The 57,671-nt window shown below is 35.5% G+C and carries 62 protein-coding genes and 1 tRNA gene (2 of these 63 cut by a window edge); 53 read left to right on the plus strand and 10 right to left on the minus strand.

Annotated features, from left to right (window positions below; all coding sequences use genetic code 11):
• A protein-coding gene (locus KO524_RS04220) for a GNAT family N-acetyltransferase (RefSeq protein WP_219290737.1) crosses the window boundary here: on the minus strand, positions 1 to 124 show its 5' end (the start). The gene continues 350 nt to the left of window position 1, outside the view; the window shows 124 of its 474 coding nt (coding positions 1-124); it begins with the start codon at positions 122 to 124; its stop codon lies beyond the left edge, outside the window.
• A gap of 93 nt (positions 125 to 217) precedes the next feature.
• On the opposite strand from KO524_RS04220, the gene fbp reads away from it, so the two are divergent.
• Positions 218 to 1,228 (plus strand): class 1 fructose-bisphosphatase, encoded by a 1,011-nt coding sequence (gene fbp / locus KO524_RS04225; protein WP_219290740.1) that lies wholly within the window; start codon positions 218 to 220, stop codon positions 1,226 to 1,228.
• A 62-nt stretch (positions 1,229 to 1,290) separates the two neighbouring features.
• Here the strand turns inward: fbp and KO524_RS04230 are convergent, their stop codons facing one another.
• On the minus strand, positions 1,291 to 1,719 hold the full coding sequence (locus KO524_RS04230; protein WP_219290742.1) for a TerB family tellurite resistance protein: 429 nt from the start codon (positions 1,717 to 1,719) through the stop codon (positions 1,291 to 1,293).
• A 96-nt stretch (positions 1,720 to 1,815) separates the two neighbouring features.
• On the opposite strand from KO524_RS04230, the gene KO524_RS04235 reads away from it, so the two are divergent.
• From KO524_RS04235 to KO524_RS04245, 3 genes are all read left to right on the plus strand, one after another.
• A complete protein-coding gene (locus KO524_RS04235; RefSeq protein ID WP_219290745.1) occupies positions 1,816 to 2,406 on the plus strand; it encodes a hypothetical protein in 591 nt (196 codons plus the stop codon).
• A gap of 117 nt (positions 2,407 to 2,523) precedes the next feature.
• Positions 2,524 to 2,964 carry a dCMP deaminase family protein gene (locus tag KO524_RS04240; RefSeq protein WP_219290748.1) on the plus strand — a complete coding sequence of 147 codons (441 nt, stop codon included), beginning with the start codon at positions 2,524 to 2,526 and terminating at the stop codon, positions 2,962 to 2,964.
• Positions 2,965 to 2,969: 5 nt separating this feature from the next.
• Positions 2,970 to 4,535 (plus strand): S41 family peptidase, encoded by a 1,566-nt coding sequence (locus KO524_RS04245; protein WP_219290751.1) that lies wholly within the window; start codon positions 2,970 to 2,972, stop codon positions 4,533 to 4,535.
• A gap of 39 nt (positions 4,536 to 4,574) precedes the next feature.
• Here the strand turns inward: KO524_RS04245 and KO524_RS04250 are convergent, their stop codons facing one another.
• The 3 genes from KO524_RS04250 to KO524_RS04260 are packed head-to-tail and all read right to left on the minus strand — an operon-like array spanning position 4,575 to position 5,998.
• Complete coding sequence (locus KO524_RS04250; protein WP_219290754.1) at positions 4,575 to 5,180, minus strand: FAD-dependent oxidoreductase; 606 nt, start codon at positions 5,178 to 5,180, stop codon at positions 4,575 to 4,577.
• Between the two features lie 2 nt (positions 5,181 to 5,182).
• A complete protein-coding gene (locus KO524_RS04255) occupies positions 5,183 to 5,377 on the minus strand; it encodes a hypothetical protein (protein ID WP_219290757.1) in 195 nt (64 codons plus the stop codon).
• Positions 5,378 to 5,422: 45 nt separating this feature from the next.
• Positions 5,423 to 5,998, minus strand: coding sequence for a MarC family protein (locus KO524_RS04260; RefSeq protein ID WP_219290760.1), 576 nt, complete (start codon positions 5,996 to 5,998; stop codon positions 5,423 to 5,425).
• A 267-nt stretch (positions 5,999 to 6,265) separates the two neighbouring features.
• Here KO524_RS04260 and KO524_RS04265 point away from each other — a divergent pair, with 267 nt between their 5' ends.
• Complete coding sequence (locus KO524_RS04265) at positions 6,266 to 6,832, plus strand: DUF3109 family protein (RefSeq protein WP_219290762.1); 567 nt, start codon at positions 6,266 to 6,268, stop codon at positions 6,830 to 6,832.
• A 3-nt stretch (positions 6,833 to 6,835) separates the two neighbouring features.
• On the opposite strand, the gene KO524_RS04270 is transcribed toward KO524_RS04265, so the two are convergent.
• Positions 6,836 to 7,273: a retropepsin-like aspartic protease gene (locus tag KO524_RS04270; RefSeq protein ID WP_219290766.1), complete on the minus strand. Its 438-nt coding sequence runs from the start codon at positions 7,271 to 7,273 to the stop codon at positions 6,836 to 6,838.
• Positions 7,274 to 7,359: 86 nt separating this feature from the next.
• On the opposite strand from KO524_RS04270, the gene KO524_RS04275 reads away from it, so the two are divergent.
• The 3 genes from KO524_RS04275 (at position 7,360) to KO524_RS04285 (ending at position 10,350) form a co-directional block, all read left to right on the plus strand.
• Positions 7,360 to 8,127: a TatD family hydrolase gene (locus KO524_RS04275; RefSeq protein WP_219291191.1), complete on the plus strand. Its 768-nt coding sequence runs from the start codon at positions 7,360 to 7,362 to the stop codon at positions 8,125 to 8,127.
• A gap of 68 nt (positions 8,128 to 8,195) precedes the next feature.
• Positions 8,196 to 9,329, plus strand: coding sequence for a 1-acyl-sn-glycerol-3-phosphate acyltransferase (locus KO524_RS04280; RefSeq protein ID WP_219290769.1), 1,134 nt, complete (start codon positions 8,196 to 8,198; stop codon positions 9,327 to 9,329).
• A complete protein-coding gene (locus KO524_RS04285; protein WP_219290770.1) occupies positions 9,322 to 10,350 on the plus strand; it encodes an asparaginase in 1,029 nt (342 codons plus the stop codon). Before KO524_RS04280 ends, KO524_RS04285 begins: the two co-directional genes overlap by 8 nt.
• A 108-nt stretch (positions 10,351 to 10,458) precedes the next feature.
• On the opposite strand, the gene KO524_RS04290 is transcribed toward KO524_RS04285, so the two are convergent.
• Positions 10,459 to 11,709: an NAD(P)/FAD-dependent oxidoreductase gene (locus KO524_RS04290; RefSeq protein WP_219290773.1), complete on the minus strand. Its 1,251-nt coding sequence runs from the start codon at positions 11,707 to 11,709 to the stop codon at positions 10,459 to 10,461.
• A gap of 141 nt (positions 11,710 to 11,850) precedes the next feature.
• On the opposite strand from KO524_RS04290, the gene hutH reads away from it, so the two are divergent.
• The 33 genes from hutH (at position 11,851) to KO524_RS04450 (ending at position 42,034) form a co-directional block, all read left to right on the plus strand.
• Complete coding sequence (gene hutH / locus KO524_RS04295; protein ID WP_219290775.1) at positions 11,851 to 13,371, plus strand: histidine ammonia-lyase; 1,521 nt, start codon at positions 11,851 to 11,853, stop codon at positions 13,369 to 13,371.
• Positions 13,372 to 13,653: 282 nt separating this feature from the next.
• Positions 13,654 to 14,385, plus strand: coding sequence for a 3-oxoacyl-ACP reductase FabG (gene fabG, locus KO524_RS04300; protein WP_219290778.1), 732 nt, complete (start codon positions 13,654 to 13,656; stop codon positions 14,383 to 14,385).
• 5 nt (positions 14,386 to 14,390) lie between these two features.
• Positions 14,391 to 15,611, plus strand: a complete 1,221-nt coding sequence (locus tag KO524_RS04305) for a beta-ketoacyl synthase (protein ID WP_219290780.1) — start codon at positions 14,391 to 14,393, stop codon at positions 15,609 to 15,611.
• A 7-nt stretch (positions 15,612 to 15,618) separates the two neighbouring features.
• Positions 15,619 to 15,870 carry an acyl carrier protein gene (locus KO524_RS04310; RefSeq protein WP_219290783.1) on the plus strand — a complete coding sequence of 84 codons (252 nt, stop codon included), beginning with the start codon at positions 15,619 to 15,621 and terminating at the stop codon, positions 15,868 to 15,870.
• Between the two features lie 10 nt (positions 15,871 to 15,880).
• Positions 15,881 to 16,759 carry a lipid A biosynthesis acyltransferase gene (locus KO524_RS04315; RefSeq protein ID WP_219290786.1) on the plus strand — a complete coding sequence of 293 codons (879 nt, stop codon included), beginning with the start codon at positions 15,881 to 15,883 and terminating at the stop codon, positions 16,757 to 16,759.
• A gap of 10 nt (positions 16,760 to 16,769) precedes the next feature.
• Entirely contained in the window at positions 16,770 to 17,678 is a 909-nt protein-coding gene (locus KO524_RS04320; RefSeq protein WP_219290789.1) for a flavodoxin, read from the plus strand.
• Positions 17,679 to 17,684: 6 nt separating this feature from the next.
• Positions 17,685 to 18,818, plus strand: a complete 1,134-nt coding sequence (locus tag KO524_RS04325; protein WP_219290792.1) for a beta-ketoacyl-ACP synthase III — start codon at positions 17,685 to 17,687, stop codon at positions 18,816 to 18,818.
• A gap of 2 nt (positions 18,819 to 18,820) precedes the next feature.
• Positions 18,821 to 19,255, plus strand: a complete 435-nt coding sequence (locus KO524_RS04330) for a hypothetical protein (protein WP_219290794.1) — start codon at positions 18,821 to 18,823, stop codon at positions 19,253 to 19,255.
• 1 nt (position 19,256) lies between these two features.
• Complete coding sequence (locus tag KO524_RS04335; protein ID WP_255555133.1) at positions 19,257 to 19,727, plus strand: ABC transporter permease; 471 nt, start codon at positions 19,257 to 19,259, stop codon at positions 19,725 to 19,727.
• Between the two features lie 85 nt (positions 19,728 to 19,812).
• Complete coding sequence (locus tag KO524_RS04340; protein ID WP_219290796.1) at positions 19,813 to 20,217, plus strand: hypothetical protein; 405 nt, start codon at positions 19,813 to 19,815, stop codon at positions 20,215 to 20,217.
• Positions 20,217 to 21,212: a BtrH N-terminal domain-containing protein gene (locus KO524_RS04345; protein ID WP_219290799.1), complete on the plus strand. Its 996-nt coding sequence runs from the start codon at positions 20,217 to 20,219 to the stop codon at positions 21,210 to 21,212. Before KO524_RS04340 ends, KO524_RS04345 begins: the two co-directional genes overlap by 1 nt.
• 1 nt (position 21,213) lies before the next feature.
• Positions 21,214 to 21,972, plus strand: a complete 759-nt coding sequence (locus KO524_RS04350; protein WP_370629716.1) for an ABC transporter ATP-binding protein — start codon at positions 21,214 to 21,216, stop codon at positions 21,970 to 21,972.
• Entirely contained in the window at positions 21,962 to 23,245 is a 1,284-nt protein-coding gene (locus KO524_RS04355; RefSeq protein ID WP_219290802.1) for an ABC transporter permease, read from the plus strand. The genes KO524_RS04350 and KO524_RS04355 overlap by 11 nt, the downstream gene beginning before the upstream one ends.
• Positions 23,220 to 23,666 carry a thioesterase family protein gene (locus KO524_RS04360; protein ID WP_219290805.1) on the plus strand — a complete coding sequence of 149 codons (447 nt, stop codon included), beginning with the start codon at positions 23,220 to 23,222 and terminating at the stop codon, positions 23,664 to 23,666. Before KO524_RS04355 ends, KO524_RS04360 begins: the two co-directional genes overlap by 26 nt.
• 1 nt (position 23,667) lies before the next feature.
• Positions 23,668 to 24,789, plus strand: coding sequence for a beta-ketoacyl synthase N-terminal-like domain-containing protein (locus KO524_RS04365; RefSeq protein ID WP_219290808.1), 1,122 nt, complete (start codon positions 23,668 to 23,670; stop codon positions 24,787 to 24,789).
• Position 24,790: 1 nt separating this feature from the next.
• On the plus strand, positions 24,791 to 25,393 hold the full coding sequence (locus tag KO524_RS04370) for a 3-oxoacyl-ACP synthase (protein ID WP_219290812.1): 603 nt from the start codon (positions 24,791 to 24,793) through the stop codon (positions 25,391 to 25,393).
• Positions 25,394 to 25,397: 4 nt separating this feature from the next.
• On the plus strand, positions 25,398 to 25,655 hold the full coding sequence (locus KO524_RS04375) for a phosphopantetheine-binding protein (protein WP_219290815.1): 258 nt from the start codon (positions 25,398 to 25,400) through the stop codon (positions 25,653 to 25,655).
• Positions 25,656 to 25,657: 2 nt separating this feature from the next.
• Positions 25,658 to 26,854 carry a beta-ketoacyl synthase gene (locus KO524_RS04380; RefSeq protein ID WP_219290818.1) on the plus strand — a complete coding sequence of 399 codons (1,197 nt, stop codon included), beginning with the start codon at positions 25,658 to 25,660 and terminating at the stop codon, positions 26,852 to 26,854.
• Positions 26,855 to 26,871: 17 nt separating this feature from the next.
• Complete coding sequence (locus KO524_RS15395) at positions 26,872 to 27,006, plus strand: hypothetical protein (protein ID WP_255555134.1); 135 nt, start codon at positions 26,872 to 26,874, stop codon at positions 27,004 to 27,006.
• A complete protein-coding gene (locus KO524_RS04385; RefSeq protein WP_219290822.1) occupies positions 26,966 to 28,006 on the plus strand; it encodes a beta-ketoacyl synthase N-terminal-like domain-containing protein in 1,041 nt (346 codons plus the stop codon). Before KO524_RS15395 ends, KO524_RS04385 begins: the two co-directional genes overlap by 41 nt.
• Positions 28,000 to 28,821 carry a polysaccharide deacetylase family protein gene (locus KO524_RS04390; protein ID WP_219290824.1) on the plus strand — a complete coding sequence of 274 codons (822 nt, stop codon included), beginning with the start codon at positions 28,000 to 28,002 and terminating at the stop codon, positions 28,819 to 28,821. Before KO524_RS04385 ends, KO524_RS04390 begins: the two co-directional genes overlap by 7 nt.
• Before the next feature lie 6 nt (positions 28,822 to 28,827).
• The gene (locus tag KO524_RS04395) at positions 28,828 to 29,457 is read left to right on the plus strand and encodes an outer membrane lipoprotein carrier protein LolA (protein WP_219290827.1); all 630 of its coding nucleotides are present in this window, start codon (positions 28,828 to 28,830) and stop codon (positions 29,455 to 29,457) included.
• Entirely contained in the window at positions 29,435 to 30,040 is a 606-nt protein-coding gene (locus tag KO524_RS04400) for a hypothetical protein (protein WP_219290830.1), read from the plus strand. The genes KO524_RS04395 and KO524_RS04400 overlap by 23 nt, the downstream gene beginning before the upstream one ends.
• 20 nt (positions 30,041 to 30,060) lie before the next feature.
• Complete coding sequence (locus KO524_RS04405; protein ID WP_219290832.1) at positions 30,061 to 30,663, plus strand: outer membrane beta-barrel protein; 603 nt, start codon at positions 30,061 to 30,063, stop codon at positions 30,661 to 30,663.
• 141 nt (positions 30,664 to 30,804) lie between these two features.
• Positions 30,805 to 31,176, plus strand: coding sequence for a 3-hydroxyacyl-ACP dehydratase (locus KO524_RS04410; RefSeq protein ID WP_219291200.1), 372 nt, complete (start codon positions 30,805 to 30,807; stop codon positions 31,174 to 31,176).
• Position 31,177: 1 nt separating this feature from the next.
• Positions 31,178 to 31,657 carry a hypothetical protein gene (locus KO524_RS04415; RefSeq protein WP_219290834.1) on the plus strand — a complete coding sequence of 160 codons (480 nt, stop codon included), beginning with the start codon at positions 31,178 to 31,180 and terminating at the stop codon, positions 31,655 to 31,657.
• An 11-nt stretch (positions 31,658 to 31,668) separates the two neighbouring features.
• Complete coding sequence (locus tag KO524_RS04420; protein ID WP_219290836.1) at positions 31,669 to 32,835, plus strand: DUF2062 domain-containing protein; 1,167 nt, start codon at positions 31,669 to 31,671, stop codon at positions 32,833 to 32,835.
• A gap of 6 nt (positions 32,836 to 32,841) precedes the next feature.
• Complete coding sequence (locus KO524_RS04425; protein ID WP_219290838.1) at positions 32,842 to 36,516, plus strand: MMPL family transporter; 3,675 nt, start codon at positions 32,842 to 32,844, stop codon at positions 36,514 to 36,516.
• Entirely contained in the window at positions 36,506 to 38,047 is a 1,542-nt protein-coding gene (locus KO524_RS04430; RefSeq protein WP_219290840.1) for an NAD(P)/FAD-dependent oxidoreductase, read from the plus strand. The genes KO524_RS04425 and KO524_RS04430 overlap by 11 nt, the downstream gene beginning before the upstream one ends.
• The gene (locus KO524_RS04435) at positions 38,034 to 39,695 is read left to right on the plus strand and encodes a C45 family peptidase (RefSeq protein ID WP_219290842.1); all 1,662 of its coding nucleotides are present in this window, start codon (positions 38,034 to 38,036) and stop codon (positions 39,693 to 39,695) included. Before KO524_RS04430 ends, KO524_RS04435 begins: the two co-directional genes overlap by 14 nt.
• Entirely contained in the window at positions 39,686 to 40,996 is a 1,311-nt protein-coding gene (locus tag KO524_RS04440; RefSeq protein WP_219290843.1) for a phenylacetate--CoA ligase family protein, read from the plus strand. The genes KO524_RS04435 and KO524_RS04440 overlap by 10 nt, the downstream gene beginning before the upstream one ends.
• 63 nt (positions 40,997 to 41,059) lie before the next feature.
• Positions 41,060 to 41,851, plus strand: a complete 792-nt coding sequence (locus KO524_RS04445) for a TSUP family transporter (protein ID WP_255555135.1) — start codon at positions 41,060 to 41,062, stop codon at positions 41,849 to 41,851.
• Positions 41,852 to 41,946: 95 nt separating this feature from the next.
• Positions 41,947 to 42,034, plus strand: a tRNA-Ser gene (locus KO524_RS04450).
• A 488-nt stretch (positions 42,035 to 42,522) separates the two neighbouring features.
• On the opposite strand, the gene KO524_RS04455 is transcribed toward KO524_RS04450, so the two are convergent.
• On the minus strand, positions 42,523 to 43,362 hold the full coding sequence (locus KO524_RS04455; RefSeq protein WP_219290845.1) for a tyrosine-type recombinase/integrase: 840 nt from the start codon (positions 43,360 to 43,362) through the stop codon (positions 42,523 to 42,525).
• A 233-nt stretch (positions 43,363 to 43,595) separates the two neighbouring features.
• Between KO524_RS04455 and KO524_RS04460 the strand changes: the two genes are divergently transcribed.
• The 9 genes from KO524_RS04460 to KO524_RS04500 all read left to right on the plus strand — a co-directional run bounded on the left by KO524_RS04460 (position 43,596) and on the right by KO524_RS04500 (position 53,376).
• The gene (locus tag KO524_RS04460; protein ID WP_219290848.1) at positions 43,596 to 44,597 is read left to right on the plus strand and encodes a hypothetical protein; all 1,002 of its coding nucleotides are present in this window, start codon (positions 43,596 to 43,598) and stop codon (positions 44,595 to 44,597) included.
• A gap of 204 nt (positions 44,598 to 44,801) precedes the next feature.
• Positions 44,802 to 45,692, plus strand: a complete 891-nt coding sequence (locus tag KO524_RS04465) for a pentapeptide repeat-containing protein (RefSeq protein ID WP_219290850.1) — start codon at positions 44,802 to 44,804, stop codon at positions 45,690 to 45,692.
• Positions 45,692 to 46,561 (plus strand): hypothetical protein, encoded by an 870-nt coding sequence (locus tag KO524_RS04470; protein WP_219290854.1) that lies wholly within the window; start codon positions 45,692 to 45,694, stop codon positions 46,559 to 46,561. Before KO524_RS04465 ends, KO524_RS04470 begins: the two co-directional genes overlap by 1 nt.
• A gap of 204 nt (positions 46,562 to 46,765) precedes the next feature.
• Positions 46,766 to 48,589: a hypothetical protein gene (locus KO524_RS04475; RefSeq protein WP_219290857.1), complete on the plus strand. Its 1,824-nt coding sequence runs from the start codon at positions 46,766 to 46,768 to the stop codon at positions 48,587 to 48,589.
• Positions 48,590 to 48,828: 239 nt separating this feature from the next.
• Positions 48,829 to 49,833: a hypothetical protein gene (locus tag KO524_RS04480; RefSeq protein WP_219290860.1), complete on the plus strand. Its 1,005-nt coding sequence runs from the start codon at positions 48,829 to 48,831 to the stop codon at positions 49,831 to 49,833.
• Between the two features lie 243 nt (positions 49,834 to 50,076).
• Positions 50,077 to 50,442, plus strand: coding sequence for a VOC family protein (locus tag KO524_RS04485; RefSeq protein WP_219290863.1), 366 nt, complete (start codon positions 50,077 to 50,079; stop codon positions 50,440 to 50,442).
• Between the two features lie 193 nt (positions 50,443 to 50,635).
• Positions 50,636 to 51,160 (plus strand): Imm51 family immunity protein, encoded by a 525-nt coding sequence (locus KO524_RS04490; protein WP_219290865.1) that lies wholly within the window; start codon positions 50,636 to 50,638, stop codon positions 51,158 to 51,160.
• A 117-nt stretch (positions 51,161 to 51,277) separates the two neighbouring features.
• Positions 51,278 to 52,240, plus strand: coding sequence for a hypothetical protein (locus KO524_RS04495; RefSeq protein ID WP_219290867.1), 963 nt, complete (start codon positions 51,278 to 51,280; stop codon positions 52,238 to 52,240).
• 125 nt (positions 52,241 to 52,365) lie between these two features.
• Positions 52,366 to 53,376, plus strand: a complete 1,011-nt coding sequence (locus tag KO524_RS04500) for a hypothetical protein (protein WP_219290870.1) — start codon at positions 52,366 to 52,368, stop codon at positions 53,374 to 53,376.
• Between the two features lie 268 nt (positions 53,377 to 53,644).
• Here KO524_RS04500 and KO524_RS04505 read toward each other — a convergent pair whose 3' ends face one another.
• Both KO524_RS04505 and KO524_RS04510 read right to left on the minus strand, forming a co-directional pair.
• Complete coding sequence (locus KO524_RS04505; RefSeq protein WP_219290873.1) at positions 53,645 to 54,160, minus strand: hypothetical protein; 516 nt, start codon at positions 54,158 to 54,160, stop codon at positions 53,645 to 53,647.
• 10 nt (positions 54,161 to 54,170) lie between these two features.
• A complete protein-coding gene (locus tag KO524_RS04510; RefSeq protein WP_219290876.1) occupies positions 54,171 to 55,217 on the minus strand; it encodes a helix-turn-helix domain-containing protein in 1,047 nt (348 codons plus the stop codon).
• A 246-nt stretch (positions 55,218 to 55,463) separates the two neighbouring features.
• Between KO524_RS04510 and KO524_RS04515 the strand changes: the two genes are divergently transcribed.
• From KO524_RS04515 to KO524_RS04525, 3 genes are all read left to right on the plus strand, one after another.
• On the plus strand, positions 55,464 to 55,877 hold the full coding sequence (locus KO524_RS04515) for a helix-turn-helix transcriptional regulator (RefSeq protein ID WP_219290879.1): 414 nt from the start codon (positions 55,464 to 55,466) through the stop codon (positions 55,875 to 55,877).
• Between the two features lie 537 nt (positions 55,878 to 56,414).
• A complete protein-coding gene (locus tag KO524_RS04520) occupies positions 56,415 to 57,584 on the plus strand; it encodes an ImmA/IrrE family metallo-endopeptidase (protein WP_255555137.1) in 1,170 nt (389 codons plus the stop codon).
• Positions 57,568 to 57,671 carry the 5' portion of a DUF4411 family protein gene (locus KO524_RS04525; protein WP_219290882.1) on the plus strand. The gene runs 472 nt beyond the window's last position, so only the first 104 of its 576 coding nucleotides appear in the window; it begins with the start codon at positions 57,568 to 57,570; its stop codon lies off the right edge, out of view. The genes KO524_RS04520 and KO524_RS04525 overlap by 17 nt, the downstream gene beginning before the upstream one ends.

The raw sequence follows: 57,671 nt of genomic DNA on the forward strand, positions 1-57,671 counted from the left end.
CGTCTCGACGTAGCTCTTCTAGAGTCACTTCCACCGCATCCGGTTCCTTTTCAAAATGAGCCAATTCGCGAATCAAGTCAATGATTACAGGTAAATCGGTCTCTAAGGCAGGTCTGATATTCATTTGAAATAAATTATAATGATTTTTATAAGCTGTTCAATTCACAAAATTAACGATATTTGTAAGCAAATTACACAACTAAACAATCAATATTTCATGTTAGTAGAAAGAACACAAACTTTAGGAGAGTTCATCATCGGTAAACAAGAAGATTTTCAGTATTCTTCAGGAGAGTTATCTCGTTTGATAAATTCTATTCGTTTGGCTGCAAAAATAGTAAGTCACAAGGTGAATCAAGCCGGATTGGTAGATATTACGGGTTCATTTGGCAAAGAAAATATCCAAGGAGAACAGCAGCAAAAGCTTGACGTATATGCTAATGAAGTGTTTATTCAAACCTTGATGAATCGTGAAATTGTTTGTGGAATTGGTTCGGAAGAAAACGATGACTTTATTGCGATTAATGGTCGTGATGGAGGTAATGATAATAAATATGTGGTTTTGATGGATCCTTTAGACGGTTCTTCAAATATTGATGTAAACGTTTCTGTCGGAACTATTTTTTCAATTTACAGAAGGGTAACTCCAATAGGAACCCCAGTGACTATTGACGATTTTTTACAAAAAGGTGAAAATCAAGTAGCAGCAGGTTATGTGATTTATGGTTCGTCAACCATGTTGGTGTATACGACCGGACATGGTGTAAACGGGTTTACTCTAAATCCAGCCATAGGAACTTTTTATTTGTCACATCCCGATATGAAAGTGGCAGAGGACGGACAAATCTATTCTATTAATGAAGGGAATTATATTCATTTTCCTCAAGGTGTAAAGGATTATCTTAAGTATTGCCAACAAGAAGAGGGAACGCGACCGTATACCTCTCGATATATTGGAAGTTTGGTAGCGGACATACACAGAAATATTTTAAAAGGAGGCGTTTATATTTATCCAACGAGTTCTCGAGCTCCTAAGGGAAAATTGCGTTTGTTATACGAATGTAATCCGATAGCGTTTATCGTAGAACAAGCCGGTGGTAAAGCCTCAGATGGTTTTAATAGAATTATGGAAATTGATCCTACGGAACTGCACCAAAGAGTGCCGTTCTTTTGTGGAAGTAAAAATATGGTTGAGAAAGCAGAAGCTTTTATGCTGAATAACAAATAATCCCCAAGCGGTATTGTACTGGATAAAAAAACAGGCTGGAAAATTTTTTCCAGCCTGTTTTTTTATCTACCCATATTTTGCATTTCATAAATAAAGGTTTCACTATCAACATTGAGAACTAATAGCGATAGGGCTTTGTCAACAATCTCGTTGACATTACCGGTAAATCCTAAGGCAACAGCAAATTTTTTCAAAACCTGCTTTTGTTTGGGACCTAATACATGGTTTACATAAACCATTCGCGCCAAATCGTATAGACGCTCTAAGCGATTGATTTGTAGATAAGGGGGGTTTACGGGAAACTTAGTTGGGTCTTCCAAAATCAGTTCGTATTCTTCATCTGAAATGTCCAGTCTAATGGCCAATTCATCTAAAAACTTTTTTTCCTCTTCACTGATGGGACCATCAGAAAGAGCTACACGTACAATGGAGGCAAAATGGCCTTTATTTCGGTCTTTAAAGCCGCTATCAAATAAATCTGAATATGACATAGTTTGTTGTTTTTAGTTATTTCGTTTTTAAAAGTGATACTTTAATGGCTCAATTTAGTAATAATAGTTGTAAATTTGAGTTAATTAATTTAATAAATGATGCTTGATATAGTTTTTTATATGGCTCGTGGGTTCGAGCAGTTTCTTTTAAAAAGCAATTTGATGGTTGTAATTTTTACGGTAGTTCTTTTATTGCCGTATGTATTTAAAGACTGGATGCGTGTGCTTAGTCTTCTTGCAATGATTGCTTTGGGGTTCTTGTTTAATGCTACCATTAATTTTTTTGAAGTAGTTGCCATAAGTGCTACGGCCTTTAGAGGAGCGTATTGGACTATGTTAGGGCTGTTGTTTCTATTCTGTTTTTATCGATTGATTTGCAGTGGGAAAAAATTAAAAAACAAAGGGGATACGATTTATTACGTAATCGCTTTTGTGTTTGGTTTTATCGCCAGTATACTGCACGAAAATATTTGGAGGCCCTTAGTGGCAAAATCCTCGTATGAATTTATAGCACTTTTTGGGTATTCTTTGGGGTATCTAGGAGGTTTGATTCTGGTGGGAATGATTTATTTTTTAGCTGCTTACGCCTTGCAAACCATCTTGCGCTTTACTCAAAAAGAATGGGGTTTAATTGTATCGTCCATGTCGATAGGAGTGCTGATTTCGGAGTGGATAAAAATAATTTAGAATACTGCTTTTTTCTTGAATAAGTAGTCAAAGGATTGTGTACTTTTGCACTTTCTAAAGATGTCGGGTTCACGGATTTACCCAGTAGAATGAAGGAACATTTTGAAAGAGCTAAAGATGGAAAAAACAGCTAAAGCGAAAATGGCTAAATACGATAAAGCTTATTTGCGAATTGCTCGCGAATGGGGGCAATTGTCGTATTGTACACGCAAACAAGTGGGCGCCATTATCGTAAGAGATCGAATGATTATTTCAGATGGTTATAACGGAACGCCGTCTGGATTTGAAAACTGTTGTGAAGATGAAGCAGGGGCTACCAAATGGTATGTGTTGCATGCCGAAGCCAATGCTATTTTAAAAGTAGCGCGTTCGACTCAAAGTTGTCAAGATGCTACGCTGTATATCACGATGTCTCCATGTCGGGATTGCAGCAAATTGATTCATCAATCGGGAATCAAAAGAGTGGTGTACCAAAACGATTATAAGGATACAGAAGGGATTTCTTTTTTGGTAAAAGCAGGTGTAGAAGTGGTGCACTTACCCGACCTAGATAACTAATTTATATGAAGAAGATATTTTGGCCACTGATTGTTTCTATCGCTTTGTCGTTAGGGATTCTTCTAGGAGGATTTGTGGTTTCGTCAACTTTTCAAACCACTAGCCTAAGCACGAATTCGAATAAGGTTAAGTTAAATAAGCTTATTGACTTTATAGAACAGGAATACGTGGATGATGTCGATACGGACTCCATTATCGATATGACGGTTACATCTATATTGGAGCAATTGGATCCGCATTCGGTCTATATCGCGCGCAGTGAAATGCAATCAATTTCAGAATCCATGCGTGGTGGGTTTGTTGGGATAGGAATTAATTACTATGTTTTTAAAGACAGTTTAGCGGTTATTAAAGCTGTTGCAGGAGGTCCATCGGAAAAGGCGGGTTTGTTGCCCGGTGATCGTATATTATATGCAGACGGTCAAAAACTCTTTGGTAAAAAATTGTCCAACGACAGTCTGGTTTCTATCCTAAGGGGAGAAGAAGATTCGAAAGTGCAGCTAAAAATTTATAGAAAGAAAAAGAAGCAAACCTTAAATGTTGCTTTAGTGCGTTCGTTGGTGCCTATAAAGAGTGTGGACGTCGGGCTAAAGTTAGACGATGGAATGGGGTATATCAAAATCAATCGCTTTTCCGAATCGACTTATAACGAATTTATGGAGGAGTTGAAAGCCTTAAAAGAGGCCAATATTTCTGGATTGGTTGTGGATTTAAGAGAAAACGGTGGAGGGTATATGGATCAGGCGATTAAAATTGTCGATGAATTTCTACCCGCCAAACAAGTCATCGTGAAAACCATTAATAAAAAAGGTAATGAAGTGGTGTCTAAGGCTACTTCAAAGGGAATTTATGAACAAGGGGATTTGTTTGTTTTAATCAACGAAAACAGTGCCTCGGCCAGTGAAATTGTAGCAGGAGCCATTCAGGACAATGACCGTGGTACCATAGTGGGGCGACGTTCTTTTGGGAAGGGCTTGGTACAACGCGAACTTTTATTAGGTGATGGGTCAGCTGTCCGATTGACCACTGCGCGTTATTATACACCATCCGGGCGTTCCATTCAAAAAGCGTATAACCACGGATTCGAAGAATACAATAACGATTTTATTACCAGGTATGAAAGCGGGGAGCTGTATGCCGCAGACAGTATTAAAATTGCCGATAGTTTACAATTTAAAACCAAAAACGGGCGTATTGTTTACGGTGGTGGAGGTATAGTTCCCGATTTATTTGTGCCTTTGGATTTAAAACACGGAGATGATGCGGTACTGTTGTTGATGAAATCCGGTTTAGTGAGTTATTTTGTGTTTGAACAAATCGACGACGACCGTTTGGCGTATGAAGGTTATAACTTAACGCAACTGGCGGCTAAGGTCAAAGATAAGGAGTTGATTTATAAAAAATTTAAAAAGCACCTAAACGAAAGTGGTCTTAATTTTAATCTAGACAAACGCAAAGCTTTGATTGAGTTTTTCTTAATCGGGGAATTTGTTCATCAGTTGTTTGGTGAACAAGAATATTATCAGTGGATTCTAAAAGAAGATCCGATGATTAAAGTGATTAAGAACTAAAAAAACAATCTTTGGTTCTGCTGGGAATTTGGGTTTCGACTAACGTATGCTGTCGTGGCTGTGAGTTTCAATACCGTTATTCCACAGCGTAAGTATATCCGTTGCAACAGCTGCTCCGCTACCTGCTGCGATGGAGAGTTGACTGCGATGACCAGCCAAAGTTCCCGCTACATATAGATTATTAGTTACAAGTTGATCGTGGTTTTGAAGTTGAATCCGATTTTTGTGTGGTATTGACTTGCGATGAGGTTCAACGAAATTCATCAATCCTTCAATTTGAAAATGATTACTAGAATTAACGGCAACGACAACGATTTTGGCTTCGTAAGTGTTTTTGTTGGTGTGAACGACAAAGAAATCACCTTGAGAAATCACCGAATTTACTTTTTCGTTTTCGATCAGCTCAATTTGTGGGTAGTGTTTTCGTAGCAATTCTTTGGACTCTTCGAGCAACTCGGATCCGAGTTTTCCCGCGGGTATACCGTAGGCATTGTAAAAAACGGCATCCTGAAGCATGGATGCTTTCTGGTGTGCAATTAATGCAATTTTTTTGTTGGCCATAAAGGGTTTTGCTTGTGCAGACCCTAAAATTTGGGCACAAGAAACTCCGGCAACGCCACCACCAATAATCAAAGCATCATACATGATTATTTGGTTTTTTCGTCGATTAATTTGGAGGTTCTAAAAATCAGTACCACGCAAACCGCGCATAATAAAGCGACGATTCCGATTAGTGCAATAAGGCTGCTTCCTTCGAATAGATTGTTGAAATCTAATGATATGATATTGACAACCAGTAAAGCAGCTACAAAAAACAGTGCGATATAACTAAAAATTTTCATTGTTGGAATTTGATTTATATAATCCTGAAAAGTACTAAAAATAAATTAGTTGATTAAGCCTTTAACATTACTTGCAAATAATTTAACAGCAATCGCTAATAAAACGATTCCAAAAACCTTTCGAATGACGCTTAAACCGGTTACGCCTAATATTTTTTCTATTTTTCCGGACATCTTAAGTACGATATACACAAAAATCATATTGAGTATAATTCCAAAAATAATATTGATGTTCTGATACTGAGATTTTAAAGAAAGTAAAGTGGTCAATACACCAGCTCCTGCAATCAATGGAAAAGCTAAGGGTACTATAGAGGCCGTGCTCGGGGCTTCATCCTTATACAAGCGGATGCCCAATATCATTTCTAAGGCTAAGAAAAACAAAACAAATGCTCCAGCAACTGCAAAGGAATTGACATCGATACCGATTAAATTCAAAATTTCATTACCTATAAATAAAAAGGCAATCATAATTACTGCTGCAACTATGGTGGCTTTTTCGGAATGGATATGACCAACTCGGCTACGCAATTCTACAATGATGGGAATGGCACCCAGAATGTCAATCACTGCAAATAAAATCATTCCGGTAGTGATAATTTCTTTAAGGTCGATTTCCATAGGGTATAATTGTAGGATTAGCATTGAATATAATGGACAAAGTAAGGAATTTTATTCGTAAATCGAGATTCGTATGTTGTGATTTGTAGTTTTAATCCAATATTTGTCGAATGGTCGTCGGTTTTATGCTGTGTTCTAGTTGAGTTTTCAGGTTCATATTCACTAGACTGAGTCTAAAATAGTGGTTTATATTGTGCTTTGTTTTGGTAATGGAAATAAACACCAAATAAAGTTTGTATTTTTGCGGGCATTTAAATTTAGAATCATATGTTTCAATTAGGAAAGACAATTGTATCAGAAGAATTGTTTGAGAGGGAGTTTGTGTGCAATTTATCGGCATGCAAGGGCGAATGCTGTGTGGATGGTACTGCTGGAGCACCTTTAGAAGAGGAGGAGACAAAGATTATGCAAGATATTTACGCTACGGTAAAGCCGTTTTTGCGTGCTGAAGGTATTGCGGCTATAGAGGCGCAAGGCACTTCAGTTATTGGTGAAGACGGAGGGTTTGAGACCCCATTGGTCAATGGAGCCGAGTGTGCGTATGTTATTTTTGATGAGGATACCGCTCTTTGTGGTATTGAGCAAGCCTATAATGAGGGTTTAATCAAATGGAAAAAACCGGTTTCCTGTCATTTATACCCAATTCGAGTACGGGAGTTTTCGGATTTCTCGGCGGTTAATTACCATAAATGGAGTATTTGTGACGATGCTTGTTCTTTGGGTAAAGAACTCGAAGTTCCAGTCTATAAATTTGTCAAAGAAGCTTTGGTTCGTAAATTTGGTGCCGCTTGGTACACCGAATTGGAACAAGTAGCAGAAGAATACAAGCGATAAGGCTTATTTTAGAAACAAATATTTGTTTTTATAATCGATTAATGCTTCACCACGGAGCAATACGTCTGCGCCAATAATACCGTGAACGGTTTTTGCTTTGTATTGTTTTAAAGCGATGTTGACATGAGATAAATCGAGCAAAATCAAGTCGGTTTTTGGATTTTTCCAACGACCCATTTGAAGTTTGTTTTGATACGAAACCTGAGTTAACATACCGTTGGCACCTGCTCCGGAAGCCTTGGTGTTGGAATCGGAAGCCTCGATATTAAAGTGTTCGATATGACTAAAGTCTATACAGCTGTTCGAGGCACCAGTGTCTAATATAAAATCACCGGAAATTCCGTTGATTTTTGCTTTCAAAAAAAGGTGTTGGGTTTTAGAAACAGTAAACGCTATTTTTCGATATCCATTTTTTAATAAGAGTTCTTGAAGGTTTTCCATGATTCAAAAATAGTTTAAAAACTTTAAATGCGGTAATTTTGCAGTCAATTCTAAGTGCCAAATTTGATAAAAATAAATCTCCATTGATGATTTTAACTGATACCCATACCCATTTATATTCCGATTCTTTTGATTTAGATCGTGATCAAGTTATTAAAAATGCTGTGGAACAAGGTGTTTCTCGGTTTTTTATACCGGCTATTGATTCGAATTATACTCAGGCGATGTATGATTTAGAGGCGGCACACCCCCAATCTATCCATCTTATGATGGGGCTACATCCAACTAGTGTAAAGGAAAATTTTAAAGAAGAACTCGATTTTGTTGCTGCCGAATTGGCTCGACGTCCTTTTGTCGCTGTAGGCGAAATTGGAATTGATTTATATTGGGATAAGAGCACCTTAGGAATTCAACAAGAGGCCTTTCAGTATCAAATTCAATTGGCTAAAAAATACCGTTTGCCGATAAATATTCATTGTAGAGAGGCATTTGATGAGGTGTTTGAGGTTCTGGAACGGGAGAGAGCTACCGATTTAAGAGGAATCTTTCATTGTTTTTCGGGAACGGAACAACAAGCCTTACAGGCAATTGATCTACAGATGAAATTGGGAATTGGAGGGGTCGTAACCTTTAAAAACGGAAAAATTGATCAATTTCTCGATAAAATTTCGATGGAACATATAGTACTAGAAACGGATTCTCCGTATCTTGCACCGGTTCCTTTTCGGGGAAAACGAAATGAAAGTGCCTATATCGTTCATGTCGCTCAAAAATTAGCCGACATATATAAGGTTTCTATAGAGGAAGTTGCAAAAATTACAACAGCCAATTCACTAGCTGTCTTTGGTATTTAACAAAGATTTGCGCAGGAATTGTCTAGAAATTGCGTTCTTTTGCCAATTATTAAAACATAAACACTATAATGTTAAAGTTTGATTCAATTCGTCACTATCATGATTTTGAGGTGAATGCAGTGTTCAAAAGCATTGCCAATCACCCAATGATGAAAGCGTTGATGGGATTTACTTTTCCAGATACTCCAGAATCCGAATGGATGGAACGTCTTAAAGACGTTCACACTATTCAGGATTTTCAAGAACAGTTTATATATTATTCTGTCAGAAAGGTTTTGGAAAAAAGCTCGGAAGGTCTTACCACTTCGGGTTTCGATAAATTAGATAAAGATACTCCTTACTTGTTTATTTCTAATCATAGAGATATCATCTTGGATACTTCGTTGCTCAATGTAGCCTTAAAAGATCATGGTTTAATCATGACTTCTTCTGCCGTTGGAGATAACTTGGTGCAAAAATCTTTTTTATTAGCACTTTCCAAACTCAATAGAAATTTTTTGGTAAAACGAGGATTACCTCCGAGAGAACTCTTGGAGAGTTCCAAATTGATGTCGGAATATATTTATTATTTATTGCGTGAGGAAAATCGTTCGGTCTGGATCGCACAACGCGAAGGGCGTACTAAGGACGGGAATGACTCTACACATCAAGGGGTGTTGAAAATGTTGGGAATGGCTTCGGATGAAGCGGAACTCATGGATTTCTTTAAAAAAATTAGAATTGTTCCTGTTTCTATATCTTATGAATACGATCCGACAGATGCGCTAAAAATGCCGCAGCTATTGGCAAAATCAAAAGATGAAATATATATTAAAGAAAAAAACGAAGATTTTGTCAATTTGCTAAGTGGAGTAATTGGGCAGAAAAAACGTATACATATGCATGTATGTGATGTGCTCGATAGGGAATTGGAAGAAGTAAAAAGCCATTCGTGTAATAACAACAAGCAAATTCAGGCGGTTGCACAAATCATAGACGAAGCGATTTTGCGAACCTATAAATTGTGGCCAACCAATTTTATAGCCTACGATATTATGTTTAATACCGACCGTTTTGCATCTCGATATACTGTAAAGGAAAAACAGCTTTTTGAACGTCGTTTGGAATTGCGTGTTGACAAGGAAAATAAAGTTATAGTAGATGGGTTTTTGGCCATGTATGCCAACCCTGTGGTTAACAAATTGAAATTTACGGATGTCTAAAAAACCGGCCATACTATTGATTTATACAGGGGGAACTATTGGGATGGTCAAAGACTTTTCCACTGGTGCCTTAAAAGCATTTAACTTCGATCAGTTGTTAGAGCGCATACCCGAACTAAATTTATTAGATTGTACTATTGCTACCTATTCTTTTGAAACCCCCATTGATTCATCGGATATGCATCCAGAACATTGGGTTAGTATGGTCAATATTATAGAGAGTAATTACGATACCTATGACGGTTTTGTGATTCTTCACGGCTCAGATACCATGTCGTATTCCGCATCGGCTTTGAGCTTTATGTTGCAGAATCTCCAAAAACCTGTAATTTTCACAGGCTCTCAGTTGCCGATTGGTGATTTGAGAACAGATGCCAAAGAAAACTTGATTACAGCCATTCAAGTAGCCACTTTTCAAAAAAATTCAGTACCGCTTATTCAAGAAGTGTGTTTGTATTTTGAATACAAATTGTATAGAGGCAATCGAACAACCAAAGTGAGTGCCGAATTGTTTAATGCTTTTACTTCGCCGAATGAACTGCATTTAGCTGAATCTGGAGTACATTTTAAGATTAATGAGTCGCTTTTGCTAAAGCATCGTCCTGAAGAAAAATGCCGGGTTTATAAGAATATGGATACTCGGGTAATGATTCTAAAATTGTTTCCGGGGATCAATCAAGAGATATTTGAATCGATTTTAAACATCGCATCCTTAAAGGGATTGGTTTTAGAAACCTACGGTTCTGGTAATGCACCTACGGAAAAATGGTTTTTAGCCTGTTTAAAAAAGGCGATGGATCAAGGCTTAAAAGTGGTTAATGTTACGCAGTGCTCCGGCGGCAGTGTTAATATGGGTCAATATGAAACCAGTACGGAGATGAAAGAAATCGGAGTGATTTCAGGGAAAGATATTACTACCGAAGCAGCCATAACTAAATTGATGTATTTATTGGGACAGCAAGTGCCTTCTAATGAATTTAAAGATCTTTTCGAGCAGTCTATCTGTGGGGAAATGACCTAAGAATCACTAGGATGTTCTAGGATCTAAACCACACTATTTGTGAGTTTTTTGGAATATGAAAAAAAAAGAACCACAAAATTCAATTTGCAGTTCTTTATCTTTCAGTGTTTATTTGCTTTGACTTTCCTTTTCTAATTTTATTAAGTGCGCCATATTTTTAATCACCTTATCGTGTTTTAAAACAAACGGATTTTTTTTATCCCAAACATATCCTGCTAGTACAGCACAAATTTTACTTTTTACATCTGGATTTTCGGGCTGATGATAAAACAGCTCTTGTAAATTCCCCGTGTACCATTCCTGTATATAGGTGGTGAAAACGGCTATACCCTCTTTCATATAGTCTGAATATTCCACTTCCCAATCGACCTTTTCCCCAGCTAATTGACGTAGTGCTAATTTGGCAGACAACATGCCCGATTCTGTAGCAAAACATACACCAGAAGAGAAAACTGGGTCTAAAAATTCAGAACTGTTTCCGGTCAATGCGTAGCCTTCGCCATACATTTGTTTAACGGCAATCGAATAATTAGATAGTTTTATAGGTTCAAAGATAAAGGGAAGTTCACCGAAGCGTTTAACATAGTAATCCGATAATGCTATGGCATTTTTTAAAGCTTCAGCAGGGTTGTGGTTTGCTGATAAGCCTTCTATAAAAGGTGTTGGACCGACAATGCCAACACTGGTATTGCCATTTGAAAAGGGAATAACCCAAAGCCATACCTGGGTTTCTAAAATGTCAAAGGAGATTAAAGTTCCTTCGCTACCCTCTGGACGGTTGATGTCCTTAATATGAGTAAAAATCGCGGAATGTGGATTTAGTCTTGAAGGTTGGTCAAGATTTAACAATCTAGGCAAAACGCGACCATAACCACTAGCGTCTATTAAAAACTGCGCTTTTACTTTTTTGGTTTCGCCGTTTTTATCTACTATGGTGGTTGTAGATGTGGTGCCTTCAAACTCAACGGCAGTAACTTCCGACTCAAATTCTAAGTCAATACCCATATTGATGATTTCATTGGCTACGGCCAAATCGAAGTCGGCTCTGGGAACTTGCCAGGTCCAATCCCATCCCTCTGAGAATTTATTGCTAAAATCAAAAATACAAATCTCCTCTCCTCTTATAAAACGAGCGCCCCATTTTTTTTCGAAATTTTCCTTGTTTAGAGCAGGAAGTAATCCAGCCTCTTCAAAATGATCCATCACTCGGGGAATTAGACTTTCACCAACAACAATTCTAGGGAATTTAGTTTTTTCTACAACTTTAACTTTTATTCCTTTTTGGTGTAAATATCCCGCAGCAACGCTTCCTGAAGGGCCTGCTCCTATGATTAAAATTTCAACATTTTCTGTAGTCATATCATTATGATTAGGATGGTTGTTAAAAAATATTAAATTTGCATATCTTTTTATTGTGTCAAATTTATTGATATTAACGAATCAATTTTTAAAAAGAACAATAAATTTAAGAGAAATATAATCGTTATAAATAATACATAGATGAATACTTTAAACGAATATTTAAATCTTAAAGATTTTACCAACATTATTTTTAATAATGAAGAGTTTTGTCTGGCTGATAACGTTTGGAATCGTATTGAAGAGAGCTTTGAGTTTTTAAAAGAATTTTCTACAAACAAAATCATTTACGGTGTCAATACAGGTTTCGGCCCCATGGCACAATATCGAATTGAAGAAGAAGATTGCATTAAATTGCAATACAATCTGATCCGCAGTCATGCCTCAGGTATTGGACAACCTTTATCTCCAATACATGTAAAAGCCGCCATTTTAGCTCGATTAAATAGTTTGTCTTTGGGGTATTCGGGTATTAATAACACGGTGCACAGCTTGATGAAAGCTTTGATTAATAAAAACATAACTCCGTTAATATTTGCTCATGGAGGTGTTGGTGCTAGCGGCGATTTAGTACAGCTGGCTCATTTGGCGCTAGTTTTAATAGGAGAAGGTGAAGTGTTTTATAAAGGCGAAAGAAGAGCCACTAAAGAGGTTTTTGAAATAGAAGGGCTCAAGCCTATAGAGATAAAAATCCGCGAAGGTTTGTCTTTGATGAACGGTACTTCGGTAATGACGGGAATTGGCATCGTAAATTGGGCACAATCTCAAAAACTATTGAATTGGTCTGTAAAGATTTCCTGTGCCATAAATGAATTGGTTAGTACATACGACGATCATTATTCCTACGAATTAAATAATTCTAAATTGCATCACGGACAAAGGGAAATTGCCGGAAAAATGCGTGATTATTTAAGTAGTAGTCAATTGATTAAAAAGAGAGAAGAACACTTATATACCGGTAAAAATCAAGAAAAGATTTTTAAAGATAAAGTGCAAGAATATTATTCCATTCGTTGTGTTCCGCAAATATTAGGACCCATTTCCGATACGATTGATCAAGTGGGGAATATACTCGAGCAAGAAATCAATTCTGCCAATGATAATCCTATCATTGATGTAAAAACGAAACAGGTTTATCACGGAGGAAATTTTCACGGCGATTATATCGCCCTAGAAATGGATAAATTGAAATTGGTCATTACCAAATTAACGATGTTATCCGAACGGCAATTGAACTATTTGTTGAATTCAAAAATCAATGAATTGTTACCGCCATTTGTCAATTTGGGAAAATTGGGTTTTAACTTTGGTATGCAAGGTGCACAATTTACCGCGACTTCTACTACGGCAGAAAATCAGGCTTTGTCGACCTCTATGTATATCCACAGCATTCCGAATAATAACGATAATCAGGATATTGTAAGCATGGGAACCAATGCGGCAGTGCTTTGCTCTAAGGTTATTGAAAATGCCTTTGAAGTGATGGCTATTGAATTGATTACCCTAGCTCAAGCTATAGATGCTTTAGGATATAGTGATAAGGTTTCAGATGAAACTAAAGCCTGGTATAAGGAAGTGAGAAATATTTTACCCGTATTTTCAGATGATCAGGTTTTGTATCCTTATATTCAAAAGGTTAAGAACTATTTGATGGACTCCTAAAATCAATTTAAACGTGCTGTTTTTATGAGATTTCTTTAGTGGTTTTTGATTTAGTGTGAAATTTAGGTTTGCAAGGGTAAGATGGTGTTGGATTATTTGTAAAAGCAGCTAATTGTTATTTTTAATCTAAATTATTGGGGTATATTGGCACGGATTTTGTAAATTTAGTAAAAGTTAAGTCGAATAAATGCGAAAACTTTCTCCAGTTAAGTTTGTGAGATATTTAATAAAATGAATTGTAAGGTTTTAGGGAAACAATAATAGAAAAAGGGAAAAAAGAAGATGAAATGTGCTTTAATAACAGGAGGGTCTAGAGGAATAGGAAAAGCGATCTGTTTACGATTTGCACAAGACAATAAATATCATATATTGATTAATTATCAATCCAATCAACAAGCGGCTCAAGACACTTTAAATGAAGTGATTGCTTTAGGGGGGACAGGAGAGTTAATCGCATTTGATGTGGCCGACTTTGACATGGTTACCCGTGTATTAACAACGTGGGTAGATGCCAATCCGAAGGCTATAGTCGAAGTAATTGTTAACAATGCAGGGATTACCAAAGACGGCCTTTTTATGTGGATGACTCCTGCTGATTGGAAACAAGTGATTGATACGAGTTTAAACGGTTTTTTTAATGTAACCAATTTTTTTATTCAGAAATTGCTGAGAAATCGTTACGGTAGAATTATCAATATGGTTTCGATTTCTGGATTAAAGGGAACGGCTGGACAAACGAATTATTCTGCGGCAAAAGGCGCGGTAATTGCGGCAACAAAAGCTTTAGCACAAGAAGTTGCTAAACGAAATATAACGGTTAATGCCGTTGCTCCTGGATTTATTAGAACGGAGATGACTGCAGCACTCGATGAAAGTGAATTGATTAAAATGGTGCCTGTAAATAGATTCGGTGAAGCAGAAGAAGTTGCGGAATTGGTGGCTTTTTTAGCCTCAGATAAAGCGGGTTATATAACGGGAGAGGTCATCAATATAAATGGAGGAATATACTCGTAATGGATATGAATGAGAGAGTAGTGATTACAGGTATGGGGATTTATTCCTGTTTGGGAACCTCTTTAGAAGAGGTGAAGCAATCTTTATATGAGGGTAAATCGGGTATTGTTTTTGATCAAGAGCGCAAAGAATATGGATTTAAATCGGCTTTAACGGGTATGGTTCCAAGCCCTGATTTAAAAAAACTTTTGACTAGAAGACAGCGACTAAGTATTGGACAGGAAACGGAGTTTGCATATTTAGCAACTTTGGAAGCCTTGGAAAATGCAGGTGTTACTCAAGAATTTATAGATGAACACGAAGTTGGAATACTATATGGAAACGATAGTGTTTCTCAATCCATAATTGAATCCACAGATATTGTTAGAGAAAAAAAAGATACCTCGCTGATCGGATCTGGTGCGATTTTCAAATCGATGAACTCAACGGTTACTATGAACTTATCGACGGTTTTTAGGCTTAAGGGGGTCAACATGACCATCAGTGCTGCCTGTGCTAGTGGTTCTCATTCATTGGGATTGGCCTTTACCTTGATAAGAGCCGGATTGCAAGATATGATTATTTGTGGAGGTGCACAGGAAATCAACAAATACGGCATGGCCAATTTTGATGGTTTGGGTGTTTTCTCTCCGAATGAGCAAAATCCGACGAAAGCTTCTAAACCTTTTGATGCCCATAGAGATGGATTGGTTCCTAGTGGTGGTGGTGCTACCTTGATAGTAGAGAGTTACAGTTCAGCTATTCGAAGAGGAGCACCTATAGTTGCAGAGATTATAGGGTATGGTTTTTCATCTAATGGCGGACATATATCAAGTCCGAATGTAGAAGGACCAGCAATAGCGATGAAAAAAGCCATTGAGCAAGCGGGTGTTTTACCTAGTGACATTGCGTATATCAATGCGCATGCAACTTCTACTCCTATAGGAGATGCCAATGAAGCTAAGGCAATTTTTGAGGTTTTTGGGGAATCGAATCCTTATGTGAGTTCTACGAAGTCGATGACAGGACATGAATGTTGGATGGCTGGTGCTAGTGAGATCATTTATTCTAATTTGATGATGCAAAATGATTTTATTGCGCCGAATATCAATTTTGAGACGCCTGATGAAGATTCTGCACGACTAAATATAGTTAGAGAAACGTTAAATAAGGAATTTGACCTATATTTGTCCAATTCTTTTGGATTTGGAGGAACTAATTCCGCCTTGGTGATAAGAAAAATATAGAATAATAATGAAGAACATGGATGTTTTAGAGAAAATAAATGCCATTTTAGTTGATGAGTTTGAAGTGGATTCCGCTATAATTTCTCCTGAAAATAATTTAAAAGCTACCTTGCAATTGGATAGTTTGGATTATGTGGATTTGGTGGTGATTATAGAAGCTAATTTTGGTGTAAAACTAGTAGAAGCTGATTTCGTAAGTATAGTAACCTTCGAAGATTTTTACGCTTTGATTGAAAACAAGTTGTTATTGAGAAACTAATACTATAAAGATGAGTCAATGGGACGGTAAGTCTAAAGGGACTCTTTTAGGCTACAAAATATTTGTGTTTTGTATAAAGAAATTGGGAATTAGAGCGGCTTATGCCGTTTTGGTTTTTGTGGCGTTTTATTATTTGATATTTTCTGGTAAGAGTAATCGGAGTCTGTGGTATTATCTGAATAAGCGATTGAAATACAGTAAGGTAAAAAGCGTTTGGGCTATGTATAAAAGCTATTTTACCTTCGGAAAAACCATAATTGATAAAACGGCTATTTCAGCGGGTTTGCGAAATAAATTTACTTATGAGTTCGATGGAATTGATCTTTTAAGAGCGGTTATCGCCCAAAAAAAAGGCGGAATTTTAATTAGTGCACATGTGGGCAATTTTGAAATTGCCGAGTTTTTTTTAGCCGATTTAGAATTTGATAGCCCTATAAATTTAGTGACAACAGATCAGGAACACAGTCATATTAAAACTTATTTGCAAAGCGTTACACGGCGTTCTTCAATTAAGTTTATTATAGTAAAAGAAGATTTATCACATGTTTTCGAAATAAACAATGCTTTAAATAACAATGAATTAATATGTTTTACCGGCGACCGATATTTTGAAGGGTCAAAAGTTTTAACGGAAGAATTACTTGGAGCTAAGGCACTATTTCCTTCGGGACCATTTCTTATAGCTTCTCGAATGCAAGTACCGGTGGTGTTTGTTTATGTAATGAAAGAGCCAAGTCTGCACTATCATTTATATGCTAGACAAGCAAAGGTAAAGCATCGCGATGCTCAGGGTCTTCTAAAAGAATATTGTCAAAGTGTTGAGAGCATTTTGAAGAAATACCCTTTGCAATGGTTCAATTATTTCGATTTTTGGAACGTTAAGGGTTAAATATAATAGCATGAAAAAAGTACTGGTTGTTTATTTTACACAATCTGGACAATTGAAGTCCATTGTTGAACGATTGACGAGCCCATTGCGTTCAGATGATCAAGTTCATGTGGATTTTCTGGAGATTAAAATGAAAAATGAATTTGACTTTCCTTGGGAGAAAGAGGCTTTTTTCGATACATTTCCGGAATCTTTTCAACAAATTCCTTCCGAAATTGAAGCCCCAGCAGCTTCCATTCTGACACAAAAATATGATTTAATCATTTTGGGTTATCAGGTATGGTACTTAACACCGTCAATTCCGATTAACTCCTTTTTAAAAAGCCTGTATGCAAAAGATATTTTAAAAGACACGCCCGTAATAACGGTAAGTGGTAGTCGAAATATGTGGATCATGGCCCAAGAGAAAATCAAGGTATTAATACGGCAAAATGAGGCTCATTTAGTGGGTAACATTGCTTTAGTTGATCGGGCTATCAATTTGATTAGCGTGATTACTTTAGTCGATTGGATGTTTACTGGTGTAAAAAAACGCCTCGGTGGTATACTGCCACTTCCGGGTGTTTCTGAAAGTGAAATAAGTGATAGTGACCGTTTTGGGACGATTATTTTAAAATACCTAAAAAGCCCTAGTTTTCACGGGATGCAGGAGGAATTGATTCAGAATAAGGCGGTTGAGGTACGTCATTTTTTAGTTTCTATGGATAAGAAAGCCAATAAAATGTTTACTTTGTGGTCCAAATGGATTCTCTCTAGAAATTCGAAATCGAGGAAAAGATGGTTAAAAGTTTTTAATTATTATTTATTTTTTGCGATTTGGTTTATTTCACCAATAGTGCATTTGATTCATTTGATTTTATATCCGCTCTTCTATGCGAAGATAAAAAGGGAACAACAATATTATAAAGGAATACAATAGGGAATTATGTCAACAGTATATATTAATAAAATTACGAAATTTTTGCCAAATAATCCGGTTTCTAATGATGAAATGGAAGATCGTTTAGGGAAAATAAACGATAGAGAGTCAAAGGCAAGGAGAATTGTTTTGCGTAACAACGGCATCAAAACACGATACTATGCTATAAGCGAACAAGGTGAATTTACACATACTAATGCAGAACTTACCTTTTTGGCTGTTCAACAATTGTTTGATATTGATTTTACGGAATCGGATATGGAAGTACTGTCGTGTGGAACCTCTACGCCCGATCATCTATTGCCCTCTCATGCCGCAATGGTTCACGGTTTATTGAAAAACCGTTCTTTAGAGCTAAATTCTTCGTCAGGAGTATGTTGTTCGGGTATGAATGCTTTAAAATACGGCTATCTAGCAGTGAAATCCGGGTCTTCTATAAATGCTGTGTGTACGGGATCTGAGCGCGTTTCCAGCTGGATGTTGGCCGATCGATTTAGCAAGGAAATCGAAAACCTCAAAGAATTGGAAGAGCAACCCATTATTGCCTTTAAAAAAGATTTTTTACGATGGATGTTATCGGATGGAGCTGCGGCTTTTCTATTGGAAAATCGTGCTAGAGGTCCAATTTCCTTACGTATTGAATGGATGGAATCGTATTCTTATGCCCATCAATTAGAAGCTTGTATGTATGCTGGAGGAGATAAATTGGAAGATGGAAGTATAAAACCTTGGAGTAATTACGATGCAGACGAGTGGTTAACGCAATCTGTTTTTGCACTAAAACAAGACGTCAAAGTACTTAACGACAACATCTTGATAAAGGGAGTAGAAAGCATGACTGATGCTTTGCAAAAACATCAAATTAGTCCAGCCGACATCGATTATTTCTTACCGCATGTATCGTCTCATTATTTTGTAGAAGGCTTGTATCAAAAATTTGCAGATGCCGGTTTAGAAATAAGCAAAGACAAATGGTTTATGAACCTGCATAAGGTTGGAAATGTCGGAGCTGCTTCTATTTATTTGATGTTGGAAGAATTGATGAATTCTGGAAATCTAAAAAAAGGAGATCGAATTTTACTTTCCGTACCGGAAAGTGGTCGTTTTTCATATGCTTATGCGTATTTAATAGTGTGTTAACTATGGATATAAAATTACCTATAATAAATGCTAAACAAATCGAACAACTCATTCCGCAACGAGCGCCTATTGTAATGGTCGATTGTTTGTTGTCTTTTGGTGTGAGTGATATTGAAGCAGGATTAACCGTAATGAAAAATCAGATACTTGTTCAAGAAGGCTATTTGCAAGAAGCTGGAGTTATAGAACATATGGCGCAAACCGTTGCTTTGCACACGGGATACGATTTTTTTTGTAAAGGAGTCGCGGCACCAGTGGGATATATCGGATCGATAAAGGAAATCGTCATTTCTCGCCTTCCACAGGTTTCAGAGCAAATGATAAGTAAAGCACATATTCTACAAGAATTTATGGGCGTTACACTGGTAGAAGTAGAAACCTTTATAGCAGGTGTTAGTATTGCAAAAGGTCAGATGAAAACCGTTATAGCGCAGTAGTATGGATATTTTAAGAAACGACAAGAAAATCGAAATTAAAAAATATTTACCGCATTGTAAACCGATGTTGATGGTTGATATTATTTCAGAAATAACAAACGAACAGGTGAAAACCAGTTTTGATATTGTAAGTGATACAGTTTTTTTGGAAAACGATGTTTTTCAAGAAGTTGGATTAATTGAAAATGCGGCTCAAACGTGTTCGGCTATCGTTGGACAATCTTATTTCTTTGACGAAAATCATCAAGAAATTGAAGATGCTCATGTATTGGGTTTTATCAGCTCCATAAAAAATCTAAAGGTTTATGGCCTTCCTAAAGTTGGAGACAGTATAGAAACCAAAGCGGTTTTGGCTTCTAAATTTGACACAGCAGCCTATTGCATGTGTACCATGATGGTGGAAACCTTTAAGGGAGATGAAAAGATATTAGATGCCGAGATTAATTTATTATTGCAAAAAACACAGTCGTAGTACATTAAAGTAAGCGGGCTTTTTGCAACCGTATCCGTAGAGATAATTCCTTGTAAAAGAGGTTGAATATATAAAATAGTGCGATATGAAAAAATCTGAAGTACCTCAAGATAAAAGCAGTTTGGATAAGGTTCAAGTAAAAGAACTTTGTTATGCGGTAGATGATCAGGGGAAGTATACCACAGAATTAAGTAGTGGGTGGGAACCAAAAAGTATCGTACAGCACGAAACCCTAAAGTTATTACAGGAGCGTATTGAACAATCAAAATTGGATGTCAAAGACGGGCTTGTTAGTCCGATTGTTTATTTTATGGAATTGCATAGAATGGATTGGAGTACCTTGGGAGCCTATATGAATAGGTGGGTTTGGCGGATTAAAAGGCATGCAAAGCCTTCCGTTTTTAAAAAATTGAATCAGAGAACACTGCAGCGTTATGCCGATATATTCGACATAAATGTGGAGGAGTTAAAAAATTATAAAGGAGATTAATGCAACTAGAATTTACGCATCATCAGTCTGCACATTGTGAAAATGGAGTGGCTTCTAATTTGTTGAGAAACAAAGGAATTGAGATTAGTGAGTCGATGGTATTTGGTTTGGGATCGGGCTTGTTTTTTGTGTATTTGCCCTTTATAAAGGTTAATCATGCTCCGGCTGTTAGCTATAGGCCATTGCCAGGACTTATTTTTAATCGTGTTGCAAAGCGTTTAAAAATAAAAGTCAAAAGAATCAAGTTTTATGACAAAAGCAAAGCGCAATTGGTATTGGAACAAAATTTAGAAAACGATATTCCTTCTGGATTGCAAGTAGGTGTTTATCATTTGACGTATTTTCCAGATGAATATAAGTTTCATTTTAATGCGCATAATTTAGTGGTTTATGGCAAAGAAGGACAAGAATTCTTAGTCAGCGATCCGGTTATGGAGCAGGTAACTCGATTGACCGAGAGAGATTTGGAGCGCGTTCGTTTTGCTAAAGGAGCTTTTGCACCCAAAGGGCAGATTTATTATCCAACTTTTATACCTGAACAAATCGATTGGGAAGGGGCTATAAAAAAGGCAATAAAGAAAACCTGTAATGATATGTTGGCCCCAGTGCCGATTATAGGCGTGCGCGGTATGCGTATGGTAGCCAAAAGCATACTTAAATGGCCTAAAAAACACGGTGTAAGAAAAGCAAACCATTATTTGGCACAAATGGTGCGTATGCAAGAAGAAATAGGTACTGGAGGTGGCGGATTTCGATTTATTTATGCCGCTTTTTTACAAGAAGCATCAGTAAAATTAAACAACCCTACCCTAAACGACTTATCTATAGAAATGACCCGTATAGGTGATTTATGGCGTGATTTCGCGGTAGAAGCGGCGCGTGTTTATAAAAAGCGAAGCAATCAGGACGACGTATATAAAGTGCTGTCGGATTTGTTGTTGGACTTGGCCGATTTGGAAGAACAATTTTTTAAAAAATTAAAAAAAGCTGTATAAGGTGAGTACGACGTCCATCATACATATTGAAAATCTATATAAGAAATACAGAGAAGCCGACTATTTTGCTGTCGATAATTTGAATTTGGATATTGCGGCAGGTGAAATTTATGGTTTGTTAGGACCTAATGGCGCAGGAAAAACCAGTCTCATTGCAATCTTATGTGGTTTGTTGAGCGCGACTTCTGGAACTTTTACTGTTTTGGGTTTAAATTATGTGGAAAACGCTCGGGAAATTAAAAGTAATATCGGTGTAGTGCCGCAAGAATACGCACTTTATCCAACGCTAACGGCTACGGAAAACCTGATGTATTTTGGCAGTATGTTTGGACTAAAGGGAAAGCTTTTAAAAGAAAGAGTAGCTCATAGTTTGGAGGTTTTGGGATTGAGTAGTTTTGCTCACAAACGCATAGAAACCTTTTCTGGAGGTATGAAACGTAGAGTCAATCTTATAGCAGGTGTTTTGCATCAACCCAAATTGTTGTTCTTAGACGAGCCAACTGTAGGTGTGGATGTACAATCAAAAACAGCCATTATACAGTTCTTACAGGAACTCAATGCAAAGGGAACCACCATCATATATACTTCGCATCACTTGGTAGAAGCACAAGAATTTTGTACAAAAATCGGTATCATTGATCACGGAAAACTATTTGTAGAAGGTACTCCAGCAGCACTTATTGCTCAGACTCCAACGGCTAAAAATTTGGAAGATGTGTTTATTTCAGTAACGGGAAAAACTTTAAGAGATGTGGTATAAACTTTGGATGTCGATTAAAAAGGAATTGCTGTTATTAAAAAGGGATTTTGGTGGTTTGATTATTTTATTCATAATGCCGCTGATTTTAGTGGTAACCGTAACCTTAATTCAAAACAGTTCTTATCAAGCTATATCCGACCGTAAATTACCTATCGTTTTGGTTGATAATGATCGCGGCAGCATAGCCGATACCATTAAAAAACAGATCAACGCTTCGGGTACTTTTGAATACGTGGATCAAATTGATGGGGTAAGTGTTACCGAAGCACTGGCGAAAAAAGAAGTCAACAAAGGAAACTACCAAATGGCTTTGGTTTTACCGAAAAATTTATCGCGAGATTTAAATCTTAAAATCGACCAGAATGTAGAAAAAATTCTAGCTGAGTTTAGTATAGAGCAAGAGTCGAGTGTTCTGGATAAAACAGTAGAAGATAAAGAAATTCGCCTGTATTTTGATCCGGCGACACAGAGTTCCTTTAAAGAAGGAATAAAAAATGCCATTGACAAAATGATTGCTCAAACCGAAAATCAATTGATTTATAGTGCTTTTCAAGCGAATTTGGCAAGCAGTTCGGCACCTTTATCTTTGGATGTAAACAATTTTATTCAGTTTAAGGAAATGTCTCCTAAAGCAGAACAACAGTCGTCTAAACCCAATTCGGTACAGCACAATGTGCCTGCGTGGACACTTTTTGCCATATTCTTTATTATGGTTCCTTTATCAATCAATATAGTCAAAGAAAAGACCTTGGGTACTCAAGTGCGTTTGCGCTCTAATCCAACACCAACCTATATTCTCTTAGCGGGTAAAACCGTTACTTATCTGATGATTTGTTTGTTGCAATTTTACTCCATCGTTTTGGTGGGGCTGTATTTGTTTCCTCAAATTGGCTTGCCGAAATTTGAAGTGCACGGTTATTTTATGTTATTGACCATCATGACCTTGTTTTCAGGGCTGGCCGCTATCGGTTTGGGTATTATATTGGGTACCTTGGCCAAAACACAAGAACAATCGTCCCCATTTGGAGCTACCTTTGTGGTAATTCTAGCTGCGGTTGGCGGTGTTTGGATTCCGGTGTTTGCCATGCCGCTAATGATGCAATATGTTTCCAAATTATCACCGATGAATTGGGCACTAAGCGGTTATTACGATATTGTATTGCGCAACGGGACATTACTGGACATAGTGCCGGAAATAAGCTTGTTATTTTTGTTTTTTGTAATCATGGTTTCCATATCTATTTTATATGATAAAAAGAAAAGATCTGTATAAAGAAGTCCCCGAATTAACGGTGTTGAGCGAAATTAGAGTTCGTTTTAACGAAACAGATGCCTTGGGTATCGTTTGGCATGGAAATTACATCATTTATTTTGAAGATGGAAGAGAAGCTTTTGGTCGATTACATCAAATATCTTATTTAGATGTAATGAAAAACGGCTATACTACACCAATTGTAAAATCGGTTTGTGAACATAAGTTACCATTAAAATACGGTGACTTGGTTCGTATAGAAACCACTTTTGTCGATACACCAGCGGCAAAGATGGTTTTTAAATACAAGATTTTTAAGGAGGGAGATCTATTGGCATGTACAGGAGAAACCACGCAGGTTTTTCTGGATCAAGAGGGAAACTTATCGTTAAATATTCCAAGCTTCTTTGAAGAGTGGAAGAAAAAAATAGGTTTATTGTAATATGAAGAAGATTTATATCAACGACACCAATTGTGTTAGCCCTTTAGGGTTTAATCGCAACGACAATTGGAAGGCCATACAAAATGGCGAAACGGGAATTGCTCTAGTCAGTGGATTGGGAAATCTTCCCGATTTTTATGCGGCTACCATGGAGGAGATTAAATTGAATAAGGCTTTTTCAGACTTGCAAATGGAGGACAAGGATTATACGCGTTTGGAAAAAATGTTGTTTATAGCTTTGGATTCCTTAGTGCGTACTAACGGACTGAGAGCAGATACCGCCTTAATTATTTCTACTACTAAAGGAAATATAGAATTTTTAAAAAGCAACCAACCGCTTCAAGCGGATATCAATATATTGGCCGAAAAAATAGCGAAACATTACGGATTTACCACTGCCCCTATAATTGTTTCTAATGCTTGTGTATCTGGGGTTTTGGCCTTGGCTGTAAGCAAGCGATTGTTGCAAATGGATCAATTTTCAGATGCTTATGTATTGGCGGGTGATGTGATTTCGGAGTTTGTGGTGTCTGGCTTTTCTTCGTTTCAGGCGATGAGTCATTCGGCTTGTAAACCCTATGACCAAAATCGAACTGGGGTTAGTTTAGGCGAAGCGGCAGCTGCGGTATATGTTTCATCAGTTAAGGGAAGTAGGGCGATTGAAATACTTGGTGAAGCTACTATTGCCGATGCCAATCATATTTCTGGACCGTCCAGAACTGGTGAGGGTTTATACCAAAGTGTACTCAGAGCCTTTTTAGAAGCGGGTATAGAAAACCAAAGTGTTGATATGATTTCGGCACACGGCACAGCAACCCTCTTCAATGACGAAATGGAAGCCATTGCATTGAATCGATTGGGGATGCAACACATCCCTTTACACAGTCTTAAAGGATATTATGGACATACATTAGGTGCTTCTGGATTATTGGAAACAGTCATGGCTGTGGAAGCAATGGATGCCGATACGCTGATTGTATGTAAGGGATTCGAACTTAGTGGTACTTCAGAAAAATTAAACATAACTACCAAAGCAGCTCAACGAAAAATTCATCGCGTGTTGAAAACCGCTTCGGGTTTTGGCGGAACCAATTCGGCTATAGTATTAGAAAAAGCATATTAAAGTGAGAGAGAAATTGTATATATCAAAATACGCTGTAATTGAAAACGGCAGCATATCCGTTGACAATCAAGAGGTTTTTAAATCAGAAGCTGAAACTTTCTCTGGCTTTGCAAAGCTTGCCTATCAGCATCTAAACATGACTTATCCGAAGTTCTTTAAAATGGATGAGTTAAGTAAGTTAGCTGTTTTGGGAGCAGAGTCTCTGTTGAATAAAGACGATGAAGGACAAGATATCGCCTTGGTATTGGCAAATAAATCATCGAGTTTGCATACCGATCTCAAACATCAAGAAAGCATTTCAGACGCATCGGAATATTATCCTAGTCCAGCCGTGTTTGTATATACCTTAGCGAATATTTGTTTAGGGGAAGTCAGCATCAGACATCGTTTGCAGTCGGAAAATGTCTTTTTTATAGCCCCTTCCTATCCCGTAGCATTAATGGAAAATTATGCCGCTTATTTGTTAGCGGCTAAAAAAGCAAAAAAGGTACTTTGTGGCTGGGTGGAATATTATAAAGGCACTTATAAATTGGTGTTTTATATGGTAGAATCTCATGGAACTAAAGAACACAATAAAATAGAAATACAAAAAATTATAAATTAAAAAGATGGAAGAGTTAAAAGCAGAATTGAAAAACAAAATTGTAGAAGTATTAAACTTAGAAGATATATCGGTAGATGAAATTCAAGATCATGATCCTTTATTTGGAGATGGATTGGGATTGGATTCGATTGATGCTTTGGAATTGATTGTTTTGATGGATAAGGATTACGGTATCAAATTAAGTGACCCTAAAGAAGGGAAAACTATTTTCCAATCTATCGAAACCATGGCGCAATATATTGGGGCAAACAGAACAAAATAATTATGCAAAATAAAATCGCTATTACGGGAATGGGGATTATTTCTGCTATCGGTACCACGGTAGCAGAAAATTTTGATGCCTTACTACAAGGGAAACACGGATTGAGCAGGTTGACTCAGTTTGAGTCCATTCATCAATCGGATATTTTTGTCGGTGAGGTGAAATGGAGCAATCGGGAATTGACGGATTTACTCGAGTTGCCATCGGAACACAGTTTTACCCGTACGGCTTTATTAGGAGCTTATGCTGCGAAACGGGCTGTTGAAAGTGCGGGAATAAAGGATATTAACGCCTATAAAACCGGTCTGATTTCTTCGACTAGTGTAGGCGGTATGGATTTTACGGAAAAGTATTTTTACGACTATTTTACCGATCCAGAAACACAGAAATTCATCAGTAGTCACAATGGTGGTGATAGCAGTAAAAAAATCGCCAATTATTTGGGAATCGAGGAGCTGGTTACGACCATAAGTACGGCCTGTTCGTCTGCGGCAAATGCCGTAATGATGGGCTGTCGATTGATTCAGTCGGGTAAACTCGACCGTGTAATTGTCGGGGGTACAGATGCTTTATCTAAGTTTACGGTCAATGGTTTTAAAACCTTGATGATTTTGTCGGATACCCACAATGCGCCTTTTGACCAAAATAGGAAAGGGCTTAACCTGGGAGAGGCTGCGGCCTATTTGGTTTTGGAATCGGATCGGGTTATTGCTCAGGAGAACAAAACTGTTTTGGGGTATGTTTTGGGTTACGGCAATGCCAATGATGCCTTTCATCAAACCGCTTCTTCCGAAGAAGGAGAAGGAGCGTTTCTAGCCATGCAAAAAGCTTTAAAACTCGCGGGTTTATCGGCAGCTAAAATCGATTATGTAAATGCACATGGAACAGCAACGGGCAATAATGATCTGTCGGAAGGAAGGGCTTTATTGCGAATATTCGATAATAAGGTACCGGAAATGAGTTCCACCAAACCGTTTACGGGACATACCTTGGCCGCGGCAGGAGGAATTGAGGCCGTTTTTAGTTTGTTGGCATTAGAAAACCAGGTTGTTTATCCGAATTTGAATTTTAAAACACCGATGGAGGAGTTTAACTTGATTCCACAAACCCGTCTAATACATAAACCAATCAATTATATACTTTCTAATTCTTTTGGTTTTGGAGGAAATTGTTCTACTTTGATTTTTTCGAAGTACTGATAAAATAAGCACTAAAAATGCATTTGTTACAACTAGACGCTACTGGAAAAAGCGGAAGTACGGGTGAATATCAAATCGCCAAAGCCTTAAACGAAAAACGATTATCTAGAAATGGAAAAGGTATATATCAATGGATTGGGAAGTGTTTCTAATCAAAACCCTGAATTAGGAACGGAAATAGCGTCTTTTGTTTCAATAGACCAAGCAGTAAATTATGCCGTACAACCTTCTTATAAAGAGCTAATTGCTCCAGCAATGCTTAGAAGGATGGCGAAAGTGGTGAAAATGGGTATTTATGCCTCGCAAAAAGCCCTTGATGATGCACAATTAACTGTACCTGAAGCCATAATTACAGGAACGGGTATGGGCTGTTTAGAAGATTCAGAAAAATTCTTACGCAGCATCTTGGAAAATCAAGAGCAATATTTAACACCAACCTCCTTTATTCAGTCGACCCACAATACGGTAGGGGCTCAAATTGCGTTGAGGTTGCAGTGCAAAGCATATAATTTTACCTATGTACATGCAGCAGTGTCTTTTGAATCGGCGATGATGGATGCTTTTCTTCAGATTCAAAATGGCGAACTACCCAACGCACTGATTGGAGGTATAGACGAGATAACCGATTATACTCTTAGTCTTTTACAACTGATAGAATTGGTAAATAAAGACTATGAAAAACCGTTTAAACACGGCGTAAACATAGGAGAGGGTGCCACTTTTTTCTGTTTGCAAAATCAAAAAACATCAAATACCTATGCGAGCGTTGTCGATATGGCTATACGACATCACATAGAAGTTACGGCTTTAAAAGACAGTGTACATGCTTTATTAGATGATAACGGACTTCGCTTGGAAGAAATCGATGCCTTGGTACTGGGAACAAATGGGAGCAGTACTTGCGAAGAGTACTATAAGCAAATCGAACAATTATTTCCCACAGCTGCCGTAGTACAATATAAACACTTGATAGGTGAATATGATACGGCCTCGGCCTTTGGAGTTCTAGTAGCTAGTATAATGCTAAAAAATCAAGCTATTCCAACAACGGTTTTACATAGAAAGACCGATAGGGTTGCTTTTGAAAATGTATTGGTCTACAATCAATTAAGAGGAGAGGATCACAGTTTTATTTTACTAAAGCGATGCTGAAACACCGTTATATAGTTCCGGTTTTTATAGGAGTTGTGTTGGGTTTTCTAGTCAGTCACCTACTCTTAAAAACAAGTTTACAAGGATTGTGGCTTGTAGGTATAATCTTTTTGGGGCTAGTATCTTGGGGGGCATTTGATATTCGATTAGGCTATTTTTTGCCGGTTTACTTTCGGCATCAATCGGAGAAGAACCGGCGTGTAGCGCTTACTTTTGACGATGGGCCAACAATTCATACCCAAGCAGTTTTGGATTTATTAGATCAATACAAGGCTAAAGCGACATTTTTTTGCATTGGAAAGCAGATAGAAAAACAACCCGAATTACTAAGAAAAATATACGAGAAACAACATATTATCGGCAATCATACTTATACACATGCTTCGAATACCGGTTTTTTGTCAACGGAAAAAATGTTGGAAGAAATCAGGTTAAATGATGAATTAATTGCCGAAATCATCCATGTGAAGCCGCGTTTGTTTCGGCCTCCTTTTGGTGTAACAAATCCGCATATTGCTCAAGCCGTAAAAAAGACGGGGCATAAGGTTATCGGTTGGAGTATTCGGTCCTTGGATACACTAATTGACGACGAGGATAAGATTATAAATAAGGTAACTTCTAAACTAAAACCCGGTAGTGTAATCTTATTTCACGACAGCTCAGAAAAAACCATTCGCATAGTGGAACAATTGTTGCTATTTCTCGAAGAAAAGGAATACCAATGTGTTACTTTGGAAGATTTATTTGGTATAAAGGCATATGGCGACAGTAATAACCGTTTTTTCGATACCGGAAAAAGCACAACACAACAATAGGTCGAGATGAAAACAAGATTAATAGCATTGCTTTTAGTGATCATGGCGCAAACACTTAGCGCTCAAGAACGCAGTATGACTGCTGCCGAAGTAAAAAACTTTAAAGCGACAACCGTAGTAGAAGCAAAAAAAGTAAAAACCTTAATCACGGATTTTGTTCAATATAAACACATGAGTTTTTTGGACAAAGACATTGTTTCCGAAGGAAAAATGCATTTAAAAACACCGGCGAAACTCAGTTGGCAATACGATAAACCCTTTGTGTATAGTATTGTTTTTAAGGACAATAAAATCCATGTCAACGATCAGGGGAAAAAGAATAAAATTGATTTGGGAAACAACAAAAAATTCGAGAAAATCAATGGGATTATTATGGGAAGCGTTAGCGGTAATATGTTTGACGAATCGGCCTTTGTAATTACGTATTTTAAAGATAAAGGCAAAGATATCGCAAGATTGCAGCCGAAATTAAAAGAAATAAATAAATATATAAAGGAAATTGTACTATATTTCGATAATAATCAGAGTACGGTTTCAGAGGTGAAGCTTGTGGAACCTTCGGATGATTACACCCGAATTGTTTTTAAGAATAAAAAAATCAATACCGCTGTAGATGATGCGATTTTTAATAATTAGTGTTTTCGCTCTAATCGGACTGAATTCCTGTAAACCTTTTCATTTAGAAGGGCAGCAATCCACTTCGATACAAGATACCGTTTACAATAATTATTTTTCAGACTACCAACAAGAAACCCTTTATAGAGGGCGTATAGATGTTTATGGTAAAGTCATTACGGGCTTGTTTGTTGCCAAACGCATCAATGAAGATGAGCACCGAATGGTTTTTACGTCTGATTTTGGAAATACCCTATTTGATTTTACGATCAAACCCGGTGCTTTTCAAGTCAATTACATCATGGACGAGTTGGATAAAAAATTTATTGTCAATATACTGAAAAAGGATTTTACAACTTTGGTTCAGATTGCAAATCCGGTTAATCGTAGAGTCGATAAAGGCACAGTATGGGGATTCGAATCGGTTTTTGAGCAAAAATATTTTTTAGTTGATAAAGAAAATGGGCAGTTGAATAAAATTGTGATTTTTTCCAAATACAAACCCAAAGTAGATTTTGAATTTATTCGTGATAAAAGCAATCAATTGAGTGCGATTGAAATCGTTCATCACAACATAAAACTCCAAATAAAACTCAGTATTTAAAACAACAAACTATATAAATTATGAAAAAAACATTACTCTTGTTTTGCCTTTTTGGCGCATATCAAGCTCAAGCACAGATAGGATTTAATCCTGGTATTCGTGCCGGTGCCAATTTCAGTACTTTGACCAGTATGGAAGGAAGTAGTAAAACCGATTTTTACGCAGGTGTTTTTGGGGCGATTAAATTGGCTCCTTTTTACACTTTACAACCCGAACTAAATTATTCTAGACAGGGAATGGATGATGTTGTTAGCGATATCCCAACCCCTTATCTTCCCGAAGAAGGAGGTCACTATGTTACATATACACCGGGAAAGGAAGGCTTATCTTTGCAATATCTGGGCATTAACGTGATGAATAAATTTGAATATAAGAAATTTGGATTTATGATCGGGCCAGGTTTAGATTTTATAGTAAACAAACCGAGATATGTGAGTACGGAAGTAGATTTTACTATCAATCTAGGATTGAACTATGATGTTACGGAGTCTTTTGGAATTGAAGCTCGTTTTAAAAAGGGATTGATAGAACCTTTTGCTGATTATGGCGATTTCTTTTTCTCGGATGAAGACCGATCTACAAATAGTGTATTCCAAGTGGGATTGTATTATAAAATCAAATAATAAACTTGAAATCAGTTAAATAGGATGTGTTTCCACTAGAATCACATCCTGTTTTTATTTAAGATGCATTTGTGTAAAAGCGAATAAAGAATGTATATTTGTAAAAAACTAAGAATTATTAATACAGTTTGATTTAAGATGTTGTTAAAAGATTTTTATTCCGTAGAGAGTCTAGAGAAAAAAGACGAGAAAAATTATTTGGTCTGGATTAAACTCAATAAAACACATGATATTTTTAAAGGACATTTTCCGGATAATCCGGTGACTCCAGGAGTTTGTATGATGCAAATTGTAAAAGAATTATCAGAGGGATTCACGGAAAAGAAACTGTTTATGAGTCAAGTGAGTAATGTGAAATTCATGGCATTAATCAATCCTGAAACTCACGCAGATTTACGTTTAGAAATTCAATTAGTAACCGATTTAGAAGCGGCAGAGGCCAAAGTGAAAACAACGGCTATTTTCGAAGAAACCGTAGCGTTAAAAATGAACACAACCTTTAAAATCTTATAAAATGAAGTTATTTTTTATATTAATTACCTTTGTTTTTGGTCAGTCTGTTTCTGATTTGGGGACGATTCGCGCTCATTTTAAAGTGGCTAATTCATCAAAGGAAAAGGCCAATGCGTTTTATGATTTGTTCTCCGAAGAACCGTCGTCTTCTGCATTAGTAGAAGCGTATAGAGGCGCAGCAATTACACTTAAAGCGAAGAATAGTAACGATTTATTACATAAAAAGAAATATGCAACTGAGGGATTGACGCTTTTGGAAAAAAGCATATCCAAGGAGCCTAAAAATGTAGAAATGAGATTAATTCGACTTTCCATACAAGAGCACGCACCGAAAATACTAAAATACAGCAGCAACATACAAGAAGATAGAGAAATGATTGTGGCGGGATATAAAAAAGAAAGCAAAGCAGTTCAAGAGTTGATAAAGGATTATAGCCTACAATCTAAAGTGTTTACCGATTCGGATAAACAAACTTTCTAAAAGAAACACCGATGAATGCCTTATCAAGCACTACAGAAGAAATGCAACAGCATGGAATCTGTGTTATAATACCCACTTACAACAATCCCAAAACACTTTCTCGCGTCATTGAAGGTGTTTTGTGTTTTACTACAGATATCATTATTGTCAACGATGGGTCTACGGACAATACCCGCGCTATATTGAAGTCTTATAGTGACTTACATCAAATTCACTTTCCCACCAATTGTGGTAAGGGCTATGCGTTAAGGCAAGGTTTTAAAAAGGCTTTGGAGTTGGGATTCAGTTATGCCATCACCATAGATTCAGATGGACAACATTTCCCAGAGGACATTCCTGTTTTTGTAGAAAGTCAGTTGCAAGCGCAAAGCGATACCCTGTGGATTGGCAGTCGCAATATGAATCAGGAAAGCGTGCCTAAAAAGAGCAGTTTTGGAAATAAGTTTTCCAATTTTTGGTTTTGGTTCGAAACCGGTATTTCGTTGACCGATACTCAATCGGGATATAGAATGTATCCAATAAAAGCTATGCCCAAACGGTATATAACCCGTAAATTTGAATTCGAAATCGAAGTCATCGTTCGCACGGCATGGAAACACATTCCCGTGAGAAATATACCGATAAACGTATTGTACGATCCAGCCGAAAGAGTATCTCACTTTAGGCCTTTTAAAGATTTTACACGAATAAGTATATTGAATACCGTTTTAGTTCTTATTGCTTTATTATATATTTTTCCCCGAAATTTAATAGGGCAGTTTAAAAAAAAAAGTTTTTCGAAATTCTTAAGAGAGGATATACTTGGAAGCGACGATTCCAATGAGAAAAAGGCCTTGTCCATTGCCTTGGGCAGTTTTATAGGAATAGCTCCTTTATGGGGATTGCAATCGTTTTTATCGATATTTTTGGCCGCTGTATTTCGATTAAATAAAGTGTTGTCGTTTGCGTTTTCCAATGTGAGTATTCCGCCGATGATTCCTTTTATAATCTATGGATCGCTACAAGTTGGCGGCATTTTTTACGCATCCAAAACCGTTTTTGACTTCGGTCAAATCTCTATGGAAATGCTGTCAAACCATCTCCTACAATATGTAATAGGGAGTTTTATATTAGCTACCATAGTAGCTACAGTATTGGGATTCGCCTCCTATATATTGTTTCAGTTTTCAAAAAAATAAACCGTTATGCATCAGTTTTTTTATCAAATTTACAAACGTGTTAATCAGAATAAATCAATTTCGATACTACTTTTCTTAGTAGCTTTATTGATCATGGGTTATTTTGCCTATCAGATCAAGTTTGACGAAGACATTACGCGTATTATACCCAAAAATGAAAAAACAAACACGAGTTCAAAGGTCTTAAAGCAACTCAAATTTGCCGATAAAATTTCTGTCATCATCGAGAAGGATTCGACCGGTAGTTTGGACGACCTGACCGAAACGGCACAAGTGTTTTTAGATAGTATAGAGCGACTAAGTCCCTATATCAACAGCATACAAGGGCAAATTGATGAAGACAACATCAACCACACTTTTGATTTTATTTACGAGCATTTGCCCCTGTTTTTAGAAGAAGAAGACTACCTGCAAATCCAGCGAAAAATCGGTTCCGATAGCCTAGCGCAACTGGTTGAGAACAACTACAAAACCCTGATTTCTCCAACGGGTATGGTTGCTAAAGAATTTATTCTAAAAGATCCAGCCGGTATCGGTTTTTTGGCATTAAAAAAACTGCAAAAACTCAATTTAAGCGACGATTACAAGCTCTATAACGGTTTTGTTGTATCTCAAGACGAATCCAAATTATTGTTGTTTATCAATCCGACATTATCGGGTAGTGAAACCGAAAAAAACACCATCTTCACCGGTGAATTAAATGGTATAAAAGAACATATCAACGCGCATTTTAAAGGTAGATCTACTATAGATTATTTTGGACCGTCCTTTGTTGCAGTTGCCAATGCCAAACAAATCAAACACGATATTCAAACCACTGTTTTGATTTCGATGTGCGCTTTGATGTTGATTCTAATCTTTTTTTATAAAAAGATCTTTATTCCACTAATCATCTTTATTCCGTCCTTATTTAGCGGTTTATTCGCCTTGATGGTTTTGTACTTCTTAAAAGACTCCATCTCGGCTATTTCTTTGAGTATAGGTGCGGTATTGTTGGGAATAACCATTGATTATGCTTTGCATATCATGACGCATTACAAGCATTGCAGCGATACCAAAAGTTTATATAAAGAAATTACCAAACCCATTTTGATGAGCAGCGGAACTACGGCAATCGCCTTTTTATGTTTGTTGTTTGTCAACTCAGAATCCCTAAAGGATTTGGGTGTGTTTGCTTCGATAACCGTTATGGCATCGGGCATTATATCGTTGTTGATGATACCTCATTTGTATCATCCTAACAAAACCTTAGAAGAAAATCAGACCATAGTAGAGAAGGTAGCTCGCTTCGAATTTGATAAGAGTAAAACACTGTTAATCGGATGCTTGTTGTTGGTATTGGTAAGCCTTTTTACCTTCCAAAAGGTCGGATTCGACGACGACCTTTCTAAGCTCAACTTCTTTCCAGCCGATCTAAAACGGGCAGAGGCCAAGTTAGAAGCGGGAACAGACAGAGAAACCAAAACCATTTATTTGGCCAAATACGGATCGGATATCGATGCGCTAATCAGTGAAAATTCGCACTTGTTTGCTCAATTAAACCGCGATGTTAAAGAGGGGAAAATTTTAAATTTCAGCTCCTTGGGGGGATTGATTTTATCACAAAAGGATCAGGCAGCGCGCATCGAACGCTGGAATGCCTTTTGGACAACAACTATAGATACTGGCTTGTTGAAAAAACAATTGATTCAAGCGGGCGCGGTTTACGGTTTCAAACCCAATACCTATCAAGGTTTTTACCAATTGTTGGAAACGCCATTTTCAACGATTTCTTTAAAGGAGTATCAAGGACTGAATCCACAAATTATCGAGGAGTTTATCTCTCAAAATCAAGGGTTTTATACCTTGTCAACGCTCGTTAAATTAGACAACGACAAACGCGAATCCTTTGTGTTGGGCATGGCAGATGAAAAGAACTTATTGGTCATCGATCGTCAAAAGATGAACGAAACCTTTTTGGGTGAATTGGTCGATGACTTTAATAACCTTATCAACTATTCTTTTGTCGCGATCGTATTGATCTTGTGGGTTTTCTTTAGGCGTATCGAGTTGGTAATCATCAGCATGATACCTATAGTGCTTACCGGATTGGTCACCATGGGATTGATGGGACTGTTTCACATCGAATTTAATATATTTAGCACCATAGTTTGTACCCTTGTCTTTGGACATGGCGTTGATTTTACTATTTTTATGACGGCCGCCTTACAAAAGGAATACTCCACTGGTAAAGACGAAATGCCCGCTTATCGAACCTCTATTTTGTTGGCGGTATTGACAACGATTTTGGCTATTGGTGCCTTGGTTTTTGCCGAGCATCCCGCCTTAAAATCCATTTCCTTAGTATCGCTAATTGGGATGTTTGCCGCCGTGATCATTACCTTTGTACTCTATCCGATTTTGTTTCGAATATTTATCATCAATAGACCTAAAAAGGGCAAATCGCCTTTGACTATACGCTTGTTTTTTCACTCGTGTTTTTCATTCCTGTATTACGGTTTGGTAGGGGTGTTGTTTTCTTTGATCATTCGATTATTTATGATTGTGGCTCCGGTAAGTCAACTGACAAAGTATAAGGTGTTCAGCCGGGGAATGTCGTGGTTTATGACTTCCGTTTTGTATTTGAATCCCTTTGTTAAAAAGGGAACAATCAATAAAAATGGCGAAGATTTTAGCAAACCCGCTATTATTATTTCCAACCACACCTCTTTTTTAGACACCTTGGCCATAGGTATGGTATATCCCAATATTGTTTTTTTGATTAACGAATGGGTATATAATTCGCCGATTTTTGGTAAACTCGTGCGTATGGCTGGGTTTTATCCGGTTTCTCAAGGCATTGAAAACAGTTTGAACAAATTGCAAGAACGCGTGGATCAGGGTTTTTCGTTAATGATTTTCCCAGAGGGCACCCGATCGATTGACAATGATGTTAAGCGCTTTCACAAGGGCGCCTTTTATTTGGCTCAAGAGTTAAAAATGGACGTATTGCCGATCTATATACACGGTAATTCAGAGGTGATTCCCAAGGGAGACCACATCATTTACGACGGGCAAATCATCAATGTAATTGGGGATCGAATCCGTTATGACGATACCACTTTTGGCAAAGAATATGCTGAAAGAACTAAGAAAATCAGCCAACACTTTAGAGCGGATTTTAGTGCTATTAGAAAAGAATTGGAAGATGAGAACTATTTTAAAAAGAAATTACTTCTCAGTTATCGTTATAAAGAGTACGAAATAGAGCAAACGGTAAAAAGTGATTTTGAGAAATACAAAACCGCCATGTACCGTTGCAACAGTTATATCAGCGACACGGCAACGATTCTTCATATCGCGAACGACTATGGGCAGTGGGATTTTATATTAACACTCCAACAGGCTAAGCGAAAAGTTTACAGTTGGATTAGGGATCCAGAGCGCAGAGCCGTTGCACAAACCAATTATTTGGCAAAGATTCGCAACATTACTTATCTCGATGAAATAACGGATCAAACTCCAGCTTGTGAAGTTTTGTTGATCAGTACAGACTATAAAATAGAGCATATACCGTTGCATATAAAAACGCTGATTGTTTTAAGCGATTTACCGCAAAGTAATCAGGAGTTTGCTTCTTATGAATTAGAATATCAAGATGCGTATATTAGCGTGTTAAAACGTCGGCAAAATGGAGTATAAACAGTATGATGTAGTGGTCGTTGGGAGTGGATTGGGTGGATTGGTTTCAGCTGTTATCCTAGCGAAAGAGGGTAAAAAGGTCTGTGTATTGGAAAAGAACAACCAATACGGAGGCAATTTACAAACCTTTGTACGCGACAAAACCATCTTCGATACGGGAGTTCATTATATTGGCGGACTGGACAAAGGCCAAAACCTGTATCGGTATTTTTCCTATTTGGGCATTATGAAAGACTTGAAACTGCATAAGATGGATCAAGATCGTTATGATGTCGTTACATTTGATGGCGATGAAAACCAATATCCTCATGCTCAGGGTTATGAAAACTTCGTGGCGCAATTGGTGAGCTATTTTCCGGAAGAAGAAGCCAATATCAAAGCCTACTTAAAAAAGATTCAAGAAATGTGTCATGCTTTTCCGATGTACAGCTTGGAAAAGGGAAGCGGTTATAGTGAAGAAGTACTTTCGATCAATGCCAAAGAATATATCGACAGCGTTTCATCTAACGAGAAATTGAAAGCCATTTTAGCCGGTACTAATTTTCTATATGCGGGCGATGCGCAACGTACGCCCTTATATGTACATGCACTTTCTGTCAACTCCTATATAAACAGTTCTTGGAGATGCATAAACGGGGGTAGTCAAATATCCAAATTATTGATCAAAGAACTAAAAAAATACGGTGGGGAAACCTATAAGCACACTGAAATAGTCGACTTTCTTTTTGAAGACAATCAAGTAAAGGCTTGTGTTGCTAAAGATGGAAAGCGGTTTTATGCAAAGGAATTTATCTCCAATATCAATCTAAAGACCACATTAGAAATGGTTGGGGTAGAGCATTTCTCCAAACCGTTTACACGTAGAATTATGGGCTTGGAAGTGGTTCCGTCTGTTTTTACTGTTTACTTGGTTTTAAGACCCAATAGTTTTCCCTATCAAAATTACAATACCTATCATTTCGATTCTATAGATTCGGTTTGGAACACCTATGAGAATCCTAAAGAAAGCTGGCCCAATTTGGTGGTATCTACCATGAATTGTTCCAGTGCCGATCAGCAATGGGGTGACAGCATGACCATCATGACCTATATGGATATCAAGGAGTTTGAAAAGTGGGAGGAGACTTTTAATATTTCTACCATACAAGACAAAAAGAGCAGAAGTGAATCCTACGAACGCTTTAAGTTAGAAAAAGCAAACTTGCTTTTAAATCAATTGGAAAAAAAATTCCCAACGATAAAAGCGTCTATATCCAAAATGTACACCTCTTCACCCTTGTCTTATCGCGATTTTATAGGAGCGGAAAACGGAAACATGTATGGTTTTGTCAAAGATTCCAACAACCCGATGAAAACCTTTATCTCTGCGCGTTCCAAACTGGGGAATTTTTTCTTTACCGGTCAAAACGTCGGAATGCACGGCATATTGGGAGTTACGATAGGTGCATTTGTAACCTGCTCAGAAATGTTGGGTAGAGATCATTTGTTGAATAGACTACATCAAGAACTCGATGCATATGAAGAACATTAAAATCTTTTTAGGTCTTTTATTGTTGTTGCTATCTACCTCTTGTATGGTTAAAAAAGGATGGAGTGATACGCCTGATTTTGGGACATTTGACAGCATTCGACCGCAATTGATCAAAATAAACGATTCTACTGCGACGGTGGGTACTAATTTTATTATTAAAAACCGCCAACAGCTTTGGGAATTGTATACCACGGGTGATCCCTTGCAAATTGGATATAAAACCGGTGTGTTGACTCAAGATTTATATCACTTTCAGGAAGAAGTGTTTTTTTCAAAAGTGGAAGAACTGATTCCTTCGCCTTGGAAACAGCGGATGTTGGTCAAATTATTAAAATACTACAACCGGGATATCCTTTCCTATATCCCTTTGGAATACCAATTGGAAATTTATGGAGTCTCCGAATATGCTTCTGATCAACACGATTTTTTGGGTAAAAAATATGAACGCAACATCTACTTGCACGGAGCACACGACATCGGACACGCGTTTCAGGATTTGGCCTTGGTAGGTTGTTCGTCCTTGGCTGTTTGGGATGATAAATCGGCAGACGGTTCGATGTTAATTGGCCGTAATTTCGATTTTTATGCCGGGGATGATTTTGCGAAAAACAAAATCATTTCATTCGTCAAACCCGAAAAAGGCCATGCTTTTATGTCCGTAACCTGGGCTGGAATGACCGGAGTGGTTTCGGGCATGAATGCCGAGGGATTGACCGTTACTATAAACGCGGCCAAATCGAGTATTCCGCTCAAGGCCAAAACGCCTATTTCGATACTGGCTAGGGAAATTCTCCAATACGCTACGACCATCGACGAAGCCATCGCGATTGCGAAAGACAAAAAAGTATTTGTATCCGAATCGATTATGGTGGGAAGTGCTGCCGATAGGCAAGTGGTATTATTGGAAATTTCTCCAAAAAAGTTTGATGTTTATCGCGTGGAAAACAACAATTATATCTTGTGTTCCAATCACTTTCAAAGTGAGGCATACCAGTCGGATAAGCGAAATTTGGATCAAATCGAGCAGAGTCATTCCGCTTACAGATGGGACAAGATGAATCAGCTTATTGACGAAAGCGACAAACTCAATCCCGAAAAAATGGCAGCAATCTTAAGAGAGAAAGACGGTTTGCATGGCAGGCAATTGGGTTATGGCAATGAAAAAGCTTTAAATCAATTGTTGGCACACCATGCCGTCATCTTCAAACCCGAGCAGCGCTTGGTCTGGGTATCATCCAATCCGTATCAATTGGGAGAATTTGTAGCCTATGACCTCAATAAAATATTTGGAGAAGATCTTAAGACTGCTCAAACCTTGGGTATAGACAGTTTGATCATCGCCAAAGATCCTTTTTTGGAGACGGTTGATTATGAGAATTACGAAAAATACAGACAAATAGATAGGGAAATACAACAAAAAATCAGTGATAAATCCGTCATTTCTGCAGAAGAAATAACGGCATATCAGCAATTAAATCCCGAACTTTGGTCGGTATATTTTTGGGCTGGAAAATATTACTATCAAAAAGGGTATTTTAAAGAGGCCCAAATAGAATTTGAAAAGGCAAAAACGAAGGAAATAACCACCGATTTAGAGCGTAAAACGGTTGAGAAATACCTTAGAAAAACACAGAGAAGATGCAGATAATACCATCGATTGAGTTGGCTTCCGAGGCGGCTATCAAAACATTTCAGGAAGGTAAACTCAGGGAATTACTGGTTTATTTAAAGGATAAGTCACCGTATTATCGCGAGCAATTTAAAGCGAAAGGGATTGATATTTCGAGCATACGCACACTGGAAGACCTGTCGCTATTGCCGGTTACTACTAAAGATAACTTACAGGCTTTTAACGACGATTTCTTTTGTGTTCCCAAAACCGACATTATCGACTATGCAACCACATCCGGGACGCTTGGAAATCCGGTAACCTTTGGTATGACCGATGGCGATTTGGATCGTTTGGCTTATAACGAAATGATTTCTTTTCAATGCGCAGGGATTAGACAGGGTGATTTGGTACAACTGATGACGACTATGGACCGTCGTTTTATGGCTGGCTTGGCGTATTTTTTAGGCCTGCGTAAACTAGGTGCTGGAGTAATCCGCGTTGGAGCGGGTATTCCGCAATTGCAATGGGATTCCATCCTAAAATACCAACCGAAATACTTGATTGGCGTGCCGTCTTTTTTGTTAAAACTGATTGAATTTGCCGAACACCATCAAATCGATTACCAAAACTCGAGTATTGAGGGAGTAATCTGTATAGGAGAAACCCTTAGAACAGCCGATTTAAAACCGAATATATTAGCACAACGCATCACGGACAAATGGGACATTAAATTGTTTTCGACCTATGCTTCTACCGAGATGAGTGCTGCATTTACGGAGTGCGAATATTTTCAGGGCGGGCATCACCATCCCGAATTGATCATCACTGAAATCTTGGACGAAAACAACCAAGCGGTTCCATCGGGTCAAATAGGGGAGTTGACCGTCACCACTTTGGGTATAGAAGCTTTGCCGTTGCTGCGTTTTAAAACCGGCGATATGGTGCGCAAACACCCCGCTCCTTGTACTTGTGGTAGAACCACCTATAGAATAGGCCCCGTAGAAGGACGCAAACAACACATGATTAAATATAAGGGTACCACTTTGTATCCGCCAGCAATGCACGATTTATTGGCGTCTTTTGACGAGATTAAACTGCATTTAATCGAAATATCCAATAACGATATCGGTACCGACGACATCTTGATTCGCGTGGTTACTTCCAACGATTCGGTTGATTTCTTAAACGTTATCAAGGACCTATTTAGAGCCAAATTGCGCGTAACGCCGCGTATAGAATTTAACGATTTTGAGGTACTACAAAAAATTGTTTTTAACCCGATGAATCGCAAACCCACCACCTTTATCGACAAAAGAGAGTCGCAAAATTTGGTGTAAGTTTAGGTAAAACAAGTAAAATTTTAAGGTGTTGTTGACGCAACTGCAGTTGATATTATAAAAATGATGGAAGTAATTATTGGGGATTTGTTTACTTACGAAACCCTGTTGTTGTGTTTGGTGTCGTTATGTGCGGGATTTATTGACTCTATAGTAGGTGGAGGTGGACTGCTGCAAACACCGGCCATGTTGGTTATCTTACCGCAGTATCCCATTGCCACTTTATTTGGAACCACTAAAATACCTTCTTTGACGGGTACGGCTTTTTCGGCCTATCGGTATTCCAAAAGCGTTGCGGTAGATTGGAAATTATTAGTCCCCATAGCTGCATTGGCTTTTGCTGGCGCTTTATTGGGAGCTCATACGATTACCTTGGTCAGTGGGGCGGGTATCAAACCCGTTATTTTAGTACTGCTGATCAGTATTGCTGTCTATACCTATTCGCGAAAGGATTTCGGATTGCAATCTCAACAGACGCGTACTAAAATCAACCAATTGATTATCGGTTTGGTCTTTGGATTTGCAATCGGTTTTTACGACGGTATGATCGGACCGGGAACCGGAACTTTTTTATTATTGGCGTTTGTATCCTTGATAGGCTACGATTTTCTGCAAGCGACGACCAGTGCTAAATACATCAATGTGGCTACGAATATAGCGGCCATGTTGTATTTTGCGCAATCGGGACATATCCTTTATCAATATGCCATTCCGATGGCGGTTTTTAACCTTTTGGGGGCGTTTTTAGGCGTAAAGCTTGCCTTGTTGAAAGGAAACTCCTTTGTACGGATATTCTTTCTGATAATCGTCGGTATTACCATATTGCGATTTTCGTGGGATGTATTTGTCAAATAGCGTTAGGTAGGCTTAATTAGAACAGCTACTCCATTAAAAATATCAATAAAAAAACTTTTTACAACCGATATAAATCCTATATTTGCACTCGAATTAGAGAGGTGGCCGAGCGGTCGAAGGCGCACGCCTGGAAAGCGTGTATACCTCAAAAGGGTATCGAGGGTTCGAATCCCTTCCTCTCTGCAAAGAAAAACCGATTGTGAAAACAATCGGTTTTTTTGTTTCCCCACCGCGTTGAAAATTCATTTTCATAAGCGGGTAGGAAACAAAAAAACCAGGGCGCTAGCCCGTGGTTTTTCTTTGTGTTTTGACACCCCTTTGGGATCACGGAGTAATCCCTTAATCCCTCGCGTTGAAAATTCATTTTCATAAGCGAAGGGGAAACAAAAAAACGAGGGCGTTAGCCCGTGGTTTTTCTTTGTGTTTTGAAACCCCTTAGGGATCACGTAGTAATCCCTTAATCCCTCGCGTTGAAAATTTATTTTCATAAGCGAAGGGGAAACAAAAAAACGAGGGCGTTAGCCCGTGGTTTTTCTTTGTGTTTTGAGCCCTTTTGAGGTCACAGAGTTATCCCTTCCTCTCTGCAATACACTCTCTTAAATCAAAGAATTAAATAAAAAACACCCAATTTTGCACCCAAAAAATTTAAGCTCGGGTGTTTTATTTTTAGATTATAAAAAATCTAATGGACTTGGTGTTGATTTTTTATCTACATCTGTAATGTGGGTGTAAATCATAGTTGTTCGAATATCAGTATGTCCTAATAATTCTTGCACAATCCGAATATCAATTCCGCTCTTTATTAAATGCGTAGCGTACGAATGTCGTAAAGTATGCACGCTACCTTTGGTGGTAATATTGGCTTTTTTCATGGACTTTTTCAAAACTAACTGAACACTTCTTTCGCTGTATTGTGTATTATAAACTCCTTCAAATAAAAACACTTTAGGTTTGTATTCAATATAATATTCCCGCAATAAACTTAATAGCTTATCAGGTAAAGCTACTAGCCTATCTTTATTTCCTTTGCTTTGTTGTATTAAAAGTAAATCACTGTCTGATTTTACATCGGTTAGTTGAAGATTTATTAATTCACTCAAGCGTAATCCACAGCTATAAATAGTAGTAAGAATTGCTTTATGTTTTAGATTTTCGGTAGCATTTAGTATCTTCCTCACCTCTTCTTGAGAGAAAAAAGTAGGTAATTGAGTTAACTTTCGTTTAGGATATAAATAGTTTAATTCTATCTGTTGATTATTGACCAGTTCATATATTTTCTTGATTGCGCCAACTAAAGAGCGCTGATACGACGCACTAATGTTGTCTTGAAATACTTTTTCATTGATAAAAGCTTCAATCTCAGCAATAGGTATTTCATTAAGCGTATGATATTTAGTCATATACTCTAAGAATATTTGTGCATAACCACAATATGACTTGATGGTATTATTAGCATATCGTTGCACTTGCAATCGGTTATGTAAAGTTTTTAGAATTGCTTCGCTATCCATACGCAAGTAAATTCAATTTAACATATTTTGTTTCGCTATCCACAAAAAATAACTTTATAAGTGCCTAATTTACAAAAAACTAATTATATTAGCGGGGAATTTAACGAAATACGGATATAGGTGTTGTTTTACGAAACAAAACATAGTGTAGTTTCGTAAAAAACAATGTTATCTGCAACCATAAAACAATTTCATGGATATAAATGAATTATTAAAATCAATGAATAAAATCAATGAATAAAATTAACGAAAAAGTTAATTCTTCTGTTTTGGGCTCCTCTTTATCTTTACAATTCCAAGAGTTGGCTAAAAAATCTAAATTAGGTATAGATTCAGCGACTATAGCAGCATTAATGCCTATGAGCGAGATATTAAAAACTTATGAATTTAATGGTTTATTAGAAAGTCAAAAAAAAACAATAAATAGTCTTTCAGCATTCAATTCAATGACCTCAATCATGCAACAAATTACTGTTCCAAAAATTCCAGATTCAACAATTTTGGCATTACAAGGAATTACAAGTTTGCAAAGCATGCAATATATTGATACTTTAAAATCGATACAAAAAGCAACATCTATTTTAAACTTTATTAATCCAACTTTAGAAATAAATAAAATTGGAAATCTTAATACTGCGTTTAATTCGCTGACTTCACAATTAACACAGTTAGCTTCAAATAATAATGATTGGGAAATATTAGAGGATTACGAAAATTTTGTAAATGAAGCTGTAGAATTTTCAGATAGTGTAATAGAAAGTAATGATGAACAATTAGAAATCTCATTTGAGTTATTACTTAGAAAATTCAATTTCTATTATGAAAAACACAAGCAATCTGCTTCAATAATTTACAAATTTTTTGAAATATTAATGATGCTTACTGCAATGCACCAATATTATGATTTTGTCCAAACTAAACCAGAATTGGCAACTAAAAATGATGTTGAAGAATTAAAAGTAGCTCAACAAAAAACATTTGAATATGTAAATAAAATCTTAAGTAATAAAGAAAAAAATGTTGAGGAATATAAACTGTTAGATAAATCTGAAATATTACTAAAGCCAAACAAAAAATCTATAATAATAAATAATCTCCCTAAAAATTATTTAATTGAAGTCTTGAAAAAACAACCTAAATGGATTTTAATTAAGTACATAGATCCAAAAGATGGAACTCCACAAATGGGATGGATATTAAGAGTTAATATTAATTTTAAAAATGGCAGCAGATAACATGGGTTTTGCAAAAGAGCGGGTTAAGTGCAAAATTCAACATTTGTACTTTTAATCCGCAAAAACCATTTTTATTTGCTAAAAAAATGTAAATTGGCAAATAAAAAAAGGTTTTGCTTTTGTTGGTGCAAAGTTGAAAGTTTCGTCTTTCTATTTGACTCCTTCGCAAAGTCCTGTGACGTTATGTGATATTTCAAGAAAACTATGCTTCAAAACTTTTTTAGACTAAATGATAATCCATCAGAATTCCTAGAAGAGCAATCTTTAAAGGATTATCAATTAAATCATGATACAATACGAAACTTTATTTTTATACCAAAAGAACTTAAAGACTTTAAGTTTAAGAATAAAACATTTAACAATGTAAGTTTTAGTAAAACTTTAATCGAAGATGTAGATTTTATTAGTTGTCATTTTGTTGACTGTTTATTCATAGGTACAGAATTTAAAAAATGTAAGTTCATTGAAGCAAGTTTTAGTGGTTGTAATACTCACGCAATAAGAATCTACAAGACATATATTAATCCAATTTCTTTTGATGGGAATTTTAAAGGTTACAATTATTCTTTTTCAAATATTGTAGTACATTTATATCAAGAAATATATGATAATTCTGTAGATCAACAAATAATTGAATTTTCTAAAAAAGCAAAATATAATCTGCTTAAATGGGAAGGGAGACTTTTAATTAGTAAATACAAATATAAGCAACCTTATAAAATTCCAATTTGTGAGTTTTTAATTCAATATATTCCTAATATAATTTTCAGGAAAGTGTTTGGTTATGGTCTTAGATTAAGAAACTTTATAGTTACATTTTCTATTGTTTACATTGGCTCTTTTATATCAAACTATTTTCTATGGGAAAAATATATTCTAAAAACTAAAGATGTAGAAATTGCAGCATTTTCTTCTGAAAATTATAACAACTTAGCAAATTTCTATTTCACAAACGACGTTTTGACAAAAATAGTAGATTCACAATTTCAACCTTCTTCTGACTTAGGAATGAATATGTTAACTTTTCAAGGAATATTAGGTTTTATCCTATTTAGTTTTCTAATTACAGTTTTAATCAATAAATTTGTAAAATAATGAAATATAGCATTTTAAAATACGGTTCAGCAATTAGAGGTAACTCTGATAAATACAGTGACAAAGATTTATTGATTGTTGCTGAAGATTATAATGTACTAAATTTATTAAAAGAACATTACGTAAAATTAGGTTGGTCTGTATCAATATATACATATGTAAAATTAAAATATCTCTCTACTAATGGTTTTTTGTTTGTAAAACATTTAATACTTGAAGGTGAAATTATTTATGACGCAGGTAATTTATTACATTCAATTTTAGAAAATTTCAATGAATGTATTGATTATAAAAGTGAAATGAAAAAAGCTTCGTTATTCTTAAATTTCATTCAAGAAATACCTGATAATGATATAAGTTATTCTTGGTTATTAGATAATATCTACTTAACATTTAGAAATTATTTAATATATGAATCTGCTCTTAAAAAAGAGTATAATTTCGGTTATATTGATTTAGTAAAAAATTTATTGTTAGAAGGTAGAATAAATCAAAATGAAGCTGAAAAATTATTGCAATTAAGAGTTGTAAAATCTTGTTATAGAAATAATTTTGACGACATAACTCCTTCAAAAGAATTTGCTAAAGTTGTTATTTCAATTGTAAATCGAATTGGTTTAAAAATAACAACTTCATTTACACCTAAGAATTTAAAATTGTATAATTTTGATTTCAATAATATAGATTCAGCCTATAAAAAACTAAGATTAATCGAACTTATATTAAAAAATGAGTCTATTGAAGACCAATATTTAAATAAATGTATTTCTAATCCTCAAATGTATGCTTCAAACAAATCGATTGAAAGAATTTATTTAAAAGTACTAGAAAAATTAAAAACATCACATAACATCGTACTGGCGAAATAGCAGGTTAAGGGAGAAGTTTAAAGTCTCTCTTTTTTTCGCAACAGCCTTTTATATTTCCTTTTTTCTTAAATTTAGAAAATAATAAAAGGCTGTTGCTTAACTTAGTGCAAAATTGAAGGTTTCGACTTTTTAATCCGCCACTATCGTCAATACGCGGCCCGTTAGGTGCAATAGCTAAAACGCACTATAATAGAAGAACATTAAATGACATTAACTAGAGAATATTATCATAAATTAATTTCCATACTAAAAGAAATTTGTCTACTTAAGAATAACGACCCTGAAAATTTCTCTCATTTAAAGAAAGACTTATTAACAATAATAAATAATGTACGAAATTTTAATTTAATTCCTTTAACATTTACTGAAGATTTCTGGAATACTTTAAACACTAATACTTATTCGAACTTTTTTTCACAGAAGCTAATTCTTATTAATGAATTACACTTCGAGTTATATGAATGTTTATATATAACGAGACTTAGATATGGCGGTGAATTATTATTCTATTTATATGAAATAAGGTTAGCAATTTTAAATCTTCCAATTGATGAATTAATAGTATTTAATGAAGATATAAAAATCCCAGAATATTACTATTTGAATGATAATTTGCTATTTATAAATGAAGATGAAAAGAAAGAAAGAATAAAAAAATATAAAGCATCTCAAAGATCGTCTTTAATAAAGAAACAAAGAGTGTCAATTAGTAAAAAATATTATGATTCAGTTGAAGACCATTTAAAAAAAGATCTTCAATTCTATCAAAATTATATAGGATTAAATTTCCCTTCCATATCAAAACAATTTTCATTCTATAGAAAGAATATTAGGGCTTACTTGACACAAGCAATGTCAAATGAAATTTTTGAGTTTCGCATACATTCCTATGATAATTCGGGTAAAAACACCTCTATAAGTCTAGTTAAACAATACTTCGATTTTTATCCAGCTTATTTTTATAATCTGGAAGAAATAAGTGAAAAGCAAACAGCAGCTATTGTACAATCATTAAAAAAATCAGAATATATAAATATATTTACACGAGATTTTATATTTCAAGAACTTATAAGTGTTTTCCTTTTAAATGCAAATGAATCAGTTGTTTGTGAATTCACAAAATTCTTATTGAAATGCCAATTATATCAAATTTTAAAAATGTCAAATGATGAAATTTCAATTTTTGATTTTCTTGCAGAAAAGGAAAATAAAAAGTTCGCATTCGAAATTTATCATCATAAATCAAGAAGTTTAGAAAAAATTTCTGATAAAATAGAACAAGTAAAACCTATATTAAATAATTTTTCTGTCATTTTTGTTTTCAGCAGTTTCCCTGGTGATTTAATCGTAAAGACATTAAAACAAAATAACATTGAAGTATTATTTATTTCTGAACTTATAGATAAGATTAAAAAAATCGATAACGATAACATTATTGAATGGTATATTAAAGAAAATATTATTACAATTCAAAACGATATTGTTCTATCAAAGAAATTTGAAGGGGAAACTTTAATTAAAAGACTACAAAATTGTCCAACTGGTGAAAAATTTTGGACAGAATATGAAGAAATTGGCATTGATATATTTAAATTTCTTTTCGAAGACTCTTTTAAAACATATCTTGCTGAAAAACAAGTGGAAAATTCTAAAAAGAATCATAGACGTGATTTAGTTGTAAGTAATTATTATAAAGACTCTAGTTCGTTTTGGGCAGAAATAAAACAGCATTACAACGCTAAAGCTATAATAGTAGATTTTAAAAATTATGCAGAAAAACTTAATTCGACTACTTTATTTAGTGTCTCAAAATATACAACTAAAAACGTAGGAAATTTCGCAATAGTATTCTCTAGAAAAGGTCTTGATAAAACTGCTGTTATTGAACAACAAAGTTTGTATCAACACAATAAACTAATCCTTGAGTTTAATGATATTGATTTAAATGAGATGATTTTAGAAAAAATTAATGGTAATGATCCACTAGATAGATTAAAATCAAAAGAATTTGAGATTGTTATTTCCTAATCGTTACTACACCTAACAAGGGATTGGCACAATGGCTAGTTAAGTCATAAAACAAACTTTCGCCTTTCTATTCCGCAAAAAGCCAATTACATTGACTTTTTACTTAAATTTATTCAATAAATTGGCTTTTGCTTACTGTGTCGCTAAATTGAAACTTTTCGCTTCAATTTCCGCCACTTCGCAAAGCCATGAACCGTTAGCTGAAAGTATTCAAAATCTAACCGAAAAACAAATGTCGAGTGATAAATTTATATTGGCCTGTTTATAAAAATTTAGAAAAAGAAGTTATTGAACTTTCATTCAATATATACTTTGATGACAATCAGTTTGAGTACATTAAAGATAAAGAAAAAGGCTTAGTAAAAAGTCCTCCATATTCTCTAAAAATTGGAGAATTATTAATAAGATGTTGTACTGAAATAGAAGCTTTAATAAAAGAATTAACATCAGGAAAAGATACACTTATTAAAAGACTTCCAAATGTTGACAGTAACAGAGCTATCACAAATGGTTGTAGATTGAAATATTTATTTAAAACGTATTGTATTGATGAAAAAATTGTTGTTGTTTCATCTAACAATATGTATTTTAAAAAGGCTGAAAATAAATCATTTACTCCATTTAAATACCAAAAAAACAGCATTGATGATTATTATTCTGCTTACAACGCAGTTAAACATAATAGAAATTTAGAAACATTACATAAAGGGAATATCAGATATTTACTTAAAGCATTAGCTTCTCTTTATATTTTAAATTTATACTATAGAAATGATATAATCAACTTAGATAGAAACCCTAACTATGTTCCAAGTTTCTCTGATATTTTTATGATAGATTCTTTAAAAGCTTCAATGACAGAAAAAAACGGTAAAGTAAAAATCACATATTCAAATTTTAATGCTTTAAAAAGTTCAGTTTTTCTAGTAAAAAAAGGTACTAGTTTTACGAAAAAAGAATATCAAATAATAGATAGTTTTAATTCTGAAGTTAATAAAAAAATAGCCGAAATAAAGTTACTTAACCCCAATATTGAACATATTAAAGCTATAGAATTAGCTGTTCAATTGTCTCAGTCAGGTCAACAGCTAAAAGAGTCTAGTGAAAATATAGAATATGAAGCGATAATAGTCAATCCAAAAGATATTGATTTCTATATTAGCATTGGTTGTAAGGAAAAATTCAATGATGAAGAATTAAAAATTATTGAAACTGAAATAGAAAGTTTAAAATTAGAGCATTAAAAAATAATACCTTCAGCTAACACAAGTTTGGCGCAATGGCGGGTAAAGGCAAACTATTAGGTTGGTTTTATTTTTTGTCGCACTCGCCTATTTCCTTTTTATTTATTAAATTTAAAAATCAAAAGGCGTTGCTTAGTTTTGGTTAATCGTAAAGTTCCGGCTTTATTTTTTCGCCACATGCGCCAAGCTTCGTCATGTTAGCGGTCATTGTAATGAAAACTCTCTTAAACCAAAATAAGAATTATGGAGCATACATTTGAAGCAGGAATAAACATTGCGATAAAAATACCCAAAAGTAAATATGACGCAACGGTAGATTTTTATCGAGACGTATTAAAATTTGAAGTTAAAGAAGTTCAAATAACAAATCCGACAGTTTCGAAAACTCATTCTGTTAAGTTTGGAGCAAATGTTATCTGGCTAGATTGCGTTGACAATTACACGCATTCGGAAACTTGGCTACAATTAACAGTCCCAAATGTAGAAGAGGCGACAGAATATTTAAAATCAAACGGTGTCGAAACTTGTGATGAAATTGAAGAGTTACCAAAAGATATGCATTGGATTGCTGATCCAGCTGGAACAGTTTTTAATTTGCAGAAAAAGTAAAATTCACTAAACGAACTGCAAACAGCGGTTTTGCGCAACTTCTGTTTCATTGGTAAAAGAAACTGCTTTTTTCCATAACTTCGTTCGGTCCCGCCGAGAGAACCCAGTTCCAATTTCCTTAGCTGTCGCAAAGCACAGAGCTTTATGTGTAAACCTTTGATAACCGACCGATCTAATAAACAACCGACAAAAAATGAATGCGTATTTTCCTTGTAAATTAGTTGAACACCCAAAAGGTTTTTCAATGATTTGTTCAGACTTTCATTATTTCGATAATTATTTTGGAGATCAAGATTGTGGTGGTTACACGGTAGAAAGACTTGCGAAAAAACTTGTAGAAGAACATAAAATTCAAAAAGAAGTTAGTTTTGATAGTGAAGCGGGAATGTTTTGTGCCTACTCACAAACTAAAGAAGATTTATTAAAGTTAGCTCAGTTGTTAAGAGATATAACAGGAGGTGAAGAAAACCATAGTGCACAAACTGAGGTTAACCCTAAAATCCCTCTTGAAGAAGCAGAGAAATTACTGCTAAATGGGTTTGTTATTGGATTAGATGAGCAAGCTCAAAATGACTTTTACAAATATGTTCATTATCCCAATTTGACAAATAAGCAAAGTGAGTATCTGAATTTTTTAAAAAGCGGGCCTGTAGTGCTAAATTTAAAGTTGCTACTCCTATATCCGCCAAAAACGAATTGTATTCGTTTTTTTTCCTAAATTTAAGCCCTATAAATTCGTTTTGGCAACTGGGAGTAAAAGGATGAAAATTTCGTTTTCAAAACCCTGCCTTCGCCAAGCCCTGAAACATCACCTGCAATTACACCACCACTCTTTATGACAGAAAAATGGATACATTCCATGGACGGAGTTCCTTGGACAAAAGCTAAAATGACAAAGGCTGTTGAAATATTACGGACTGATGCTGCTGTAACTTTTGCCTTTGGAGCAGAAAAACTATCCGTATTAGAAGAATTAGATGAAATGGTATTTAGTGTAAGACCGGATTTGATTTTGCACGTTTGGAGCGTTTCTGATAAAAGAATTATAACAGATGAAGAGTTGGCTTCATTAACAAAAATGAAGCATGTTAGAAAACTGCATTTTAGTGGGTTTAACAATACCACATTACAGCCGGTTTCTCAAATGACACAATTGACCAGTTTGCAATTGGAACCGAATAAAAAGCTGGACATTTCTTTTGTGGAGAAGCTAAGTTTATTAACTAACATAAGTCTGACCGGAAGTTTTGTTGATATAGAAGCTTTGTCTAATTGTAGCGATTTGACAACAATTTATCTGTCTGCAACAGCGAACTCCTTTAGCTTTTTAAAATCTTTAAACAAGATTGAAAAATTTAGTATTGACAATTGTAGTGCTCCAAATGATTTCAGCTCGTTTAACAAGCCGTCCTTGCGCAATCTTAGTCTTACTTCGATAAAGCTGTTAGAAAACGTAGCTAGTTTGGCAGACTTTGAAAGCTTAGAATCCTTAAAACTCGACGCATCAAGAGTAAAAACACTACCCAATTTAATTGGACTTAAAGAGCTAAAAAAATTGGAGCTGGCTAATATGAAAGTTTGGAATAATCCCGAAGTTCTAAAGTCCTTGCGAAAATTAGAAGCATTGGAGTTAAATGAAATCAATACGAAATTAAAGGCAGAGCAATTTTACTTTCTTACGGAAATAGACACTTTAAAAACACTTGATTTTAGATTTATGGACTATAATAAAGCTAGAATTGAAAAACTTAATACAATTTTCAAGGAAAAAAATAAAGCCAATATTCTAAGAAAATAATTGCAGTTAAGGTGGGTTTTGCTATTGTAGTGCTTAATTTTACATGCGGCTTTCTTTTTTGCTGCCAGAGATGTTAGCCTTAATTAAAAAAACACTGATTACAGAGAATTTTCCAAAATAAAAAAATGCAACAAACTAAATCAATAATTTTCGGACTCATAATGATACTTTTCTCGATGCCATTATTTGCTCAGGAATCCAATGAAATCGAAACGATTACGAGAGAAATTCAGTCGCTTTACCAAAACTTAGAAGTTGATGATTATCAAAATATCTTACCTTATAAAGTGAAAGAGAAAACGGGCTTTGTTAACGCAAAAAATAAAAAACGGATCTTAAAACCAACTGCTAATCTGAAACAAGTAACCCTTGCAAAACCTAATATTACAGGTGTTTACAAGGGGGATTATGAATATGAAATCAACGCTAAAACGCAAGAAGTTCATGTGACAAAGATATATAGAGATCAAAATCTAATGGCTATGGAAGGTCCCCGTCAACCAAAAATAGACGTACTGGATTCTAAAGACGGATACAAAGGTTTTAAGGTAGATGATAATGGGAAGTTAGTAGCTTATTCGGATTTATACTATGCTCAAAGTCATCACGAATTTAATGTAAGCCCTTTTAAATTCAAAGGTAAATATTATGCTATAGCGACTAAGAAAACGGGTGATGATGAATATTTTGATGGAATAATTGATACGGAGGGAAATGCTTTACCTCAGTTTAATTTTAATGAAAAATGTATTAATAAAATTAAAGAAGAAACGGATGATATTTGGTTTACTACCGGGCTTTGTCGTGGTTTAAAAGGATCTTTAGTTAGTTTTAATGGAAAGATAAAATTTAAAAATGAGCTTTTGGGTTGGTTAAACAGCTCTGGTAATATTTTTAAGTACAATCACAATCACGATGACAAATGGACTACCCACGGTATTTTTGATACAGATAAATTAGAATGGATTATAAAACCTCAATCCAAAATATACATTAGAAAATTAGATTATACCAGCTACGAAAAATTAGATCAGGACAATATAACTGATGGCCCTAAAGCATCGATTTATTTCTTGGTAGAAGATGGAAACAAATCGTATTATATGGATTTGAGTTTAAATAAATATTTACCTTAAAACAAATTCGCTTCAATTTTTGCCACTGATGGCAAAGCCCGAAACGCTAGCCGTCATGGTAGATTGATACCCTAAATATTGAACAAATACAAAATGATAGACCATTTGCCGACCTATATTTCGCTGACTTTTGTACTGACAACCATGGCGACTTTATTGCTTTTTATTGGGACATCTAACATCGATCAGACAATTGATAAAGTATAAAACCGAAACAATAACGAACAAATAACAAGGAGTTTACCCCGCCATCGCAAACCCCGAAACCTTAGGTAATATGTTCAGAACGCGACCAATAATCCAATCGTTGCTTTTTTGAATCAATAGGCAAACGTTCATTTAATAAATATAATTGATTCAGTTTTTTAATGGCTAATTCAAAAGATAGTAAACCAACAAGTAATAATTGGTCAAAAATATATAGAATGCCTCGCACTTCTACACCGTCAGCTAAAGATTGTTTTCTTAGTTTACCGTCACCTGTTAAAAGGATAGCTGCATTCTTTTTTGCGTGATACCATACGGAACAATCTTCAACACTTAATCCATTATTTGTAGATAGAAGTTTAAATATATTAAGCAAATCATCTTCGGAAGATTCAATTAATATTAAAGATTGGTTTTGAATAAATGGCTGTATAACATTCTTTTGCTCTTCGTAAAGTTCTTCAAAAACAAAATCTGTTGTTTTCAATTCTAAATTTTGGAAACTAAAAAATACTTCAACTAAATCTAAATGAAATAGGTCGATTAAGATATTGGCATCGTTTATTACTATCCTCATGCTATTTTATTTACATAGTTGAATTCTCTAATACTTCATTGATATTAATATTTAATAACGAAGCTGCTTTACTAGATGAAATTAACTCCTGTGAAAATGCACGGTAAACTAATTGTTCATATCTATTGGATATTTCTGGAGTTTGAAATCGTTGAGCATCGACCTCATGTTTTAATCGGGGGTCATAATTTAGCTTTTTATAAAATTCAACTACTCTATTTCCACTTAATATCTTGCAATCTTTCAATCTATAAATTATCGCTCTAATACTTATACCATATTTACGTTGTACTTCTATTAGTTCCTTAAGTGATATACTTTCTCTTCCTTCTCCGAATTCTTTCAAAACCATAGATTTAGGGAGTAAAAATTCTGATGCAAACCTATTGCATATTTGCTCCTCAAATTTAACATCGCACTGAGGTAAGTCTAATAATAGATGTCCTAATTCATGCAATAGAGTAAACCGTTTCCTTTCGACATTAAAATTCTTATTTACAACAATCACTGGATATTTTTCACTCACGATTGATGCAAGACCATCAAAATTATTTTGAGGTTCATCAATTTCAATAACTTTAATTTCTTTATCTTCTAATAGTTGAACAATATTATGTATTGGATTAAAACCAATTTCCCATTCATTTCTTAATTCTTTTACAACATTTTCGATATCTTCTAAAGAACTTACCTTTCTCTTATTTAATGGATTGTCAAAAGAATTATTAATTTGTAATATATTTTCAATTTCCAAATAATGAGATAATTGATTTTTAATTTCTTCTTTTAAAGCATTAATTTTTTTTACAGAAAAAGAACTTCTTTTACGGAAATTAACATCTCCTAATTCAACATACGAAGGAGTGAAAAAATAATCCAATTTTACTTTCAATGATTTTGCCAACTGAATAAATGTCTTACTAGATGGCATTGAACTTCCATTTTCGTATTTCGAAATCATCTGTTTTGATACCCCGATTAAGTCGGCAAGTTCTTGTAATGACATAGCATTGAGAACCCTAGCTTGACGTATTTTTTGTGAAACAATTTCTTTCATAACAATTTAATTTAGTTGACACATATTACAAAAATAGTAATTTTGTCAACCCAATCAAGTTTTTGATTACATTTTAGCACATCGCCTATCAGGGTTTTGGCGAAAAGGGAGGTTGCTTTTAATGTATAAATGGACATATTTCAAATACGCTGATAAATACTCCTAATCTGTAAATTAAAGACCGTTCTTCGTTTTTTACAGCAAATTAATTATCTTTAACTCAGAGATTATTTTAATTTTGACGGCATGACACAAAACACCACTAACCGAAAGATTCATCAAGGAAGAAATATCAAACGTTTTCGAGAAATGTTGGGCATCAAACAAGACGCTTTAGCCTTTGAATTGGGTGAGGATTGGAATCAGCAAAAAATATCACTTTTAGAGCAAAAAGAAGCCATAGAAAGCAGTTTGCTACAACAAGTAGCTCAAATACTTAAAGTTCCTGTAGAAGCGATTGAAAACTTTGATGAAGAGCAAGCTGTAAACATTATTGCTAGTACATTTGGTGATAATGCTTTTAATTACGGGACAGTAAACATAAATCCAGTTGAAACCATATTAAAACTTCACGAAGAAAAAATTGCCCTATATGAGCGTATGCTCAAAGAAAAAGACGAAATGATGTTGCGCTTGGAAAAGCTTATTCACAGTAAATAAAATAATTTATAACAGTCAAAAAAAAGCCTAACCTTTGCTTAGGCTTTTTTATGGCTACACACGGCTTTCTTCCCTTGCCGCACACATCCATTTGGGTGGTAACTACGCTTGAGCATTATCTCTTAAACTTTTAATTTTCACTCCTAGTGACCGTTTTAGTTTCCTGAATAAAAAAGTAAAAAAATCTTTTATGCCTATACAAAAATCGCCAATTTGATTGAGGATTTTTGTATGTAGGTATCGACGACACTAGGGAATTGACTTCATCGAATCGACAATTTTCTGCGCGCCTAAACGAATCGTTGTAATATTTGTGAGCTAGCTATTATTTACTTTTTTTTCATTAAGTGCTTAATTTACAAATAAATAATTATATTAGTAGCGGAGTTAAGGAATTGAGGACGAGGTCTTTTTTTACGAACACGAATGTTTTTCAATAAGTGAAAAATACGTTTTGGTTTGATTTTAAGAGCTCAACATCCACCAAGGCACGACTAAAGATTTGAGTATATTTGCAAATAAATTAAAGAGTAATTCTTGAAAGTTGAACAAAACACAGAAAGACTGAAGTACTTACTGACACTGTTAAATATGTCGGTTGAAGAACTATTGCCTGTAATAAGTGAAGGTTTGACTAAACCCATTACAAAAGAGCAGATATTAAGTCCCAATATTGAATTGGGTCACCTTAAAAGAATTGATAAAGTTTTTAATAAGGGGATTCATTACTATTTAGACCCTAAATCGCCAGACGTTTCTAAAGATGCAAGTATATTTTTTAGAAAGACAAAATTTGATGTTGATTTAAGTCTAGGTGCGAGAAAAATTGTAAATCATTTTGAAGAATTTAAAATCTCTCTATCAGCCATTGCTGAGCTTTCAGATATAAAATTTGATAGAACATTGCCTCTTTTTACGATTAATAGCGAACCCAAAATTGTGGCAACAACAATAAGAAGTTTGGTTAATCCTGAATTTAAGGTTAGGGATAAAGATTTTCTTACCGAGTTAATAAAAAAACTTGCGGCTAAAAATATTTTGGTATTTGAATTCGTAGAAACTTGGAATAAAAAAGAGAAAGCTAATATTGACGGCTTTTTCCTTAAACCCAATGTCATTGTACTCAAGCGTCAACAAACTTCTTTTAAAAGAGAAATTTTTACACTGGCCCACGAATTGGGACATTATCTTTTGAATGAAGAAGAGATAGACCGAATTGATTATCAAGACTTCGTCAACCAAAAATTATCAAGAATTGAAACTTGGTGTAATGATTTTGCTTTCTATTTTCTCAGTGGCGAATTGGAGCAAATCATTGGAACTATGGATAGCTCCAATGCCCATAATGATTATAATATGGACTTGATTCAATCCATATCCGAAAAAACACATTTAAGTAGCATGGCTATTTTTACAAAACTACTGTTGCTTAATAAAATAAGCCCAGCGGATTATAACCAAGTAAAAATTGGTTTTGATGAGGAATTTAGAATTAAAAGCGAAGCATTAAAAGCGAAAAGAGAATTAGATAAACTGAACGGGATTAAACCAGGTGGATCAACACCAATAGCAATTAAATCACCATTACTAGTATCAACAATTCAGACCGCATTTTACGAAGGCGTAATTAATGAGATTGAGTTTTGTAAAAAACTAAATATAAAACCAGATAAAATAAATAGTTTCCTCTATGATAGTAGTAATTGACACCAGCTCTTTATTGTCGTTGGTTCGGTACTACTTACCATTTGACAAGAAAACCATTTTATTTGAAGCAATCAAATCTAAAATTGC

The organism is Flavobacterium sp. NKUCC04_CG (assembly GCF_019345525.1).
Classification (GTDB): Bacteria; Bacteroidota; Bacteroidia; order Flavobacteriales; family Flavobacteriaceae; genus Flavobacterium.

What these genes read in the sequence shown, in the direction of transcription:
- KO524_RS04445 (WP_255555135.1), top strand. Translation starts at nt 41,060, where the DNA reads ATGATGGAAGTAATTATTGGGGATTTGTTTACTTACGAAACCCTGTTG.
- KO524_RS04390 (WP_219290824.1), top strand. Translation starts at nt 28,000, where the DNA reads ATGCTGAAACACCGTTATATAGTTCCGGTTTTTATAGGAGTTGTGTTG.
- KO524_RS04255 (WP_219290757.1), bottom strand. Translation starts at nt 5,377, where the DNA reads ATGAAAATTTTTAGTTATATCGCACTGTTTTTTGTAGCTGCTTTACTG.
- KO524_RS04265 (WP_219290762.1), top strand. Translation starts at nt 6,266, where the DNA reads ATGTTTCAATTAGGAAAGACAATTGTATCAGAAGAATTGTTTGAGAGG.
- KO524_RS04395 (WP_219290827.1), top strand. Translation starts at nt 28,828, where the DNA reads ATGAAAACAAGATTAATAGCATTGCTTTTAGTGATCATGGCGCAAACA.
- KO524_RS04275 (WP_219291191.1), top strand. Translation starts at nt 7,360, where the DNA reads ATGATTTTAACTGATACCCATACCCATTTATATTCCGATTCTTTTGAT.
- KO524_RS04245 (WP_219290751.1), top strand. Translation starts at nt 2,970, where the DNA reads ATGAAGAAGATATTTTGGCCACTGATTGTTTCTATCGCTTTGTCGTTA.
- KO524_RS04365 (WP_219290808.1), top strand. Translation starts at nt 23,668, where the DNA reads ATGAAGAAGATTTATATCAACGACACCAATTGTGTTAGCCCTTTAGGG.
- KO524_RS04235 (WP_219290745.1), top strand. Translation starts at nt 1,816, where the DNA reads ATGATGCTTGATATAGTTTTTTATATGGCTCGTGGGTTCGAGCAGTTT.
- KO524_RS04430 (WP_219290840.1), top strand. Translation starts at nt 36,506, where the DNA reads ATGGAGTATAAACAGTATGATGTAGTGGTCGTTGGGAGTGGATTGGGT.
- KO524_RS04485 (WP_219290863.1), top strand. Translation starts at nt 50,077, where the DNA reads ATGGAGCATACATTTGAAGCAGGAATAAACATTGCGATAAAAATACCC.
- KO524_RS04420 (WP_219290836.1), top strand. Translation starts at nt 31,669, where the DNA reads ATGAATGCCTTATCAAGCACTACAGAAGAAATGCAACAGCATGGAATC.
- KO524_RS04340 (WP_219290796.1), top strand. Translation starts at nt 19,813, where the DNA reads ATGAAAAAATCTGAAGTACCTCAAGATAAAAGCAGTTTGGATAAGGTT.
- KO524_RS04415 (WP_219290834.1), top strand. Translation starts at nt 31,178, where the DNA reads ATGAAGTTATTTTTTATATTAATTACCTTTGTTTTTGGTCAGTCTGTT.
- KO524_RS04260 (WP_219290760.1), bottom strand. Translation starts at nt 5,998, where the DNA reads ATGGAAATCGACCTTAAAGAAATTATCACTACCGGAATGATTTTATTT.
- KO524_RS04355 (WP_219290802.1), top strand. Translation starts at nt 21,962, where the DNA reads ATGTGGTATAAACTTTGGATGTCGATTAAAAAGGAATTGCTGTTATTA.
- KO524_RS04360 (WP_219290805.1), top strand. Translation starts at nt 23,220, where the DNA reads ATGATAAAAAGAAAAGATCTGTATAAAGAAGTCCCCGAATTAACGGTG.
- KO524_RS04380 (WP_219290818.1), top strand. Translation starts at nt 25,658, where the DNA reads ATGCAAAATAAAATCGCTATTACGGGAATGGGGATTATTTCTGCTATC.
- KO524_RS04465 (WP_219290850.1), top strand. Translation starts at nt 44,802, where the DNA reads ATGCTTCAAAACTTTTTTAGACTAAATGATAATCCATCAGAATTCCTA.
- KO524_RS04270 (WP_219290766.1), bottom strand. Translation starts at nt 7,273, where the DNA reads ATGGAAAACCTTCAAGAACTCTTATTAAAAAATGGATATCGAAAAATA.
- KO524_RS04510 (WP_219290876.1), bottom strand. Translation starts at nt 55,217, where the DNA reads ATGAAAGAAATTGTTTCACAAAAAATACGTCAAGCTAGGGTTCTCAAT.
- KO524_RS04495 (WP_219290867.1), top strand. Translation starts at nt 51,278, where the DNA reads ATGACAGAAAAATGGATACATTCCATGGACGGAGTTCCTTGGACAAAA.
- KO524_RS04290 (WP_219290773.1), bottom strand. Translation starts at nt 11,709, where the DNA reads ATGACTACAGAAAATGTTGAAATTTTAATCATAGGAGCAGGCCCTTCA.
- KO524_RS04470 (WP_219290854.1), top strand. Translation starts at nt 45,692, where the DNA reads ATGAAATATAGCATTTTAAAATACGGTTCAGCAATTAGAGGTAACTCT.
- hutH (WP_219290775.1), top strand. Translation starts at nt 11,851, where the DNA reads ATGAATACTTTAAACGAATATTTAAATCTTAAAGATTTTACCAACATT.
- KO524_RS04345 (WP_219290799.1), top strand. Translation starts at nt 20,217, where the DNA reads ATGCAACTAGAATTTACGCATCATCAGTCTGCACATTGTGAAAATGGA.
- KO524_RS04455 (WP_219290845.1), bottom strand. Translation starts at nt 43,362, where the DNA reads ATGGATAGCGAAGCAATTCTAAAAACTTTACATAACCGATTGCAAGTG.
- KO524_RS04515 (WP_219290879.1), top strand. Translation starts at nt 55,464, where the DNA reads ATGACACAAAACACCACTAACCGAAAGATTCATCAAGGAAGAAATATC.
- KO524_RS04285 (WP_219290770.1), top strand. Translation starts at nt 9,322, where the DNA reads ATGTCTAAAAAACCGGCCATACTATTGATTTATACAGGGGGAACTATT.
- fabG (WP_219290778.1), top strand. Translation starts at nt 13,654, where the DNA reads ATGAAATGTGCTTTAATAACAGGAGGGTCTAGAGGAATAGGAAAAGCG.
- KO524_RS04375 (WP_219290815.1), top strand. Translation starts at nt 25,398, where the DNA reads ATGGAAGAGTTAAAAGCAGAATTGAAAAACAAAATTGTAGAAGTATTA.
- KO524_RS04240 (WP_219290748.1), top strand. Translation starts at nt 2,524, where the DNA reads ATGGAAAAAACAGCTAAAGCGAAAATGGCTAAATACGATAAAGCTTAT.
- KO524_RS15395 (WP_255555134.1), top strand. Translation starts at nt 26,872, where the DNA reads ATGCATTTGTTACAACTAGACGCTACTGGAAAAAGCGGAAGTACGGGT.
- KO524_RS04280 (WP_219290769.1), top strand. Translation starts at nt 8,196, where the DNA reads ATGTTAAAGTTTGATTCAATTCGTCACTATCATGATTTTGAGGTGAAT.
- KO524_RS04230 (WP_219290742.1), bottom strand. Translation starts at nt 1,719, where the DNA reads ATGTCATATTCAGATTTATTTGATAGCGGCTTTAAAGACCGAAATAAA.
- KO524_RS04335 (WP_255555133.1), top strand. Translation starts at nt 19,257, where the DNA reads ATGGATATTTTAAGAAACGACAAGAAAATCGAAATTAAAAAATATTTA.
- KO524_RS04325 (WP_219290792.1), top strand. Translation starts at nt 17,685, where the DNA reads ATGTCAACAGTATATATTAATAAAATTACGAAATTTTTGCCAAATAAT.
- KO524_RS04250 (WP_219290754.1), bottom strand. Translation starts at nt 5,180, where the DNA reads ATGTATGATGCTTTGATTATTGGTGGTGGCGTTGCCGGAGTTTCTTGT.
- fbp (WP_219290740.1), top strand. Translation starts at nt 218, where the DNA reads ATGTTAGTAGAAAGAACACAAACTTTAGGAGAGTTCATCATCGGTAAA.
- KO524_RS04305 (WP_219290780.1), top strand. Translation starts at nt 14,391, where the DNA reads ATGAATGAGAGAGTAGTGATTACAGGTATGGGGATTTATTCCTGTTTG.
- KO524_RS04440 (WP_219290843.1), top strand. Translation starts at nt 39,686, where the DNA reads ATGCAGATAATACCATCGATTGAGTTGGCTTCCGAGGCGGCTATCAAA.
- KO524_RS04330 (WP_219290794.1), top strand. Translation starts at nt 18,821, where the DNA reads ATGGATATAAAATTACCTATAATAAATGCTAAACAAATCGAACAACTC.
- KO524_RS04460 (WP_219290848.1), top strand. Translation starts at nt 43,596, where the DNA reads ATGAATAAAATTAACGAAAAAGTTAATTCTTCTGTTTTGGGCTCCTCT.
- KO524_RS04315 (WP_219290786.1), top strand. Translation starts at nt 15,881, where the DNA reads ATGAGTCAATGGGACGGTAAGTCTAAAGGGACTCTTTTAGGCTACAAA.
- KO524_RS04400 (WP_219290830.1), top strand. Translation starts at nt 29,435, where the DNA reads ATGATGCGATTTTTAATAATTAGTGTTTTCGCTCTAATCGGACTGAAT.
- KO524_RS04320 (WP_219290789.1), top strand. Translation starts at nt 16,770, where the DNA reads ATGAAAAAAGTACTGGTTGTTTATTTTACACAATCTGGACAATTGAAG.
- KO524_RS04405 (WP_219290832.1), top strand. Translation starts at nt 30,061, where the DNA reads ATGAAAAAAACATTACTCTTGTTTTGCCTTTTTGGCGCATATCAAGCT.
- KO524_RS04425 (WP_219290838.1), top strand. Translation starts at nt 32,842, where the DNA reads ATGCATCAGTTTTTTTATCAAATTTACAAACGTGTTAATCAGAATAAA.
- KO524_RS04435 (WP_219290842.1), top strand. Translation starts at nt 38,034, where the DNA reads ATGAAGAACATTAAAATCTTTTTAGGTCTTTTATTGTTGTTGCTATCT.
- KO524_RS04475 (WP_219290857.1), top strand. Translation starts at nt 46,766, where the DNA reads ATGACATTAACTAGAGAATATTATCATAAATTAATTTCCATACTAAAA.
- KO524_RS04385 (WP_219290822.1), top strand. Translation starts at nt 26,966, where the DNA reads ATGGAAAAGGTATATATCAATGGATTGGGAAGTGTTTCTAATCAAAAC.
- KO524_RS04490 (WP_219290865.1), top strand. Translation starts at nt 50,636, where the DNA reads ATGAATGCGTATTTTCCTTGTAAATTAGTTGAACACCCAAAAGGTTTT.
- KO524_RS04310 (WP_219290783.1), top strand. Translation starts at nt 15,619, where the DNA reads ATGAAGAACATGGATGTTTTAGAGAAAATAAATGCCATTTTAGTTGAT.
- KO524_RS04505 (WP_219290873.1), bottom strand. Translation starts at nt 54,160, where the DNA reads ATGAGGATAGTAATAAACGATGCCAATATCTTAATCGACCTATTTCAT.
- KO524_RS04500 (WP_219290870.1), top strand. Translation starts at nt 52,366, where the DNA reads ATGCAACAAACTAAATCAATAATTTTCGGACTCATAATGATACTTTTC.